The sequence below is a fragment of the Butyricimonas sp. genome (genome assembly GCF_019423355.1).
GTDB lineage: Bacteria > Bacteroidota > Bacteroidia > Bacteroidales > Marinifilaceae > Butyricimonas > Butyricimonas faecihominis.
This window is the reverse complement of sequence record NZ_JAHZBP010000009.1, coordinates 57,672-115,342: the sequence shown is the minus strand read 5'-3', so window position 1 is coordinate 115,342 and position 57,671 is coordinate 57,672. Positions and strand designations below refer to the sequence as shown.

48 protein-coding genes and 1 pseudogene (2 of these 49 cut by a window edge) are annotated in these 57,671 nt (G+C 43.8%); 16 read left to right on the top strand and 33 right to left on the bottom strand.

Features of this window, described 5'->3' with window-relative positions:
• From QVC79_RS13040 to QVC79_RS12995, 10 genes are all read right to left on the bottom strand, one after another.
• Window positions 1–205, bottom strand: partial view of a FecR family protein gene (locus tag QVC79_RS13040; protein WP_270592768.1) — the beginning only. It extends 977 nt beyond the left edge of the window; 205 of the gene's 1,182 nt are visible here — the first part of the coding sequence; it begins with the start codon at window positions 203–205; its stop codon lies off the left edge, out of view.
• A 106-nt stretch (window positions 206–311) separates the two neighbouring features.
• Complete coding sequence (locus tag QVC79_RS13035; RefSeq protein ID WP_270592766.1) at window positions 312–875, bottom strand: RNA polymerase sigma factor; 564 nt, start codon at window positions 873–875, stop codon at window positions 312–314.
• A 204-nt stretch (window positions 876–1,079) separates the two neighbouring features.
• Window positions 1,080–1,739: a DUF4369 domain-containing protein gene (locus QVC79_RS13030; protein WP_270592765.1), complete on the bottom strand. Its 660-nt coding sequence runs from the start codon at window positions 1,737–1,739 to the stop codon at window positions 1,080–1,082.
• 11 nt (window positions 1,740–1,750) lie between these two features.
• Complete coding sequence (locus QVC79_RS13025) at window positions 1,751–2,842, bottom strand: TlpA family protein disulfide reductase (RefSeq protein WP_270592763.1); 1,092 nt, start codon at window positions 2,840–2,842, stop codon at window positions 1,751–1,753.
• Between the two features lie 26 nt (window positions 2,843–2,868).
• On the bottom strand, window positions 2,869–3,426 hold the full coding sequence (locus tag QVC79_RS13020; RefSeq protein ID WP_124315660.1) for a protein-disulfide reductase DsbD domain-containing protein: 558 nt from the start codon (window positions 3,424–3,426) through the stop codon (window positions 2,869–2,871).
• Between the two features lie 7 nt (window positions 3,427–3,433).
• Entirely contained in the window at window positions 3,434–4,696 is a 1,263-nt protein-coding gene (locus QVC79_RS13015) for an FG-GAP repeat domain-containing protein (RefSeq protein ID WP_270592761.1), read from the bottom strand.
• Between the two features lie 119 nt (window positions 4,697–4,815).
• On the bottom strand, window positions 4,816–6,213 hold the full coding sequence (locus QVC79_RS13010) for a RagB/SusD family nutrient uptake outer membrane protein (RefSeq protein WP_270592760.1): 1,398 nt from the start codon (window positions 6,211–6,213) through the stop codon (window positions 4,816–4,818).
• Window positions 6,214–6,233: 20 nt separating this feature from the next.
• Window positions 6,234–9,557, bottom strand: coding sequence for a SusC/RagA family TonB-linked outer membrane protein (locus QVC79_RS13005; protein WP_270592759.1), 3,324 nt, complete (start codon window positions 9,555–9,557; stop codon window positions 6,234–6,236).
• A 98-nt stretch (window positions 9,558–9,655) separates the two neighbouring features.
• Window positions 9,656–10,825 carry a FecR family protein gene (locus tag QVC79_RS13000; protein ID WP_270592758.1) on the bottom strand — a complete coding sequence of 390 codons (1,170 nt, stop codon included), beginning with the start codon at window positions 10,823–10,825 and terminating at the stop codon, window positions 9,656–9,658.
• Window positions 10,826–11,114: 289 nt separating this feature from the next.
• Window positions 11,115–11,672, bottom strand: coding sequence for an RNA polymerase sigma-70 factor (locus QVC79_RS12995; protein WP_270592757.1), 558 nt, complete (start codon window positions 11,670–11,672; stop codon window positions 11,115–11,117).
• 223 nt (window positions 11,673–11,895) lie between these two features.
• Between QVC79_RS12995 and QVC79_RS12990 the strand changes: the two genes are divergently transcribed.
• Window positions 11,896–12,393: a DUF4890 domain-containing protein gene (locus QVC79_RS12990; protein WP_270592756.1), complete on the top strand. Its 498-nt coding sequence runs from the start codon at window positions 11,896–11,898 to the stop codon at window positions 12,391–12,393.
• A gap of 83 nt (window positions 12,394–12,476) precedes the next feature.
• Here the strand turns inward: QVC79_RS12990 and QVC79_RS12985 are convergent, their stop codons facing one another.
• The 18 genes from QVC79_RS12985 to QVC79_RS12900 form a co-directional block, all read right to left on the bottom strand.
• Entirely contained in the window at window positions 12,477–13,514 is a 1,038-nt protein-coding gene (locus QVC79_RS12985; RefSeq protein ID WP_270592754.1) for a TlpA disulfide reductase family protein, read from the bottom strand.
• A 60-nt stretch (window positions 13,515–13,574) separates the two neighbouring features.
• Complete coding sequence (locus tag QVC79_RS12980) at window positions 13,575–14,573, bottom strand: hypothetical protein (RefSeq protein ID WP_270592752.1); 999 nt, start codon at window positions 14,571–14,573, stop codon at window positions 13,575–13,577.
• A gap of 12 nt (window positions 14,574–14,585) precedes the next feature.
• Window positions 14,586–16,181, bottom strand: coding sequence for a PKD-like family lipoprotein (locus tag QVC79_RS12975; RefSeq protein ID WP_270592750.1), 1,596 nt, complete (start codon window positions 16,179–16,181; stop codon window positions 14,586–14,588).
• Between the two features lie 33 nt (window positions 16,182–16,214).
• A complete protein-coding gene (locus QVC79_RS12970) occupies window positions 16,215–16,961 on the bottom strand; it encodes a DUF4843 domain-containing protein (RefSeq protein ID WP_270592749.1) in 747 nt (248 codons plus the stop codon).
• 11 nt (window positions 16,962–16,972) lie between these two features.
• Window positions 16,973–18,457 carry a RagB/SusD family nutrient uptake outer membrane protein gene (locus QVC79_RS12965; protein WP_270592747.1) on the bottom strand — a complete coding sequence of 495 codons (1,485 nt, stop codon included), beginning with the start codon at window positions 18,455–18,457 and terminating at the stop codon, window positions 16,973–16,975.
• 11 nt (window positions 18,458–18,468) lie between these two features.
• Window positions 18,469–21,882 (bottom strand): SusC/RagA family TonB-linked outer membrane protein, encoded by a 3,414-nt coding sequence (locus tag QVC79_RS12960; protein ID WP_270592746.1) that lies wholly within the window; start codon window positions 21,880–21,882, stop codon window positions 18,469–18,471.
• An 87-nt stretch (window positions 21,883–21,969) separates the two neighbouring features.
• Window positions 21,970–23,154: a FecR family protein gene (locus tag QVC79_RS12955; RefSeq protein WP_270592745.1), complete on the bottom strand. Its 1,185-nt coding sequence runs from the start codon at window positions 23,152–23,154 to the stop codon at window positions 21,970–21,972.
• A 192-nt stretch (window positions 23,155–23,346) separates the two neighbouring features.
• Window positions 23,347–23,892, bottom strand: a complete 546-nt coding sequence (locus QVC79_RS12950; protein WP_270592744.1) for an RNA polymerase sigma factor — start codon at window positions 23,890–23,892, stop codon at window positions 23,347–23,349.
• 136 nt (window positions 23,893–24,028) lie between these two features.
• Complete coding sequence (gene tatC / locus QVC79_RS12945) at window positions 24,029–24,817, bottom strand: twin-arginine translocase subunit TatC (RefSeq protein ID WP_270592743.1); 789 nt, start codon at window positions 24,815–24,817, stop codon at window positions 24,029–24,031.
• A gap of 1 nt (window position 24,818) precedes the next feature.
• Window positions 24,819–25,010 (bottom strand): Sec-independent protein translocase subunit TatA/TatB, encoded by a 192-nt coding sequence (locus QVC79_RS12940; protein WP_183312882.1) that lies wholly within the window; start codon window positions 25,008–25,010, stop codon window positions 24,819–24,821.
• 3 nt (window positions 25,011–25,013) lie between these two features.
• Window positions 25,014–25,526: an ECF transporter S component gene (locus QVC79_RS12935; RefSeq protein ID WP_270592742.1), complete on the bottom strand. Its 513-nt coding sequence runs from the start codon at window positions 25,524–25,526 to the stop codon at window positions 25,014–25,016.
• 13 nt (window positions 25,527–25,539) lie between these two features.
• Complete coding sequence (locus QVC79_RS12930; protein WP_416336074.1) at window positions 25,540–26,457, bottom strand: DUF362 domain-containing protein; 918 nt, start codon at window positions 26,455–26,457, stop codon at window positions 25,540–25,542.
• Window positions 26,458–26,535: 78 nt separating this feature from the next.
• Window positions 26,536–28,428: a TonB-dependent receptor gene (locus QVC79_RS12925; RefSeq protein WP_270592739.1), complete on the bottom strand. Its 1,893-nt coding sequence runs from the start codon at window positions 28,426–28,428 to the stop codon at window positions 26,536–26,538.
• 6 nt (window positions 28,429–28,434) lie between these two features.
• Entirely contained in the window at window positions 28,435–28,872 is a 438-nt protein-coding gene (locus QVC79_RS12920; protein WP_270593384.1) for a DUF1893 domain-containing protein, read from the bottom strand.
• An 18-nt stretch (window positions 28,873–28,890) separates the two neighbouring features.
• The gene (locus tag QVC79_RS12915) at window positions 28,891–30,309 is read right to left on the bottom strand and encodes an aldo/keto reductase (RefSeq protein WP_270592737.1); all 1,419 of its coding nucleotides are present in this window, start codon (window positions 30,307–30,309) and stop codon (window positions 28,891–28,893) included.
• Window positions 30,310–30,322: 13 nt separating this feature from the next.
• The gene (locus QVC79_RS12910) at window positions 30,323–31,816 is read right to left on the bottom strand and encodes a 4Fe-4S binding protein (protein WP_270592736.1); all 1,494 of its coding nucleotides are present in this window, start codon (window positions 31,814–31,816) and stop codon (window positions 30,323–30,325) included.
• Window positions 31,817–32,161: 345 nt separating this feature from the next.
• Window positions 32,162–33,310, bottom strand: a complete 1,149-nt coding sequence (locus QVC79_RS12905) for a serine hydrolase domain-containing protein (RefSeq protein WP_270592734.1) — start codon at window positions 33,308–33,310, stop codon at window positions 32,162–32,164.
• Window positions 33,294–33,782, bottom strand: coding sequence for a NanQ anomerase/TabA/YiaL family protein (locus QVC79_RS12900; protein WP_270592733.1), 489 nt, complete (start codon window positions 33,780–33,782; stop codon window positions 33,294–33,296). The genes QVC79_RS12905 and QVC79_RS12900 overlap by 17 nt, the downstream gene beginning before the upstream one ends.
• A 168-nt stretch (window positions 33,783–33,950) precedes the next feature.
• Here QVC79_RS12900 and QVC79_RS12895 point away from each other — a divergent pair, with 168 nt between their 5' ends.
• The 10 genes from QVC79_RS12895 (at window position 33,951) to QVC79_RS12850 (ending at window position 43,931) form a co-directional block, all read left to right on the top strand.
• The gene (locus tag QVC79_RS12895) at window positions 33,951–35,717 is read left to right on the top strand and encodes a hypothetical protein (protein WP_270592732.1); all 1,767 of its coding nucleotides are present in this window, start codon (window positions 33,951–33,953) and stop codon (window positions 35,715–35,717) included.
• 75 nt (window positions 35,718–35,792) lie between these two features.
• Window positions 35,793–36,677 carry a GTPase Era gene (gene era / locus QVC79_RS12890; RefSeq protein WP_087421181.1) on the top strand — a complete coding sequence of 295 codons (885 nt, stop codon included), beginning with the start codon at window positions 35,793–35,795 and terminating at the stop codon, window positions 36,675–36,677.
• A gap of 43 nt (window positions 36,678–36,720) precedes the next feature.
• Window positions 36,721–38,028 (top strand): ribosome biogenesis GTPase Der, encoded by a 1,308-nt coding sequence (der, locus tag QVC79_RS12885; RefSeq protein WP_270592731.1) that lies wholly within the window; start codon window positions 36,721–36,723, stop codon window positions 38,026–38,028.
• A 74-nt stretch (window positions 38,029–38,102) separates the two neighbouring features.
• Entirely contained in the window at window positions 38,103–38,519 is a 417-nt protein-coding gene (locus QVC79_RS12880) for a SoxR reducing system RseC family protein (protein ID WP_270592730.1), read from the top strand.
• Between the two features lie 65 nt (window positions 38,520–38,584).
• Window positions 38,585–39,451, top strand: a complete 867-nt coding sequence (locus QVC79_RS12875; protein WP_151412096.1) for a Fe-S cluster domain-containing protein — start codon at window positions 38,585–38,587, stop codon at window positions 39,449–39,451.
• 128 nt (window positions 39,452–39,579) lie between these two features.
• The gene (rsxC, locus tag QVC79_RS12870) at window positions 39,580–40,911 is read left to right on the top strand and encodes an electron transport complex subunit RsxC (protein WP_270592729.1); all 1,332 of its coding nucleotides are present in this window, start codon (window positions 39,580–39,582) and stop codon (window positions 40,909–40,911) included.
• 122 nt (window positions 40,912–41,033) lie between these two features.
• Window positions 41,034–42,008: an RnfABCDGE type electron transport complex subunit D gene (locus QVC79_RS12865; protein ID WP_118304816.1), complete on the top strand. Its 975-nt coding sequence runs from the start codon at window positions 41,034–41,036 to the stop codon at window positions 42,006–42,008.
• 76 nt (window positions 42,009–42,084) lie between these two features.
• Window positions 42,085–42,666 (top strand): RnfABCDGE type electron transport complex subunit G, encoded by a 582-nt coding sequence (locus QVC79_RS12860; RefSeq protein WP_270592728.1) that lies wholly within the window; start codon window positions 42,085–42,087, stop codon window positions 42,664–42,666.
• A gap of 28 nt (window positions 42,667–42,694) precedes the next feature.
• Complete coding sequence (locus QVC79_RS12855) at window positions 42,695–43,282, top strand: RnfABCDGE type electron transport complex subunit E (protein WP_087421176.1); 588 nt, start codon at window positions 42,695–42,697, stop codon at window positions 43,280–43,282.
• A gap of 76 nt (window positions 43,283–43,358) precedes the next feature.
• Entirely contained in the window at window positions 43,359–43,931 is a 573-nt protein-coding gene (locus QVC79_RS12850; protein ID WP_087421175.1) for an electron transport complex protein RnfA, read from the top strand.
• A 44-nt stretch (window positions 43,932–43,975) separates the two neighbouring features.
• Here QVC79_RS12850 and QVC79_RS12845 read toward each other — a convergent pair whose 3' ends face one another.
• The 3 genes from QVC79_RS12845 to QVC79_RS12835 form a co-directional block, all read right to left on the bottom strand.
• Complete coding sequence (locus QVC79_RS12845) at window positions 43,976–47,152, bottom strand: golvesin C-terminal-like domain-containing protein (RefSeq protein ID WP_287642496.1); 3,177 nt, start codon at window positions 47,150–47,152, stop codon at window positions 43,976–43,978.
• Window positions 47,145–47,648, bottom strand: a complete 504-nt coding sequence (locus QVC79_RS12840) for a hypothetical protein (protein ID WP_270592726.1) — start codon at window positions 47,646–47,648, stop codon at window positions 47,145–47,147. The genes QVC79_RS12845 and QVC79_RS12840 overlap by 8 nt, the downstream gene beginning before the upstream one ends.
• Window positions 47,649–47,956: 308 nt before the next feature.
• Window positions 47,957–48,610: an HAD family hydrolase gene (locus tag QVC79_RS12835; protein WP_270592725.1), complete on the bottom strand. Its 654-nt coding sequence runs from the start codon at window positions 48,608–48,610 to the stop codon at window positions 47,957–47,959.
• Between the two features lie 125 nt (window positions 48,611–48,735).
• Between QVC79_RS12835 and QVC79_RS12830 the strand changes: the two genes are divergently transcribed.
• Window positions 48,736–50,139 carry a CCA tRNA nucleotidyltransferase gene (locus tag QVC79_RS12830; RefSeq protein WP_270592723.1) on the top strand — a complete coding sequence of 468 codons (1,404 nt, stop codon included), beginning with the start codon at window positions 48,736–48,738 and terminating at the stop codon, window positions 50,137–50,139.
• A 3-nt stretch (window positions 50,140–50,142) separates the two neighbouring features.
• Here QVC79_RS12830 and rsgA read toward each other — a convergent pair whose 3' ends face one another.
• Together rsgA and QVC79_RS12820 are read right to left on the bottom strand one after the other, a co-directional pair.
• Window positions 50,143–51,198, bottom strand: a complete 1,056-nt coding sequence (gene rsgA, locus QVC79_RS12825) for a ribosome small subunit-dependent GTPase A (protein ID WP_270592721.1) — start codon at window positions 51,196–51,198, stop codon at window positions 50,143–50,145.
• A complete protein-coding gene (locus QVC79_RS12820; RefSeq protein WP_270592719.1) occupies window positions 51,198–51,974 on the bottom strand; it encodes a class I SAM-dependent methyltransferase in 777 nt (258 codons plus the stop codon). Before QVC79_RS12820 ends, rsgA begins: the two co-directional genes overlap by 1 nt.
• A gap of 616 nt (window positions 51,975–52,590) precedes the next feature.
• Between QVC79_RS12820 and QVC79_RS12815 the strand changes: the two genes are divergently transcribed.
• The 4 genes and pseudogenes from QVC79_RS12815 to QVC79_RS12800 form a co-directional block, all read left to right on the top strand.
• On the top strand, window positions 52,591–53,157 hold the full coding sequence (locus tag QVC79_RS12815) for an RNA polymerase sigma-70 factor (protein WP_270592718.1): 567 nt from the start codon (window positions 52,591–52,593) through the stop codon (window positions 53,155–53,157).
• A 61-nt stretch (window positions 53,158–53,218) separates the two neighbouring features.
• Window positions 53,219–53,566 (top strand): annotated as a pseudogene (locus QVC79_RS12810) (PD-(D/E)XK nuclease domain-containing protein); the annotation flags it as partial.
• 126 nt (window positions 53,567–53,692) lie between these two features.
• Window positions 53,693–54,880: a FecR family protein gene (locus tag QVC79_RS12805; RefSeq protein ID WP_270592715.1), complete on the top strand. Its 1,188-nt coding sequence runs from the start codon at window positions 53,693–53,695 to the stop codon at window positions 54,878–54,880.
• A gap of 73 nt (window positions 54,881–54,953) precedes the next feature.
• Window positions 54,954–57,671, top strand: partial view of a SusC/RagA family TonB-linked outer membrane protein gene (locus tag QVC79_RS12800; RefSeq protein WP_270592712.1) — the 5' portion only. Its footprint extends 864 nt past the window's final position; 2,718 of the gene's 3,582 nt are visible here — the first part of the coding sequence; it begins with the start codon at window positions 54,954–54,956; its stop codon lies off the right edge, out of view.

The window sequence follows — 57,671 nt, the reverse complement described above, 5'->3', positions numbered from 1 at the left end:
CAAGCTCTTCCTCGCATTGCTCTCCTGACAATCCGGACACGCCCTCTGAAGGATCAAAACCGACAATCCGATCATAATATCTCCGGTGAGCGGAAGACTCATTCAACCACGTTTCTAATTGTAACCTTTCCTCCGTGGTCAATTCCTCTGTCAAACTGCGTTTGATCAACGTCCATTCCAAAGATTCATCGTTTGATTTTTCCATAGCTCTGCCTTAATTTATTTCTAAGACGCTTGGGAAAAACAAAAGGTTAAAACGAAATACAAATATTTTCAAAAAAATTAAAATAATTTCTCCAATCACACACCAACTACCAGATTATCAAAAAGAACAAACGCTTTTTCAGATCTGGCAATTTCTCACGGATCATACGAATCGCACCATTCATCTGCACCTTGGCATTATTCTCCGTAATCCCCAATTCCTCGGCAATCTCTTTGAATTTATAATCCTCAATCACCCGCAAACGAAAAACTTCCTTCATCTTAGGAGGCATCCTATCCACCACGACCTGCAACTCTTCGAGTAGCGAAGAATCCTCTATCGCATCCACCGTATCCGAATAAAGATGAGCCTCCAACAAATTCTGATTATACGAATCCTTGATATTCAAACTTCTCAAAAAACTCAGACAACGATTGCGAGTTGCCATGAAAAGATAAGACTTCACCGAGGTAGTGATATTCAATTCCGCACTCTTCTCGAAAATATCCGCAAACAACCCTTGCACTATATCATGAGCTGCATCCGGATCACATAAATAATGGGCAGCAAAACGATACAAACGATTATAATATTGCCTAAACAGGAAAACATAGGCTTCTTCTTTCCTGTCCTTCAATTGTCTCACCAGCAACACATCATTTGAATCCATGAACTAACACGTTTACTGAAAACAAAGTTATTGAAATATTCTGTTTAGCGGATAATTTCTACAAGTTTTTGATTTGTTATCGAAATAATATCGTTATGTGATTACTACTATCGACCAACTTCACCTTGAATTAAAAAGAATAAAAATAAACAGTGGTAAATTTCACCATAGTGAAATTTACCACTGTTCATTTTGTACACGCCTTTATTTCAGCATTTCCTTCAACAATCTTCCCGGCTGGCTAGCCTGTATCTTTGGGGTCAAGGCCTCATATGCTTTCTTCCCCCATTCAGAAGCTTTTTTCACCTCCTCCATCAGCCGCACGGGAACATACAAATCGTCCGGATGTGTTTTCACAAACTCTAAAAGATGAGTTCGCCAATTTGCACTAGCATCCCGAATTACCTGCCCAATGAACCCCTCAGCCTCCTCGATTTGCTCGTTTTCTATCATTTCATAATATTTCCCCAATCCCTCATTCACCACCATATCAAAACTCTCGTAGTGCAATTGATCCAATGCCAAACGAGTTTTCACGGCATCCGAGCCTTTCAATAACTTGGTATCCGGTTCCAGATAATCACCGTAAAGCATCATCTCCCTGCCATCCAGCACAATCGCAAATCGAGCTCCCGCCACATCCAACGTATAAAGTCCGGGCTCATCCAACTCTCCCGCAAGCGTGAATAACCCGTCCTTCATTTCCGTCGTCAATAACGCCCGTACACTATCTACTGGAGAATACAAACAAACCTTGCCACCCTTCACATTTATAATATCTCCTTTCAGTGTGAAAGAATACTTCTGAGCCGAAGCGGCATATGCCATAATGCTCAATAATATAAATAATACAACTTGTTTCATTACCAGTATCTTTATTTCAACAATTCATTCACCTTATCGATTAACTTCTGATCTCTCAAATTCTTCCCGACAATCCGGCCTTTCTGATCCACTACCACAATAAAAGGAATCGCCTCAATCCCCAATTGTTCGGCAATCGTCGATTTAAAATTCTCTTTCAACCAATAACTTCCCCAAGGAATTTGTTCTTCCTCGTGTGCCGGGAGCCAAGCCTTTTCCGTGTAATCCAAAGAGATACTGATAAAATCAACCGATTGTCCGGCATACGTCTTGTACAGCTCTTTCAACTGTTGCATCATGGCACGACACGGACCACACCAAGAAGCCCAGAAATCAATCACGTACACCTTCCCGTCTCCAAATTTCAAGTCCACCATGTTCCCTTTGGCATCCTGAACGGCAAATGTAGGAAACGTCGCACCCACGACAGTATGTGATAAGTTATCAAGTTTTTCCTTCAGTAACCGTCCCGGCTGGCTAGCCTGTATCTCCGGGCTCAACAAATCATACCCTCTCTTCCCCCAATCGTAATCGTACTCGGACAACTGATCTTCTATAAATACAGGCATATACAAATCATTTGCATGCTCTTTCACGTAAGCCAGAATCGTCTCTCCACGTTCAATAAATTTCTGTCCGGCAAGTTTTTCCAACTCGGCCTCTTGCTCCGGAGATAAATTCCGGCTCCCAACCTTTTCGTAATACTCATCATAAAGAGCCCTCGTCGGTATCTCGTACGTCTCCCGAACTACCCCCAATATATCCAACATACTCTTCGTTCCCGGAGAATTTTTTACATATCTCGCATCTACCATATTATAATCCGACGGCCAATACATATCCGGTGCATCCAACATGACTTTCACTTTCCGTTGATTTCCCATATCGATAGCATAATATCCCGGGCCGGGAAGAGTTCCTTGTAACACAAATTTTCCGTCTTTCATTCTTGTTGACAGCAACACTTCATCTTCCGGGGAAAGCACGTTCACGGTTGCCGTATCTACATTGATAAAATCCCCTCTCAACTTAAAAGTAAATCCTTTGGGTTGTTCCGCACACGCAATTAACCCTATTAATAACAAACTTATCAGTAATCTCATCATCATCATCTTTTAATCGTTGTCCTTCACCATTTTTTCAATATCCCGTAAAACTCTGTCTTTTTCGTCCCTTCATTAGCAATTCTCACGGTAGCCGTCCCCTTCTTGTGAATACATTGACGATCGTCACACATTTGCCACTCGCAATCGGCCACCACCTCGAAAGCCGTTTTCGGCAATTTCTCTACCCGAATCGTTACCACCACGAAACAACCGTGGAAATACCCCATCTTATCCATACCCTCGGAAAGCTTCACCGGTTTCTGCCATTCCACTTTTTCAACCTTACATCCCTCCGGCACGTTCCACTCCACCCTCGTGGGCAAATACCCGTGTCCTTCCGGGTTATTATCATAGATATTCCATCCCTCTTCAATACTGAAATAAATCCCCACTTTCACCACGTCCCCCTCTTTCACCGATTCCAAATCGGAACAGGCATATATCCTCACGTGCTGGTGATTGGTATAATTCATTGATTTCATGATCTTCATCACCTCCTTGGCATTCAAAGCCACGTGTTCTTGTGCTTGCAGCACCACACCCATCAAGCATAATACCGCCAAACAAATCCATTTTTTCATATATCACCTATTTCCTATAATAAACCCAAATAATACCATTCAAATTCGTACTTCCACCGGTCAACTCATTCATGATCCGTTGCATTAAACCGTCGTACTCGTTATTCGCAGCCAGCCACTTTTCGTATAAATCCTTCGGGATTCGACTATCCGGTTCCGTATAGCTATTTTCAGGAATATTATCCGTGTACTTTCGCATCTTTTTCACCAGCGCATCCAACGTTTTCCTCGGTTTCACCAAACGCTCATCCTTTATCAACTTTTCAAACAAATCCGGAGTCATCTCACATCCAGTGTTCTCCCATACTTCCGTTGCCAACACCAAATCCTCCTTCCCATCACCGTCATAATCGTAAATACAAATCTTCGGCTTATCACCATGCCCTTGGCCCGGTTCCAGCCCAGCACTCACCTCTTCTGGACGCTCAACCAATATTTCCGGCTCTGCATACGTCCCGTCACCCAGATTTCGACACCAGCTCACGTTTCCGCCATAACCGGCCCCGAACACGACATCCAACTTCCCGTCACCATCCCAATCATACAACACGGCATGATTCACCCCGATCTTTTCTTCACCTAAATTGCAATTCACCCGTTCAACCTTCTCAAAACGAAAGACTTCTTTCGTTCCCGTGTTACGAGCCCAAAATAAACCATCGTATAAACCGGCAATCAATAAATCAATCTTCCCGTCACCGTCCATGTCTCCCGGAAACACCGTTGAGGCATACCCGATATTAATTGGTTTCCCATCCGCCAACTTGATAATTACCTGATCGACATATTCGCCATTAGCACCCTTTTTCCACATATAAATATCCCCGGGATAACATCCTGAAAACAATTCATCCACGCCATCCCCGTCAATATCCGCAAAAGCCGGAACCATAGGTACGCAACACGTGATCGGCACGTATAACGGTTGACCGTTCGTCTCCAGCCATTTGAAATCCTTATACACAGGTCGTTCTTTTGTCCCGTAGTTCAGATATACCCGGCAACGCCCCTGCACGAAAGGTTTCTTTTCCTTGGGATCTTGTCCCGGACACAAAACCTCTCCAAATTCCCCAACAACCAGATCATCCTTTCCATCCCCGTTCATATCATAAAACGTGGCACCACAACTTCCCGTGTTAATCTTCAACACGGAAGAATCTGCCATATGTAATATCTCGTACCGGGAAAAATACTTCTCGTATTTCGCCTGCCCGTAACCGGAATGCCACCCAATACATACCAGTACAACTAAACTTAAAACATACTTCATAACATACAATTTCTTGATCTAGTGATTCCCGACTCCATAATTTCCACCCGACACCCAACAAATCAATGAATTATTAAATCGGCAATCACTAAATCTGTTTTACTTTAAATTTTAAACTATCACAACTTCGTGTCCCTCGGGTACCCCGGATTTTGTTGCACTTTCGTGTTCAAATAACATTCTTGATGAGGGATCGGTAAAATCCGACTAAAATTGTCCGCCGCAATCGTCTGAACCGGCTCTTCCGTCCAAGTATCCTCTTCCGTATAATACCGGACAACAGGCAATCCTTTCCGCAGTAAATCAGAAGCACGATGCCCTTCTCCGGCCAATTCCCGATGGCGTTCCATCAAAATTTCCTCTAACAAAGCATCTCCGGTAAGAGTATTCACATAGGTCACGTCTGCCCCGGAACGACTAGCCACTTCCAACAAATCTGCCCGTGCCAGATCATATTCTCCTAACTCACAATAGGCCTCCGCCCGGTTCAGATACACTTCTGCAATTCGTAATGCTTTATAGGTCAACCGGATCTTATCAAATTTAGAAATCTCTATTAATACGAGATTCCCCTCATCATCAAACATATAATCACCATTTTCATCCAAGGCAAAATCAATATCTTCGACAATATAACTATCAAAACGATAATCTCCATCATGGAAAATATCCTTAAACTGTCCGGCAGGTTGTCCGTAAGGGTAGTAAAATCCGGATGAATAGTACGAGAAATCCAACGTGAAAATCTCTCCTTCACCATTAATTGTCTCAAATTGTCCGGCAGGATCTGAAGGAAATTCATATTTACCAATCAGTTTACTAGCCTCTTCAACCACCATATCCCAATCATTCATAAAAAGGTACACCCGGCTCAAGAGAGCCGTGGCACCATCTGCTGTGAAACGAGCCGGTCCATCCTCCTCCAACGTCATCAAATCACGAGCCCGGTTCAAGTCGCTCACGATCGTGTCGTACACGGTCTTCACGCTCGTACGGGCAGCCTCTCCCAAATCAAATTTTGTTTTCAACACAATTCCCAGATTCGTCTCCGGCTGATCGTAATACGGACGACCGAAATAATTTACCAGTGAAAAATGGTCAAACGCTCTTAACGCTAAGGCCTCTCCCCGTACCTGTCTCCACAACACCGTGTCCGTAATGACACATTTATCCAACAAGTTCAATGTTTGATTACAAATGGCAATAGATTCATAAAAACCGCCATACAGTGAACTCACATTCTGATTCTTGTACATACCACTTGCATCCATCTCATAAAAATCAATGGCCTGATCTGCAGATTCGTAAGCCGGAATTATATCATCAGCCAATCCCCGATCACAATCAATTTTGGCACTGATCGCATCATGCAACTCGTAAGCAGCTATAAAAGTCTTTCGTACATCAATCACATTCTTCAAAATATCTTCCTCCGTGATCTCTGTTTCCGGCAATAATGTCATGTCACATCCCGCCCCTAAGGCCAGCAACATCATGTAATATATCAATCGTTTCATAAACATATATTTTTACAAACCTAAAACACTAAATTAATTCCAAACTGGTAATTCCTCCCTGCCGGCACGGACACCCCATTCGAGAGAATAGACAACATTCCTGATTTTGCATCCGGATCCAAATTCGGATGATCGGAATAAATGTACCATAAATTATTCCCCCTGAAATAAACGGTCGCGGACTTCAATATTTTGCCCATCCACTTCTCCGGCAAATCATAAGACAAGTTCATGGATTGAATACGGGCGAAGAAACCACTGATAATATAACGCGTGGAACTCTGATTAGAATCATTATTCCCGTAACGCATCGGCTTCGGACGGGAAACCACATCCCCCGGTTTCTGCCAATATCCCTTCGCCGCATCTTTCAAATAAACACCACCAAAATTAGCTCCGTCAGAATCCGTGTACCCCTGAGCCAAGTTGTCCATCATCGTCGTGTTAGCGAATATAATATTCACGCCCAGATTTATGCCATTCCAAGAGAAGAAATTGTTCAAACCTCCCCGATATTTGTCTTCACGGGAAACAAACACCTTTTGAGCAGAATAATAATCCGTTGTCGTGTTTCCCTCCGTGTCGTACCATAACGGACCTCCCGTCTCCGGATCCACCCCGGCCCATTCCGGAATAAAATAGCACTCCATCGTCTTTCCCACCTTAGCATAGAACGTGAAATCCTCGATCTCGTCAACCCCATTCCGTAACTTCAACACCTTGTTCCGATTCAAACTGATATTGAAATTCGTGGACCAACGGAATGCTCTCCGGATATTCTGGGATTGCACGAAAACCTCCACCCCTTGATTCTGCACGCTTGCCGTATTTTGCATCTGGCTATCTATCCCCGCAGAAAGAGGTAAATAAAACGTTTCCAACAACCCGGTCGTTTTCTTGTAATAGTAATCAATATTTCCGGACAAACGGTCTCCAAAGAATCCGAAATCCACCCCCACGTTATACACGTCGGTCATTTCCCATTTCAAATCCTCGTTTTTATAGTGATCCATGGAATAAGTCGGGTACTTATCCGCATAATTATAAGATCCATTTTTATACACCGTGTAATGCGAGAAAGAACTACCGAAATTAGCATTTCCCACCTTACCGTAAGTAGCTCTCAATTTCAAAATATCCAACCACCCCACGTTCTCCATAAAAGACTCGTTCTTCATATTGTAAGCTAACCCCACGGAACCGAATGTACCCCATTTATTATTTCCCCCGAAACGAGAAGAACCATCCGTACGCACACTTCCGGAAACATAATATTTCCCCTTATATCCGTATTCCGCTTGGAACACAATTCCCATGAAATTAGATTTACTCATATCTTTTTTCGGCTCCCCTTTATCAATTGATGCCAAATTTTCAATCAGCAACGACTCCTCAAACTCTCCTCTAATATTCGTGTAATCGTAATCCTCGTATTGATACTCCACGGATGCGAACCCTGTCAAAGAATGATTTTCCCAAAACTTGTTCACACTCAACATACTTCTCCAAGAAAAACTATTTCGTTTGGAAGAGGTTTCAGACAATGAACCTAATTGCGAAAAATACTGGTCATGTTTCGTTCTCGGATCTTCAAAGAACGTGCTGGATGTATTCGTCACCTCATATCCCAACTGTGAGTTCCAGTTCAAAAAAGGCAATAATTGTATATCTGCCGTCAAGCCTCCCGAAAAACGATAATTCACATCCTCGTCATGATTCACGGAATAATCAAATAAAGGATTCCCTTCATTCTCTTCAAACTGATCCTGCGTGCCATCCAGTAATTCCCCGGTCTCCGGATCATAAGCGCCCGTCAAAGGAGACATTTTCTGAATTCCCTCGTATAAACGATCGGCAGCATTCGTATTCTTGGTCTCCGTACGGTAGGCACTCGTGTTAAATGAAAAACTCACTCGATCATTCGCCCGATGCTGCAGGTTTGCCGTCAACCCGAAACGATCCATATCATTCTTTTTAATTATTCCCGCCTGATGCGTGTATGATCCTTGAATAAAGAATTTTGTTCGTGCATTTCCCCCGGATGCTGACAAGCTAATATCCGTTGTCGAACTGCCTCCCAAAGCCTCATCAAACCAATCTGTTGTATTCTCTAACATACTATCAGGTCTGAATTTCAATGCCTTTTCTCCATCCACTGTAATCTTATCATCGTAGTACTCGTTGTAATAATTCACGTACAACAACCGTTCCCATTCCAATGTCTCCCGCGGAGACATGAAATCAAGTTGTTTACCTAAATCCACCACGCCATACATAGCATCTACCTTCACTTGAAACTGATCACTCTTGCCCTTTTTCGTCTCGATCACGATTACCCCGTTCGCCCCACGTGACCCGTACAATGCCATTGCCTCGGCATCCTTCAACACGGTCATCGTCTCGATATCTTTCGGGTTCAACATATTATAACAGGACATATCATTCATGATAAAACCGTCAATTACGAATAATGGTGCTGAAGTTCCGGTAATAGTACTCTCTTCCAAACGATTACATCCCCGAATTTTTATTGTCGGATTTCGTCCGATCAACCCGGATTGTCGAACCTCCACTCCCGGAACCAATCCCTTTAGACTCTCGATCAAACTGGTCGCACCCGTAGCAACCAAATCATCGGATTTCATCGTCTGTACGGCCCCGGCATAAGAAGATTTTGAACGTTTCATATATCCTGTTACCACCACGTCATCCAAACTTTCCACGTCCTCTTCCATCGTCACGTTCACAGACTTAACATCCGGAGTCACCACGATCTCACGTGATTTCATCCCCACGAAAGAAACCACCAGTACATGCTCGTCTCCGTCCGGTAATGCAATTTTAAATATCCCGGCCGTATCCGTGACAACCCCTAAAGCCGTACCTTTCAGGATTACCGTTGCCCCGGGAAGTGGTTGTCCTTTTTCATCAACGACCAACCCTTTCAACACCCATTCTTTTTCCACGATCTGCTTCACGGGATTTCCTTTCCAAATCACGATCGTTTTCTCCTCAATGGCAAAATTCAATCCCGTTCCTTTCAAACAAATGGCCAGAATACTCTCCACCGTCTCGTCTTTAAAAGAAACATTCTTGCACTTTACTCCAGCAATATCCGCATCGCTATACACGAAACTGAATTCAGAATTTTTCTTAATCTCACTAATAATTTGCTTGATTGACGCTTCTTCCCACGTCATACTCAACCGTACCTGCTGGGAATAAACCCCGGCGTGTACTTGCAGCGCAAACAAAACCGATAAAATAAACGTCGCCTTCATCATTAAAATAAGCTTCATTACTTTTCTATGCCTGTCCATGCAGGCATAAAGATTTTTTTTCATAACTTTGTAATTAAGATTCGACAATAATTCAATTCCTGTTTGCAGCAGGATTGAAAGAGTTTGACAAGGGGCAGTGTTTGCAGCACTGCTCTTTGTTTTTATTTCACAATAATCGTGTTTTTATTCACTTCAAACTTCACTTTCCCGGTTCGCTCGATAAATTTCAACACGTGGGCAATATCCTCATGTTTCTTGATGTTCAACGAATAAGGAATTTCTTTCAACTCCTTGTTCGTGTAAAACACGTCAAACGAATACCAGCGTCCCAATTCCTCCAGAATAAATTCCAAAGGCTTGTTATCAAACACCAAACGGCCATCCTTCCACCCCACATATTGTTCTACATCTACCTCAGCCACGGTTAACCTGTCATTTCCCCGATTAAAATCAGCCTGTTGTCCGGGATTCAATTCCACCTGTTGCCCGTCAGCCTCCACGTTTACCCGTCCCTGTATCAAAGTTGTCAACACGTTCTCCTCCTTCGTATAAGCCCGTACCCCGAACGACGTTCCCAACACCCGAACCTCCACCTGTTGTGCCTCGACAATAAAAGGCTGTTTCTCGTTACGCTGCACGTCAAAATATCCCTCTCCCGTCAAGTACACTTTCCGATTCTTTCCCCTAAATTGTTTCGGGAATCTCAATTCCGATTCGGCATTCAGATAAACCGTCGTTCCGTCAGCCAACACCAAAGTATACTCACCCCCGCGAGGAACACGCAAGGTATGATATATCTCGCAGGAATCTTGCACCCCACCCGAAGCAACCTCCGTGTAATTCAACGTATCACCGCTATTCCTCACCCCCTCTTCCAAAGCCCGGTCCATTTCCCGATCCAACATCACTTTCGTACCGTCAGGCAATACCAACTCGGCGATAGATACACCGGGAACAATCCGGGTAGAAATCACCTCTGGCCCCGCTTCCCGTGCAGTATCCCATGAAAAATACACGATCCCACCTACTAGCAAAGGTAAAATAAACAGGGCGGCATAACGCATCCATACCATTTTCCGAGAACGTCGTTTTTTCCGTACTGTCCGGCTTAAAATCCGGTTCCATTCCAGTTCTTGCTGTTCCGGGGTCTTCACGAAACGACGAATTCCACTCTCCAATCGTTCCATGGAAACCACGTTACGGAACAACTCTTCATGTTCCGCTCGCTCGTCTCTCCAACGCTTTAGCTCGTCCATCTCCCCCTCGCTCAACTCTCCTTTCACGTAGCGAACGATCAATTGCTTTATCCGGTCATTATTCTGAATCTCCATATTTTGATATTCATTTTATACTAAAGCACGCAAACTTTCATTTGGTGTAATACAAAAAACAATTATTTTTTACTCGAATCAAAATATTTTTCTAATCATACCGTATTTCAAGGGTTAAGTAACCCTTTTCACAAGGTTATAATACCCCATCGCCCTTCTATCTCCCTTTCATCACCCTTTCATCGCCGTTCAGGAAGGACGAGGAAAGGTTAAAGAATAGGTCTTGTAACGCCCGTTTGGTAGTTAAACCCTAGTATTACAGTAGTAAAACCCTAGTATTAGTAGGTATTCAGGAAATCCAAGTAAGTAGAGAAAGAACGTTTTTCAACCGTTCCCTCATATAATGATTGGCATTATTCTTATGCTTTTTGACCGTGTTGACCGATATATTTAACGTCTGCGCGATCTCTTCATGACTTTTCCCGTCGAGGCTCATCTGGTAAACTTCTTTACACGCCGGGGGTAATTCGTTGAAGACCTCCGATAGGGTTTGAAATATCTCCGATTCTAAAATCCGATCCAGAAATGACTCGGAATCCTCCCCCTCTATTACCACCCGCCTAGCATATTTATCCTCCACCTGCTGATGGCGCATCAAATTGAGACAGTCATTCCGCACGGCTTTATACAAATAGGCCTTCACGGCATATTCCCCTCGAAAATCAGCCCTCTTCTCCCATAAATCGACAAAAGCATCCTGCACGACATCATCAATCATCGTGTCGTCGTTCAAGTACTTCGCGGCAAAATAACGTAACGCGACCGCATACTTATCATACAGGACACGGAAAGCCTTCTCGTCCCCTTGAGAAAAATCAATGATAATATCTAGCTCTTTATCACCCAAATTGATATTATTAAAACGACACGATCTAACTTTTATCCTTTCCAACCGTTTACAAAGATAAAACTTTTATTTCAGAACGAGATACAAAAATAGAGAGATCCGACAATAAACCTTTTCTCTCCCATTTTGTCTTAAATGTAAATGCATTTTAAAAACGCATGAAATTTACCGGCCACTTAAAATTCTAAATTCCATGCCATTACAAACGTTAATAAAACAAAGTATGAAAACAGTAACCCTAATTATCTCGTCGCTTTTTCTTTTCATGGCACTAGGAGTAAGCGCACAACAACACGGCCCACAACATCGCGGGCAAAGAGGTCACATGAACCCCGAAGAAATGGTAAAGAAACAGGTTGAACAAATGAAAACCGAGTTGAAACTCAACGAGCAACAAGAAAAACAGGTAAAAGATTTGTTTACCGAAAACATCAAACAGAGAGGCGAACTCATGAAAAAATATCAAGGCCAACGGGATTCCGTGATGGTCAACATGAAAAAGATGGAAGACCAGCAAAACCTTTCCCTAAAGAAAATCTTGACAGAAGAGCAATATAAAACTTACTTGACTAATCTGGAAAAGAGAAAACAAGAAATGGAAAAACGCCGGAAAGAGATGATGGATAAACGTGGCGGACAAAGAGGCGCCCATGGCGATCCTGCTACTGTAAATGAAGACCACGAATGTAACGGTTGCGGTGGTTGTGGCAAACACAAGTAATCCTATATATCGATCAAATCATAAAGCCGAATCATTTCTGCTAACGAGAAAATGATTCGGCTTCATTTATGAATAAAAATCCTCTACTCCCCCAATTTCTGCTCTAAAACCTTCTGTACTTCTTCCGGCTTCGGATTCACGGCAAGAATCGTCCCGTCCCGATCGACCAGAAAGACACCGCCCCCGGCATTTCCCAACATATAACGGGTCCACAATTTCTGCCCATCATCCAGCTCGACCAGTTGAAACCAAGGGTATTTATCCTGAGCAATAGCCTGCTTCATCCGTTCGGTACTCTTGAATTCCCTAGCAACACCGACAATCTCGAAACCTTTATCCTTATACTTCTCGTAAATCGGGATCATCATTTTCGCCTTTGCCCGGCAAGGCATACACCATGAAGCCCATAAATCAATGATCGCAATTTTTCCCTTGATCACCTCCGAAACATTTACCACACGCCCCTCCAAATCCGGAGCCTCAAATTCCACGTAATGCCCGCCCGGTTTCACGGAATGAAAACCGTCGATTAACATCTTTCCCAAACGGGTATATTTACTGGATACGAATTTTTCTGCCAACACGTGATAAGCATTTTCCAATTCATCGTCCAGCTCCGCCTGATACACCTGACGCCGTTGTAATTCATCCACCACAAGGAAATAGTACAACTCATCCCATTGCCCCGCACAGAATTTATGCATGAAAGAAAAACGTTTCCAGCCGATCTCCTGTTGTTGCAATTCTTGGTATTTCCGGTATCTATCATTAAAAACCCCTCCCCGTATCTCGTAGCTTTTATCGGCATTCACCGTGATATGCAATTTTCCGTTCTCGACGATAAACGGAACAGTGTACCACACTCTCGGATCCTTAGTTACAAAGATCAATTTGTAACCCTCCACGTGCGGTAATTCCAACACGTATTTAAAACGTCCATCCTCTACCGGAACGTACGTCCCGTGGTAACGGGAATCCACCGTGGCATCCACTAAAAGTACTTCTTTTGCCTCCATACCGATCAACTCGCCATGAATCACGCAACGAACCTTTTTCTCCCCCGCAATAGCCAGATTTCCCACGAACAAAAGCAATATCAGGCATTTCAAATAATTCGTCATATTTTCTCATTTACAAGTAAAAAAGGAGTCGCAAGCGACTCCTCGAAACTACATTCATCACTATTTTATAACCGGAAATCCTTCCTGCTCCCGATCCAAACGATACAAATGATAAAAATTACCGTTTCCGGGTTCATAAGTTACGTTTATGGATTTTCCCTTACCATCATCACTCTTCGTTAAGAAGTTATATTCATTCAATGCACATGATAGCATTGCTCCATTCAGATTCAACGATAATGTTCGGGTGTCACTATAATTTTTTTCCAACGAATAACCATCACCCTTTACCGAAACCAAATTGTTTCCTGAATACGTGTAAGTCCGATCTTCCATCAAAACCCAACTTTCCTCACTCTGGTTATTCACCGTGTAAATGCGATTCGTCACAATCTTCCCCCCGTGATATTCATACTCGCATTTATAAAGTTCACGAGACACATAATCTTTCGCATTTTCCGGGCTATACTTATCAATAAACAAACGAACATTCAACACACTTCCTTTCTCGTTGTACTCGTATATATAAGTTTCAACCCGTTCCAAAGGATAATCATTATTAAAATCCTCACCCACCCCAAAATCTTTTTTCGGTGTAAAATAAGAGATTTTCTGTCTGGTAACTACACTCTCTTCATCAAGCGTAAGTGCTACTTCGTAAATAGTTTTCGCAACCAACGGGATACTATCTTCTAACGAATAATTTCCCACTCCATATTTCCGGGCTAACTCTTGATCCAAATCAGCGATGGCATTCGCATCAATCTTGTACACATAATCATCCAGAGAATATGTCATTACACCCTGTTCCTTCGTGATCACAAGTTCTCCTTTCTGGCGTCCGTTCTTATCGAATCGCTCTATGGTCGAAATCTTATCATTCTCATACGCCAATTTTAGCGTGTAATCCCCCCAATGCTCATTATGCCCCGTGACCTCTTTGACACGAACCGGGTTAACAACTTGCTTGCCCATTTTGACATCATCGTCATCATTACAAGAAACCCAGACAACAGCAAATAACAACAGACATCCTATATTTCTTAACATCAATTTCATAACCAATATATTTTAATAACCACTTGTATTATTATAAGTCACGCTCGTAATCCGTCCAAAACCCTCGTATCTTCCATGAACGTCACGATTGGGCTCCAGCGTTCCACTCCTCAATTGTGTGATAGGAATCGTGATCACTTTACCCTCTCCTGTTGACTCCTTGTAAGTTGTTATCACCAACAATCTATTTTGCGCACTCTGAGTAGAAATTCCGGTAGAAGAACCAGAATTTGACACGTTCATTCGGGAATACTCTTCACGCCACAATCTCATCGAAGTAATATCACCATCCCTTTCTTTATCCACTGCATAACGAGGCTCTGCCACAACTTCACCTGCATTTCCCAACAAGAATGTATAAATCTGATCTTTGGTTGCATAATAAAAATCAGGAGATACCGGAGATGAGGCAAAACCGACAGCCTCGCTTATACCGGGACAATGAGATAAATCAAACTTCCCAACCCCAACTTTTTCATTAGAACCGTAAGAGTCGTATTTCATCATTCCCAACCATCTTTCATTTCCTTGCTCAGCCTTGAAAACCGTCAACAATTGAGAATTCTCACCCTCTCCCATCCATATCGCATCGTATGCACCAATATTATTCACGTCAAAAGCTGCACTTGAACTCTGTTTCGGGAATTGTTGGAAGGAATCATACCAACTGCTCACAACCAATATTCGTTGATTTTTTTTATCAAAAACATAAGGGAATTCATTAGAATATGAACCACAGACTCCCATCATCGTGACATAATAATCCCGTTCATCAAAATCCGGCGGTAAAAGATAAAAATCATACGTCAAATTCCCCCAGTTGGTTGTTCTCCGATAAACATGACCGTCTAAATTTAATAATTCCAACCCTTTATAATTCCACAAAAGAATCCCTTTAGGTACAAATTCAGATTCATCTATCGGGAAAACAAATATATCATTGTTTTTTTCCTTATCGACCAACTCATAAGGATCTACCCGATAAACATTCTCCGCTGTCACGAAGGTCAAAGTACGACAATCACCGGATCTAATCAATGAAGACATTCCTGTTACAACTCCATCCAACAAATGTTGATTCACGGAAGAATAGACATTTCTGAAAATACGAGTGTCCTTATCCGTGAAATTACGCGTGGAAAAATTCATTGACATGATCAAAGAAATATCAGAATTTTGCCCATCTCGCGTGTCTGCCACGAACAATCCCGTTCCTAAGGAAGCCTGCACGGAAACTGAAATTCGGGCAAATTCCTGAATCCCGGTTGTTTTATCTGTCACGATCAAAATCAAATTATACGCTTTACTATCCGGAACCACGGAAATCGGCCCGCTAAACGTCATCTTGTGTGACAACACTGTTTCCGGATACTTGTCTCCCTGTATTTTCCACTCGTATGTCAAGTTTTCATCTTTTACCCCATTCTTATAAATGATTGGGCTAATCTTCAACGTGTCGAATTGAAAAACATTCACCGAAGTCGGTGCATCTCCAAAGTCGATCACAATGGGTTTCACGACTTCGAAATCAGTGGACGACTTGTCATCATAACAAGAAGTCACCACGATCGCCATGAATAATAAGAAGAATATGGATAATTTTTTCATTATTTCTTTCTTTATCGCATTAAACATCATCAATTAAGGCATCACGACTTCATCCCCCTCATACTTGCCATCCTCATGTCGCAAGGGTTCTCCGGGATGTTCCCGGTTATATTTATACAATGCAGCTCTCACTTGGGCCACCGCAGCATCCAACTCCGTGTAAGTCCACTCAACCATTCCCTCCGGCACCTCAATATCAAAAGGAATTAACGGCAAGTCTAGCACTCCTAAAATGAAACGATACCAACTAACAGAAAAATTACCGAAATACCAAGAAAGATAGCTCCAATTGGATGGTTGTGTTAATTGATCAGTTACAGACAAGGCAAAATAACGTCTATCGAAACCAGCTAAGGGAAAATCTTCATTGGGCACCAACTTCACGTGAACGATAAAAGTGCTATCACTCATGTCCTTCGTGCGATGAAGCTCAACTGCCGCAGAACCTTCAAACTTACCGGCAGGCACTATTCCCTCCAACAATTGGTATTGCTCCGGACGTGCAGTATTCACGTAGTTCGTATCACCTTCAACGACAGCAATCATGACTTTCCGGTCATAATTCACAGAATCACCCGTTGTAGCAACCCGGATGTTTTGCACATAAACATCCCCACCCAAATTGGTTACAAAACTATACTCGCTCTCTGCCTTTCCATAAAAATACACGCCGGCTGCTTGCTCGTACATCAATGTTTTTTCCTGTTCGCAAGCAGACAAAAGACCTAAAAACAGAGTGCCCATCAGCCATCCGCCAATAATTCTCTTCATATTTTTCATATTCGTTCTTTTTATTTCTTGTAATCTTCCATTCCGCCTAAATCCACATCCCACGTGGGTAACGGTACCACGTAAACAGCATCAGTTGCGGCTTTTGTCGCATAAGGAATTTTCTCGAATCCCAAGCGTTTGTAATAGTAAAACAATTGTCCCTCGTTGATAAACTCACGTTGATATTCCTTCGTGATCTCATTCTGCACGGAAGCCACAGTTAAGTCGTTACCTAAACCAGACATTCCTCTTTTCTCACGAACAATATTCAATCTATCGATAGCCAACAAACGGTCTGCATCCTTTCCGGTTGCCAGCAAGCACTCTGCCGCAATATAATACATCTCTGATTTTCGAATCAAAGGCATGGTACTACCGTATTTGTATTTTTCTACTTCCCAAAATTTCACAAAAGCCCATCCATCATAATGCTCGTTTCCAGTTTGGTCATACCAACGAGCCAAACGATAGTCCGTGGACTCGAATAAACCGGTAGCTCTAGCCTTTGTGTGGTATAACAAATCGGTGTTTTCATTTGGATCATTCGCCCTCGGGTTCATATAGTACTGCATATTCTCGAATAGCTTGGTAATATCCAGCGCAAACACATGCTCGGTAGTAAAGGTCAAATCCCGATCTGCCGGATCGTAAGCATCAATCACGTAAGAACTAATCCAAGAGGTTTCACCACCTTCTTTCACAAATAACTCAGCCAATGATAATGCCTCGGTTTTGTTGCCCATCCACATATACACACGGGTCAATGTACAAACAGCAGCCCAATAATTAAAACGCTTGTGCCGATTTTCGAAAAATTTATCCTCATTCGGTAAATCATAATCATCCGGTTTAGGAGTCAATCCAAACGGATCATTATCATTCAAGAGTTCCATGGACTCCTGTAGATCAGCAATGACTTTCTTCAACGCCTCCCCCACGGTCAATTGCTTTTGTAACTCCCGAGAATATTCCTTCATGTAAGGTAAACACAAACGCTCCAAATTTTCAGGACGTTTAGCCAAATCTCCCCATCCGAACAAACGTAACAAATCAAAATGCAAGAATGCCCGCAATCCTAAAGCTTCTCCTTTTATGACAGCGTACATGGCTGGGGAAAACATCTCTTTTTTCTTCTCCAGATTTTCCAATAAAAAATTTACGTTGGCAATAATATTGTAACTTTTACTCCAAATTCCATTGGATGAAGTTGTTGTTGCCGAATAATTATAACGAGTCGCATTATACCAAGCAGACGACTCTCCCCCTTTCACATCAGTTTGTTGCGCCAAAGCATCCACGAATCCCCAAGTAGCCTCTCGCCCATATAAATCCTGATCACTCATCAAAAGGTAAATCCCGGTCAAAGCATCTTTAAAACCACTCACGGATTGAAACATCACATCGGCCTTAACCTCCGACTTCGGATCTACATCCAGCCAATCTTCACATGACGTCATTGTTCCTAAAAGTAACAAAACGCATAATATATTACATAATCTCTTCATAATCATTAAATTTAAAATGTAGCCTGTATAGCGAAATTAAATGATCGGGCAAAAGGGTAGGAAGTACCTCGTTCTGTCTTGATTGAAGACAGCATAAACACATCATTCATATAAAACTCTACCCGCAAGCGCTCCATGGAAAGTTTCTTGATAAAATCGTATTTCCAAAAGTCATAACCAATTCTTAACGAAGAAAGACTAAACTCATTACGATCCTGCACGAAACGGGAAGTCGGTTGCGTTTTCTCATCCTTATACTCGCACTCTTCTTCCACCCATCGATTAGGTAATGTCTTGTATGGCTTTATGTCTCCCGGATTTCTCCATCTTCCGGCATACAAACGTTTATCCACGTTCCCCGTAAGTGAGGCATTTTCCACTTTATCCACCAAAGTTTGATTGTACATCTGAGCCCCGTATTGGAAACGGAAAGTGGCATTCAGCTCTATTCCTTTATAGCTGAACATGAATCCAGCCGTTCCTTGGAAATCCGGCATTTCATCACCACAAACGACTTGATCTGCTACTCGATACGTGTAAGTCCGGTTACCATTTTTATCCAAATAAATTTCCTGACCGTTTGATGGATCAATTCCTAAAGACCGAACAGCCCAAATTGCATCCAGTGAAACACCATCATAATATTTCTGAACCGGCTTATTATTATTCAATACATCTGAAACGACTTCATTCTGTTTTGCATTGAAGTTCTTCATGGCAGAGGACACGCCCGTCACTCTATTTTTATTACGTGATATGGCCGTCGTGATCGTGAAATAGCCTCTCTCTTTAGGCATATTCCAAGGTGTAACACTCAAACGAATATCGAATCCCTTGTTTTCCACATCACCTATATTCTCTTTCACGGTTTCAAATCCGGTATAAGTCGGGATGTCAAAATCCAACAAGTTATTTTTCGTTTTGCCGATATAATAATCAAACTTTAACCCCAATACTCGTCCTAAATTAAAATCTACCCCTATATTGTAATCAAATTTCTCTTGCCATTTCAGATCATCGTTACGCATTCCTTTCAATATGGCGCCCAAAAATCCACCGTAAACCCTCTGCAAATCGTACTCGTAAGTTGCCAAAGACTCATAAGCATCCGCACTCTGAGAACCGGTATATCCCAAAGATCCCCGTAATTTCAATTGTTGAATCTTAGAATCCTTTAACCAAGTCTCGTTATGAATATTCCATCCCAATCCGACACTCCAGAATGATCCCCAACGGTTATTCTTTCCATACTGGCTGGAGGCACTCGTCCGGTAAGAACCATCTACTAAAAAACGATCATCAAAAGCATAGTTCGCTGCAAACAAGATACCCATATCCCGAATCGTTGATTCACGTCCTGTCGGGATGGCATCTTTTGCATACTGACGGGCAAAAATAATATCGTTCATCCGATCATGCGGAAAACCTTCTGCCTTGTAAATAATTTCCTCGAAGAAAGCTTCAGACAAAGTATATCCCACATTGGCAAACACGTAATGTTTTTCCCCGAATTGCTTAGAGTACTGCATGTTTACGTCACCACTCAATCGTTTTTCTTCTCCCTCATTAATCTGGTAACTTCCTTTACGGAAAAATTCATCATCTTTATAAGACCTGAACTTTAAATGATTAGCCGGATAAAATTCATCTGCACGTACTCGCTTTTCTGTAATTCCAAAACGTCCCGTTACTTTCCATCCCATCACGATCATCCATTCCACGCTCAAGTTATTCGTCACGTCAATATACTTCGATTGTAACTTCGTATTCAAAGAGGCATTATACAATGGATTCGCCACAAAATTATCCGCCCCCGGAATAATGTTAGCATTTTGTACCAACTGGCCCTTTTCATCATAAGGAGAAAGGTATGGATTGACGGCTGCATACTCGCTAAATGCTCCATAAGGAGAATCATTGGCCACGTTAGAAGTAATCGTGAGATTATCTCTAAAATTCAATCCTTTATACCGATAAGAGATCGACACGCTTCCCTCGTAATTGGTTCTGTCAGATCCCTTCATCGTACCTTGTACATTATTATAATTAAATCCGACAACCAGATTCAAACGTTCATTACCCATCTCAAACGAAAGCCCATGTTTCGTACCGACACCATTACGCAAAGGCTTGGATAACCAATCCGTATCAATCCCGGAAACCACTGCTGCTAATTTCTGATTATACTCTTTTTGCAAATTATAATAGGTATCCGGATTTTTATCATAAAACATATTTGCATCTTTCTCCAACTCTAACTTTTGAGCCGCATTCGTTAAATTGTAAGAAGAAAGATCAGGAGCCTGAATTTCCAGACTACCATTATACGAAATACGCAGAGAGGCATCCGTATTTTTAATTGTCTCGATAACAATCACCCCGTTAGCAGCTTTAGACCCATAAATGGCTTTTGCCGAAGCATCCTTTAAAATGGTCAATGATTCAACCCTATTCATATCTAAATCCGCAATTTTTTGGATAGAGGCTTCAAAACCATCCAAGATAAATAAAGGAGCATTCGGGTCATTAGCATAACTTCCTTTCAAATCTATATCATCCGAATTAACATCAAAGGCAGTCTTTCCTCGCAATGCCATTGTCGGCATTTTATTCGGGTCCGATCCATATTCCAAGTTATCAAAAATCATCAATGACGGGTCCAGATTTTTCAAACTGGCAAACACGTTTGAATTACTTACCTTTTTCAAATCTTCTCCCTTCATGGTCAAAGCCGAACCGGTAAAACTTCCCGCTTTTCGTTGAAAGATACCATTCACAACGACCTCTTCCACTTCTGTCACGTCCTCTTCCAAAATAACCAAAAGCGGTTTATCATCCGTAACTTTAATCTCTTTCGTCTTCATTCCCACAAAAGAAAATTGCAAAGTAATTTCCTTATTACCAGGCAAAGTCAGCCGGAATCTTCCTGCCGTATCCGTCACGACTCCCCCCGTAGTTCCTTTTATCAAAACAGTTACTCCCGGAAGTGGCATTTTATCCTTATCCGTCACCTTCCCCTCAATCTTTCTCCCCTTATCATCTTCCGGAGCCGTTTTCACGTTATCCTTGGCAATTACCAAGAAATTTTCTACCAGCTTACAATGTAAACCACTTCCTTTTAAAGCCTCGTTCAAAGCCTCCACGGCATTCACATCCCGTAAAGTCACGGTAACCCGTTTTACAGTCTTCAACAGTGTATTGTTATACACCACCACGTAACCGGATTGAGCCTCGACCGCCTTGATTACCTCCTCGATCGCAGCATCCTTAAACAGGATACTCACCTTTTGTTGCGTGTAACTATTTTCAGCATGTAACTGAAATAGTGTCACAAAAATCATTAATAGCTGCAATCGCATAACTTTCCAAAATTTGCATGTCACTTTCCCGCACCGGGATGTGCCATCTTTTGATTTTTTTTTCATAGATTTGTATACCATTAATTATTAATTCTCTCTTGCCGGAGAGATTTAGCTAAATAGAAAAGGGGAAGAGGACCAATTCTTCCTCTTTTATTTTTTATATATCATGATTGTTCCATCACCCTGTATATCAAAGTTCAATGATTGCGTACTCGCCAACAATTCTAACATAAAATCAATTGATTTACTTCGTAGTGCAGCCCCGGAAAAACACACGTCTCGCAAGGATTCATCAGCAAATTTAAAATTCACATCATACCAGCGTCCCAACTTCTGAACGATCTCGGATAATGGCGTGTTGTAAAAATAAAATGTACCGTATCGCCACGAGGTGAAGTATTTCAAGTCAACGGCCTCCACGGTCACTTTACCCGAAACAATATCATAAGAGGCACACTCGCCCACGTCAACGACTGCCACCCCATGCTCTGTTCTTAAATTGATCTTACCACTTTCCAACACGGCCTTGCATTGTCCTTCTCCCGGGTAACAAGATGCGTTAAAAGAGGTTCCCGTAACCTCGATTGTCGCCCCCTCCATGATGACGTTAAAATGCCTTGCCTCATCCTTTGTCACCTCAAAATAAGCCTCTCCGTTTAAACGTACATCCCGGCTATACTCTCCGAATGTAAGCGGGTACTCTAAGCGGGTTTCTGAATTTAGCCACACTTTTGTTCCGTCAGATAACACCAACATATACTCGCCTCCCCTCGGAACTTCGATTCGATTGTATGCTAACTCTTTTGGTTGAGTGGTATTCCCTGTCACACCACTATAATTCAAGGCGTTTATATCCTTTGATAACGTAATTTCCTGTCCTGAATGTTTATCAACGATAACCGAATCAATGGTCCGGTTCAAATCAATCACTTGACCATCTGAAAGGTAAAGAATCGCCTTAGGTCCTCCCGGTAGAATCTGTTTAGCCACAGATACAGGAAGTTCCTCTCCAACTTGTCGTTTAAACTTGAGAAAATAAAATAACGTGCCACCTAACAACAAGGGTAAAAGAAATACCGCCACATATTTCAGAAGTCGAGCATACCCCAATGATCTCTGCCTTGTTCTTTTCAGAATATTCTCCAAAGCATTTTCCTTGTGCAAGGAATCAATCCCCTTCAAAAAGTTTCCCATCCCTGCAATTCCCTTTATATTCTCGTACATCTGTTCATTTTCGGGAGCCTCATTACGCCACTCCTGTAACTTCATCAGCTCTTCCGATGAACACTCGTTTCGCAAGGCCCTCCATATAATTTCTTCCCAATTTTGGTTCATATAAAATCTAAATAAATGATCAATTATTGAGAAAGAAACGTGGGAAAAAAGACTTTTTTACAATGAACTGATTACGAGAGAAAAAAGAGATTTGAATTGTTGAATAATAGCTGTTAATACAACTAAATTCTAACTATTATTAAAGGATCGTTTATTAATACAACGAAAAAAACGAAAAATGGGTGAAAAGAATTAGTAAGAAAATACAAAAAAAGTAAGAAATAACTCGAAATCCTCTCTGTTCAAATTTTCCCTTAACAACTTCAAAGCCCTCGCCAGTTGGGTCTTAACAGTATTAACAGAGACCTGCATTTCCTCTGCCACATCCTTATATTTTTTTTCATTGAAACAGATCGCAACAAGTACTTGCTGACATTTAACAGGCAAATTTTTAACGGCTTTCATCAACAAATCAATCTTGGAATCATCTTCTGATTCCGGCTGAAAATAATAGATCAGTTGATCTGTCATTACTTCCACATCCACAACGCTTTTGGGTTTCTCCCGGACACGATCCACACACATATTTCGTGTCATCCGATACAATAAAGGCCGGGCATTTTCCGTGGTCAAACGATCTCGATACATTTCCCAAAAACGTACAAACGCCTCCTGCACTATATCCTCCGCCTCCAAAAAATCCTCGGTAAACTTTACGGCGTACAAACACAGAGCCTCGTAATTCTTATCGAAAACCATCGTGAAAGTCTTTTCTTTATTCTGTTCAACAAAAGCCATAACTCAATACTTTTACACACATTACCCGTGTAAAAGTATAAAATGATTTTCAAAAACCAAATAAATTATATTATCACACTAAAATATGAATCTTATTCCTAAATAGGTCAAATCATATTTTTCATATTTACCTACCTTACCGAACAGCACGTTTCACGATCCAAATACTCACCTCGTACAACAACCACATCGGCAACGCCACCAATGACAACGTGAATATATCTGATGTCGGGGTTATAACGGCAGCCACGATAAGAATAATCACCACGGCATGACGTCGATAACGTTTCATAAAATCGGCAGAGATAAATCCCAGCTTGGCAAATAACCACGAAAGTATAGGTATCTCGAAGACGATTCCCATGGCAAGACTCATCAAAATCAAAGTACTGATATACGATTGCAACGCGATCATATTCTCCACGTCACTACTCACCTGATAAGTTCCCAAGAAACGAAAAGTTAACGGAAAGATAAGAAAATAGCTAAGCAGGACACCCAGCATAAACATGACATACCCGCTCCCCACCACTCTCACGACATACTTGCGCTCGTTAGAGTAGAGAGCCGGGGACACGAAACGGAATAATTGGTACAAAATATAAGGGGATGCACATAAAATCCCCATACACATCGCCACTTTCATGTGGATCAGGAACTGTTCCGCCAATCCGGTGTTGATCAATTTTACGAAAAAGTCCGGGGATTCGGCACCTGTCACCCATCCACTAAGCGAAAATAAAAGCCGGTAAGTAATAAAATCTGCCTCTTTGGGCGCTAATATAACAGCAAACAACTCATCTTTGAAAAAGAACGCTACAACACCAAAAGCCACGGTCACGATGGCAATCTTCACCAACGAGGCCCGCAGCACATCTAGGTGTTCCCAAAAACTCTGATTCTCAGACTTACCGACTTGTTCCATACTACTCTTTTTTCTCTTCTGAAGTAATTTCTTTCTCCACCCCGTTCATTCCTTCTTTGAAAGAATGTATGCCCTTGCCAATTCCTCTCATCAATTCAGGAATCTTCTTGCCACCGAATAACAGTAACACGACTAACACGATAAGCAGCACTTCCGGCATACCGACACTGCCAATAAATAATGAATTCATCATACTCTATTTACGAATTATATGGTTAATAAATAGCCAACCACCTAAAACCTGCATCAACATTCCGGGTAACCCGATACGAAAATCCTGTAAGGCAACATAAAAACTACCTTCCAGCATCCACTCGCCTAACGTTCCCACGATCTGGTAAAAAAGTACCACTCCCACGAGTAATACCAAAGAGGACTTCCGAAAACGGGTTGCCGCATACCCGGCAGCCACGGCCAATAATACCGATTTCAGCAACACGGCAGGCAACACGGCCACTACGGGCATCCCGAAAAGGGCCGAATTTACCAATGGAGAAACTAGTGCCGTCAATAAACCCACCTTCCAACCGTATTTATAAGCCCCCACGAGGGTAAAGAAATAAATCGGTAACCAGCGAATACCGCCCTGCGGAACCAGATGACACAACTGCGGCAGGATAATATTACCCGCCACGAATAAAGTCACGGCCAGATAGGTCCTCAACTGATTATATTCCAATGAATAAAGTTTTACTGTTGTCGTTCTCATACTCTTATATTCTTTAATCCAATTTCACCAATTCATACTTCTGACTTCCCAAACCGATCTTTTCGCCATATTCCAGCGTGTGCATTCCATTACGGGAATCAATACGCTCAATCAGATGGATCTTTCCATGATCTTCAGAAGCCCGAACCAAATCCGTACAGGCCTTGTCCAAAGCAACCGGATCAAGAGAAGCCAGAATACCGATGTCTCCCATCTTGGGATCTTCCGGGGAAGAATCACAATCGCAATCCACGGAAAGATTATTCGCCACGCTGATATACAAAATCTTGTCCCCACAATGGTCTACGATTGCCTTTGCGGCCTCGGCCATAGATTCTAGAAAATCATCCTGCGGGGACAAATTACCCCACGGGTTGCCTTTCGTTTTCCCGGCGGAATGAATCCAAGCTTTTCCGGCAGAAGATGCAATACCAATGGATATGTTCTTGATAGCTCCACCGAAACCACCCATCGCGTGGCCTTTAAAATGTGAAAGAACAATCGTGAAATCATAGTTCAAGTAATGCGAACCGACAAAATCCTCTTTCAAATGCTTACCCCCCTTCACGGGAAGTGCTACTTCTCCCTCTGCATCCATGATGTCTACCGGGGCAATAGCCGTGAACCCATGATCTTTAGCCGCTTTCAAATGATTCTCGGTATCAGCACGTCCGCCCCCGTAAGCCGTGTTACATTCCACGATAGTTCCCTTCACTTTCTGTACCAAATCCTTGATCAAAGCCGGTTGCAGGAAATTATGCCCACCCGGTTCTCCCGTGGATAATTTCACGGCAACTTTTCCTGTTGCCTCCCGGCCTAAAGCCTCGTAAATCTTCACCAAATTCTCCGGGGAAATCTCCTTGAACATATACACTTTCGGTACATTAGTATTTCCATCGGATTTTTGTTCTTGTGCGTTAGCGCAATTCATCCCTGTCACGGTTGACAACACGGAGAACAAAATCATACAAATATTCCTTCTCATTTTCATGATATTATATATTACGATTTAAAATTTTATATTCACTCCCGCCATCACCGTCGCCTTAGGCATCGGGAATCCGGCGTTGATCTCGTATCTTTGAGCGAGTAGATTCTCTCCCTTCACCCAAACATCAAACCCATCCAGTACACGGAAAGACCCGCGTACATTCCATAACAGGAAATCCTCGGTTTCCTCCGGATCAAGTTCCTTATACAACCCGGCCACATATTGCAATCCGGTTGACACGTTCCAGCGTCCCTTTGAAAAAGCCGTTCCGACATAAAGTTTATGCTCCGGAGAGGCTAACACGGGATTATCCATGTGCAAATAACTATAATTCGCATCCACGGACCAAGCGGGAACAATCCGGTAAGCCACTTGAGCCTCTATGCCGGAATTCTCAATCTTTCCCGTGTTCACGTTCAAGGGACGCCCGTCTATCGGCACACGCATGATCAGGTTCTCCCCGTCAATATAGAAAACATTCACACCGTATGACAATCGCCCATCCAGCAACCGCCGTGCAAATGAAAGTTCATAACTCCACAACCTCTCCGGTTTCAAATCCGGGTTGGCCGGGCGGAACATATACATTTCACGAATCGTCGGGTAACGGAATCCCTTGCTTGCCATCAACTTCACCTCGCTGTTTTTCGGCAAATGGAAAGAAAATCCGATCTGCGGAACCCATTCTGTCCCCACTTGCGAATGGTGGTCAACACGGAGTCCCACGTCAAAAGTAAGCCAGTCACCCAAGTTCTGCCGGAAATCAATATATCCTGCCACGTCATCCTGTGTTTTATCCGCTTGGGTATCTCGTTCTCTCGCTAACGTCTTGTTCCAAGCCTCTCCCCCGAAATGGAAATAATCAAATCCCACGGTCAGGCGATTCCCCTCGAAAAGCTGTACAATTTGGTACCAAGAGACACCCAACATCTGGTCCCGTGAATGAAACCGATAATCAAGAGGATCACCCCCTAAATGATAACCATCATTAATCCAATGTTTCCCCCAGTTATAAAAGAAACTCAACGTTCCCGACGTTTTCGCGTAATGATTAGCCAAGGCAAAAGAGGTCATTCCTCGTGTAATCCTCTGGTCGTTATCAAGTAATGGATTGGAAATTTCTCCCGGATTCGAGGCATCAAAATGAGTCAGATTCACATCGGCCCAAACATTCCACGCATCCGAAATCTCGTACCCGAATTTGGCATAACCGCCATATTGCTCGAACTCCATATCCTTTCGGTGGCCATCCGTACGATTATAAGAACCACTAACAATACTTGTGAACCGTCCCTTCCGGATGCGATTGGTAACCTCCGATTGCAACGTGTTATACGAACCGTACCCCACGTTTGCATGTGTCCGGATTCCATCCTGTTGCATCTTCCGGGTTACAATATTGATCACTCCCCCCATCGCGTTCGACCCGTATAACACGGACGCCGGACCCCGTAGCACTTCTACACGTTCCGCCAGCAAAGACTGGTAAGCATCGGAAATCGGATGTCCCATCAGCCCCATGTATTGCGGGTGTCCGTCAATTAACACGAGCATTCCCGTGGTCGGCAATCCCTCCTGTGGCACACTCCCGATTCCCCGTAAACTCATTCCCCCGGCAGCCCCCCCGGATACCCCATATCCCATCAGCCCTCTGGAAGTCGTGAAAAGTCCCGGTATATACTCGGTCAAAAGAGGCAATAACGAGGGATCGTTACGATGTTCTATCTGTTCCCGGTTCACCACGGAAACGGTCATCGGCAAATGCCGCACGTCCGTCTCGTTTCGTGTTCCGGTAACAACAACCTCTCCTATGGTCACTTTTTTCTGCACCAATAAGCTATCAGGCACTTCCTCAGCCCGCAAGGAAACGAGCCCACCCAAAAATAGCACGGTAAATAGTATCTTTTTCATCCTGCATTATTTTGTCACGTTATTCATCGTATGTATAAATTCCTCTATCTGTTGCAGACACTCTTCTGCCGTATGCATCCGGAAACAGCGAATCTCCAACGGACACCAGCCTGTTCGGGTACGATTGATAATATGAGGCACCTCCGACAAGCAATCCACCTTAATCCCGGACCGTTCCAAAAGCTCTCTGGCCGGGCTACTGATAACCCGGGCAAACACCTCATCCACTCCTCCCAAAGCCATCAAGGCGGCAGCAGCCTTGCCAATCACTTTATCCGCGATAAACGCTCCCCGAAGAAAATCCGGTTCCGTCTTCAACAACCGGTACAAATCCTGTACACCCCGCTCCCAGAACAACCGGGTCTCCCCCTCGTTATAAATCACGCAGGAACATTGTTCCGCATCCAAGCGCTCAATCAACACCTTTCGGTCCGTTTCAACCATCATGCTCATTTTCTCTATTTAAAATACCCGTTCCTGTTTCAAATCCTCCACGAAATGATCAATTCGCTGCATCTCTTTCGGGATGTTAATTCCCTGCGGACAATGATGTACACACTGGTCACAACCGATGCAATGACTGGCCTGCCGCAACCGGGGAACCGAACGGTCATACCCGATAAGGAATGCCCGCCGGGCCTTACGGTAATTCTCATCCTGTGACGAGGCTGGCACGTTACCCTCGTTAATACACTTGTTATAGTGCAGCAACACAGCCGGAATATCCAAACCATAAGGACAAGGCATACAATATTTACAATCATTACAAGGGATCGTCGGGTATCTCAACATCAGTTGTGCCGTTTCCTCCAAAAACACCTTATCATCATCTGTCAACGGGTCCAGCGGTGAGAATGTACGCAAGTTATCCTCCAAATGCTCCATGTAAGTCATCCCGCTCAAAACAGTCAATACCCCGGGAAACGAACCCGCAAAACGGAACGCCCACGAGGCCACGCTAGATTCGGGCTTACGCAATTTCAACGTGTTCGCCACATGAGTCGGCACGTTCGAAAGACGGCCACCTAACAGGGGTTCCATGATAATAGCCGAAATGTTCAACTTTTGCAATTCCCCGTAAAGGTACTCGGCATCTGTATTCCGGGTATTCACCTCCTTCGCGTGTTTCCAGTCCACGTAATTCAACTGGATCTGCACGAAATCCCATTTTACCCGATCATGTATCGAGAGCAAATAATCAAAGACTTTTATATCCCCGTGGTAAGAGAATCCCAAGTTACGAATCCGCCCCGCCTCACGCTCTTCAAGCAGGAAATTCAACACGCCGTTATTCACGTAACGCTCCTCGTACTCCTTCATTCCATTTCCCATCCCGACCCCGTGAAGTAACAAATAGTCGATGTAATCCACCTGCAATTCTTTAAACGAATTGCGGTACATCGCAATAGAAGCCTCACGACTCCAAGTCGAAGGGGCAAAATTAGACAACTTGGTAGCAATAAAATACGTGTTGCGCGGATAACGTTTAAGGGCAATACCCGTGGCACGCTCGGAACGCCCCATACAATAAGCGGGAGACGTGTCGAAATAATTAACACCATGTGCAATAGCCGTATCCACCAATCGATTAATCGTCTCCTGATCCAAATCTGCATCAGGATTCCGTCCTGCCCCGCCACTCGTATCCGGCCAGCGCATACAACCATATCCCAGCAAGGAGACTTTATCACCCGTCCTCGGATGCGTCCGGTAAGTCATTTGATCTGTCGGGATTTCCCCTTGTGCCGAACGATTGCCCGACACGATATTATTTCTCGAATTACAACCCGCCAAACCGATTGTCGATGCAGCCGCACCAACCCCTAATCGCTTTAAAAATTCCCGGCGGTTTATCTCTTCTTTCCTATCTTTCTTTTCCATGTACTCGTAATTTTTAGATCGTTCTGTGCTGTTCATGTCCTTCCACGTAAATGGCACTGAATGGACGTGCCGGACAAAGATTCTCGCAAGCCCCGCAACCGATACAACGTTCCACATTCACAACCGGAATCTTCAACGAATCCGCGTCATCAGCATCAGAAGGAACCATCGTAATCGCTCCCGTCGGACAATGCCGGGCACAGTTGCCACACGCCACCTTATCCCGAAGTGGTACGCAATTCTTCTCTACCCACACGGCATGACCAATCTGTGTGGCCGACTTATCCGCCGGGGTAAGTTTCAAGATTGCTCCTGCCGGACATACCTCCGAACATTTCGTACATTCCGGTCGGCAATACCCTCTCTCGTATGACATCTCCGGCTGCATAAGCGTTTCCAACTTGGTAGAGGGACGTAACACCTGATTCGGGCATACCGAAACACAAAGCTGACAACCGGTACAATGTGTCCGCATATTACGTAGTCCTTTGGCTCCCGGTGGAACAAGCGGTGTCGTCCGGGCAGGGACTTTCTTATCAAGAATAACAGCCAAACCACCATCCACCTTTTTCTCCTGCGCCTTGACAGCCGAAGAAACAAGAACCAGTCCCATCCCAGTCAAAAAACTACGACGAGCATTATGTGTATTTCCCGTTTCGGAAGTTTCTTTTATCTCTTTTTTCCCAAACCGATATTTATAACTGATCGCACCATGCTTACAGGAATCAATACAATCCATACAAGTCACACAACGACTATAATCAATCCGATGATCCTTGTCATTAATGCAAGCTGCCTTGCATTTACGGGAACATAAACTACAATTTGTACATTTCTTCGCATCAATCTCCGGACGAAACAAGGAATACCGGGAGAAGAATCCCAACGCCGTACCTACCGGACAGATCGTGTTGCAATAGGTTCGACCATTTCGCCATGCCAGCACGACTAACACGACAAACGTGACTGCCGCAATAATAAACGTCGGCAAACTCTTCAGCCATACCGAAGTCTCGTAAAAAGCGTAGCTATCACTCCTTTCGGCAAAATAAGCCAACACGTTATTTCCCCACTGGTACACGGGAGCGAAAAGATTCGAAACTATTCGCCCGTAAGAACTATACGGAGCCAACAATGCCACAACCGAACCAATTCCGGCAATCATGGCAATAATAAACAGTCCCAATACCCCGTACCGTAACCACGAAACCGCGGGAGAATACGAAAAACGATACTTCTTTTTCTTTCGCCGTCCGCTAAACCAAGACACTACATCCTGAAACACACCCAACGGACAAATCACCGAACAATACACCCGTCCGAACACGAGCGTCAATACCACCCATAAAAGAATGACCCCGACATTCAAGGCCAACACGGCCGGCAGGAACTGTATCTTCGCCAGCCATCCGAACCACCCGTGTAATGTTCCCGTGAAATCGAGAAACAACAAGGTGATCAAGATAAAAAACACAAGGGCTACTATTAATCTGATTCTGCGTAGCATAAGCTGTTATTTTAGTTATTAAAACATTACAAAATTATGGAATGTTTACACTAAAGTTTGTACACGAATTACAGATTAAAATACCAAAATTACTGATAATGTCTATTTATCAACGATCCATGATAACGATTCCCACACCAATCTAACCCAAATAATGAGGTAATCCTACCCCAATAATCCCACTTATACAGAGCTTATTCGTCGCCTATTCGTTGCTCATGCATTACGGCATATCTAAGCTCTGAGTAAACTTCGAATGATGTTCGAATATGTGGGATTATTTCCTTAGGTTCTCCTTAGGAACTCGTTAGGTTCTCTTTATAAATCAATCAACAAGTCTCCCTCCTATTTTCTACTATCTAGAATCTTCGTCCCGATGTCCATGTAACGATACACATCCCGGGTGGTCTCCCGGATACGTTCCTCGTCCTTTTTATGCCCCAACCGGACAATTATGGCATTCTTTTCGGGAATAGCAATAATATACTGTCCCAACATTCCCCGGAAATAGGGATTCTGTTGCCCTTTATAGTTCATAATCCAAATCTGGAAACCATAATAATCCAAAGAATCCTTCCCCCACTCGTCCTTCAGATACCCCGCCGGACTCATGGCCTCGTTGATATATTCTTCCGAAACCAACTGTTTCCCGTTCCAGTTCCCGTGATGCAACATCAAACGGGCAAAACGAGCAATTTCCCTTGCCGTGGTGTGAAAACAGCAGAAAGATTTCTCGTCCCCGTCCTTTTTATCCAACAACCAATAAGCATCTTGACAGGCTTGCATCGGTTTCCATAACTTCTCTTCGGCATAATCACTAATGCTCTTCCCGGTCGCTTTCTCCACGACAAAAGCCAATATCTGCGTATCCCCGCTCCGGTATGAAAATTGTTTCCCCGGTTCCTCGATCACGTCCAACGTAGTCACTAAATCATAAAGATCGTTCCCGTAGTAGCCATGTGTAGTTACCGAAAACAGCGACGCGTAAGCCTCATCCCAATTCAACCCGCCACTCATGGTTAACAGATTGCGAATCGTGATATCTTTCTTTTTCCCCTCGTTAAATTCCGGGATATATTTCCCCACCGGATCATCCAGACTGGCAATTTTCCCCTCGTCATAAGCAATGCCGACCAACAGCCCCACGATACTCTTTGTCGATGAAAATATATTTGATGTTTTCGTGTCATTCCAACCGGAACGATACTCCTCGTACACGATACTATCATTCTGGATCACCAGAAAAGAAACCGTACGAAAATCATTCAAGTAAGCATCATCCTCCGGACTCAACTCGTACGTGTTATAATCCTTGGCAATCCCCCACGTCCAGCACGTGTCGGCCTTCCGCACCGTATGCTTGTCAAACATCGACAAATCATCTATCGACGGGTACCAGTAAAGCAAAGCTTGCCGTGCATAGTAAGGCAAACAGAAATAAGCAATCCCCAGCACCACCACAACCGTCAAAAGTATCTTATATCTTTTCTTCATTTTCAATTCTCCATTTCCAATTTTCAATTTTCCTGACTTTCGCCACTACCTTCCGGATCACCCCTTCCCCGATACAAGGAGCATGAGCATCTTCCGGGAAAAAGATCACGAACTCTCCGGGAGATAACGTGAACACCCGCTCCACCGGATCCCGGTAAAAAGTAAAATCACCCGCTCCATCATACGGCGCCCGCTCCTCGCCCAACAGACTTTTATCCTTCCAGCCATATCCTTCAGGTGTACTCAAAGGCATTTGAATATCAATATATTTATCATGCCGCTCATATACGGCCTCCTCTGTTTTTCGTCCTTTGGCATCTTCAATTTTCAGATAGGCATTATCCCCGTCAATGTCAATTCGCCCCACGGGCATACTTGCCAAATCATGCGTTTTTATATAGTCAAAGACAACTTTAAAATACGGGTTCAACCCCTCAATTCGTTCGCTATTAGCCAGTACGTCTACAATCATAATTTTATTTCAATTTTTTTATACAACAAAGATAACGAAAATACGTTAACAACAAGAAAACCAAGCAAGAACAACGCACATTTTCTTCTAAAAAATGTGTTCATTGCCCGGTTTCCATCATATTCTAGGCCAAACGTTATATTTAGAACTACATAAATTTTAGTCACTATGAAAAACTCATACCTTACGATGATCGTCTTCACGATTTTTACCATCAGTTTTTGCTCCAAAACGCAGGCACAAAAACAGAGCCGCGTGGAAAGACTATACCAACACATCGCTTGGTCCGAAGGAGACAAGTACGATCGGTTGAGAGAAAGAATGGACACCAAAAGTATGGATGCCTACAAAAATGAAATCACCTTAGCCGATGCCCTCAGACAATTGTTACTGACACCCGGCATCAATGCCATCGAACCCTACCTGAAAAGCAACATGGCCATCCAGCAACAAGATGGCGGCGCCCGGTTACGCTCGTTCTGCCAAGCAGCAAACCTCAATGTCAACCTTTTCCGTCACAAAGCCGACTCCACAATCTTTGCTTTACTTGTTTATTCCAAGAATCAACTCGAAGATTCCCGTACAGTACTTGCACAAATAAAGGAATACGATTACAACATTGACCCCGACATTTACGAGGCGATCGTCCGGCTAAAGGAAAAAGTGCAATATGCAGACCTGAAAGCCCAGCCAACACAGGCAAAATGTGACACCTATTTCAAAGACTTTCACAACCAATACAATTATGTTGAGGTAGCCCAAATATACAATGACCTGTTATACAAAGCTGCCCTTGACAAACAAAACGATTCAACCATTCTCTGTTATTTTAACGACACCACGCTAAAAACATTCTACGCCAACACCAAGGAACCGCGTCCCTACCTGACTGAAGTACAAAAACTCTATGACGACTGCCTGTTCAAAGCGATACAAACGGCCACTTCCCCGGAAGCACAAAAACATTGTATCAATGCTTATATCGAATGTCCCTATCTAGCCGGATGTAACCGCAGATACCTGCCACAAGTGGAATACGCTAACGACAGCATAGACCTGATCATTCTCGTTTCACAGGTGGATTCTTTCCCACGCCTTCCGCTAATCAAGGCTTACCTTCAAACACATAAATACAAGCAATTCCGGGACAAAGCCCAGCAGTTAAGGGAACAATTTATCGACTCGATGACTTATATATCTCCCACGATCACTCGTTGTTACTCTGGAACAAACATCGTCCGGGAAACTAGAACTCACAATGACTCACTCACAATCACCACATACCAATACTCCCCTCAAGGACTTTTAACACGGATCATTCAAAGCACACGACTGCAAAAAGATTCCACTACCACCACCCCGTTGAACTTGATTGTCACAACATTCAAGTACAACGACCTCGGTAAATGCTACGAAGAGGAAACCATTGATTCTCTTGCCAAAGCAACCGTATGCCTAATCAATTATCAGTATGACACGACCTCTCATCCCGTCATGAAAACGACCAAGTGGAACCACGGGCAAAACACTATTGACTATTACAATCACCGAGGACAGGTCAACCGGACACAAGAATACCGGAACGGGCTGATTTGCGCTCAAACAGACTACACTTACGACACCCAAGGACGTCTCTCCGGTAAAACATGGATAAACAACCGACCGGATACCGACCATCCCGCCACGAAACAAGTCACCCTTTACACGTATGACCCATTCGGCTACCTCGTAAGCATTTCCTACGTGAAGGAAAACCTGCAAAATGAAAAAATAACAAGTAACATGACACTAACTTACGACGAATTCGGTAACCCGATCAATCCTAATTACCAATATACTTACGACCAGACCGGAGCATGGACCAGTAAAACGAGCAAAACGAACCCGGCGGACAGCGAGAAAATCGCTTATGTCTACAAGCAAAACAAAAAATAGACCCGCACATTTTCGTTTAGGCTTTCAATTTTCAATTAGTTATCGTACCTTTGTGCCCAATTAATTTTAAAATAAATGGAGCACAGAGCAGGTTTTGTCAATATCTTAGGAAACCCCAACGTGGGGAAATCAACCTTGATGAATCGACTAGTCGGGGAGAAATTATCGATTATCACGTCCAAATCCCAAACCACGCGTCACCGGATCAAGGGGATCGTGAACGGAGAGGACTTTCAGATCGTGTTTTCCGATACCCCGGGTGTCGTGAAACCCAGTTACAAGATGCAGGAATACATGCTTGATTTCTCGAAAAGTGCCATTATCGATGCCGACATCATCCTCTATGTCACCGACGTGGTGGAGAATATCGAAAAGAACGCGGACTTTATCGAGAAAGTGAAACAAAGCGAAGTTCCCATCCTTCTGGTGTTGAACAAAATTGACCTGACCACCCCGGATAAACTGGATGCCCTGTTCGACAAGTGGAAAGAAATCATCCCGCGAGCTGAAATATTCCCGATCTCGGCTACCGAGAATTTCAATGTAGACAATTTATACAAGCGCATTCTGGAATTGTTACCCGTGGGAGAACCCTATTTCGACAAAGAAGAGATGACCGATATGCCGGCACGCTTTTTCGTAACCGAAATTATCCGGGAAAAGATTTTGTTGAACTACGATAAAGAAATTCCTTATTCTGTCGAGGTTGTCGTGGAAGAATTCAAGGAAGAAACCAAACGTATCAACATCATGGCCGTGATCAACGTGGAACGGGATTCCCAAAAAGGCATCATTATCGGGCATCAGGGAGCCGCGCTGAAAAAAGTCGGTACGGAAGCCCGTGTTGACATCGAAGCCTTCTTCGGGAAAAAAGTATTCCTGAACCTGTACGTCAAAGTCCTCAAAGACTGGCGAAACAAGGAAAACGACCTGAAACGCTTCGGTTACAAACAACTTTAATTTTTTAGTTTTTATCTTTTAACTTTTATCTTTTATCTTTCCAATGAGTAATATTGTTGCAATAGTAGGACGTCCCAACGTGGGAAAATCAACACTTTTCAATCGTTTAGTCGGTGGCCGGAAAGCCATCGTGAACGAGGAAAGCGGGGTGACCCGTGACCGGAATTACGGAAAATCAGAGTGGAACGGTAAAGAATTCTCGGTAATTGACACAGGAGGATACGTTTCCAACAGTTCGGACATCTTCGAGGAGGAGATCAACAAACAGGTATTACTCGCCATGGACGAGGCCGACGTGATCCTATTCGTCTGCGACGTGGAACTCGGGATTACCGATCTGGACCACAGTTTCGCCCGTATGCTTCGGAAAGTCAACAAGCCCATCTATCTCGTGGCAAACAAAGTAGATAACGGAGAACGTCTCTACGATGTCCACGAATTCTATAAACTGGGAGTCGGAGAAGAGATTTTCCCCATAGCATCCATCAACGGTTCGGGAACAGGAGAACTACTTGACAAACTGGTTTCACACTTCACCACCGACCCGCTCGAAGACATGGAAGAACTTCCCAAGATCGCTATCGTGGGACGCCCTAACGTGGGAAAATCCTCCACGATCAACGCCCTTATCGGGGAAGAACGTAATATTGTAACCGATATTGCCGGAACTACTCGTGATACGATCACCACCCGCTACAACCGTTTCGGACACGACTTCTTGCTGGTAGACACCGCGGGATTACGCAAGAAAGCGAAAGTCAATGAAGACGTGGAATTCTATTCCGTGATGCGTTCCGTGCGTGCCATCGAAGACAGTGATGTGTGTATGCTACTGATTGATGCTACCCGGGGAATGGAATCTCAGGACTTGAACATATTCCACCTCATCGAGCGGAACCAAAAAGGCGTGGTAGTCCTCGTGAACAAGTGGGACCTGATCGAGAAAGATAACAAAACGACGATCAATTTCGAAAAAGAACTGCGGGCAAAAATGGCCCCCTTCAACGACGTGGAGATCATTTTCACCTCGGCTCTCACGAAACAACGTCTGTTGAAAGCGCTTGAATCAGCCATCCAAACCTACGAAAACCGGAAACAAAAACTGAAAACATCCGAACTGAACCGCATCATGCTGGAAGAGATCGAAAACTTCCCTCCCCCCAGCTTGAAAGGAAAATATATCCGCATAAAATACGTGACACAATTACCGTCGAAAACCCCAACTTTCGCATTCTATTGCAACTTACCGCAATACGTGAAAGACCCCTACAAGCGTTTTCTGGAAAATAAAATCCGGGAACACTGGAAGTTCACGGGTGTACCGATTCAGATTTTCATGCGTAAAAAATAAAAAATGAAAACCATCCTCGCTGCAGGATGGTTTTTATTTTATCATTATATTTGCTCTATTCAAAGAATCATATTATGGCAAAAAATACAATAGAACATGATGGAATCGTGACACAGGTGGCTGATACCTTTATTATAGTGACCATACAAAGCCAAACAGCCTGTGCGGGATGTCATGCCAAAGGAGCTTGTGGTATGTCGGAAATGGCCTTGAAGAGCATCACGGCGGAAAAACCAAATGAAGAGATCAAAATAGGAGACAAAGTAATCGTCAGTGCCAGTACTCAAAATGCCATGCTTTCCGTGCTGTTGGCATACATTGTTCCTTCTGTTTTAATTATCGTTATTTTGACCTTGCTTATCCTTGCCGGAGTCAGTGAAGTTATGGCCGCTACATTATCCCTGATTGCAATATCGGCCTACTTTATTTGCCTGTATTTACTAAGAAACAAGTTTGCCCAAAAAATAAAATTCAAGGTTAAAATAGCATAACCTAGAAAAAAATAATAACTTTACGGGCGTTATAACAAACTAGAGGAGACAAAACAAACACCTTTATGATGACTACTACCATTATTTACACCATTATTTCTTTGTGCGCTATTGGGATCGCGTCTGCCGTGATTCTCTATTTTGTCGCGCAAAAATTCAAGGTCGAGGAAGACCCTAGAATTGATACCGTGGAAAGCATCCTGCCGGGAGCAAATTGCGGAGGATGTGGCAAACCCGGGTGTAGGGGATTTGCGGAAGCCACGGTAAAGGCTACTTCTTTAGATGGACTGTTTTGTCCGGTTGGAGGGGCGGAAACCATGACGAAAGTTGCCGCTGCCTTAGGCATGGAAGTAACGGTACAAACCCCGCAAATCGCGGTGGTAAGATGCAACGGCACGTGTGACCATCGTCAACGTACCAGTCAATATGACGGTTACAAATCATGCGCCATCGAACATTCCCTTTACCGGGGTGAAACCGATTGTACTTTCGGTTGTCTGGGTTGCGGGGATTGCGTAACAGCCTGTCCGTTCGATGCCATTCACATGGACGAGAACGGTCTCCCGGTCGTTTCCGAGGAGAAGTGCGTAGCGTGTGGAGCCTGCGTGAAGGCCTGTCCGAGAAACATCATCGAGTTACGAAACAAAGGAGTGAAAGGTCGGCGAGTTTTTGTTTGCTGCGTGAACAAAGACAAGGGGAACATTGCCCGCAAAGCCTGTACAGCAGCCTGCATCGGATGTGGGAAATGCGTGAAAGAATGTCCTTTCGAGGCCATCACGCTAGAAAACAATTTGGCATACATCGATTTCCGCAAGTGCAGACTTTGCCGGAAATGTGTCAGTGTTTGCCCGACACACGCAATCCACGAGGTTAATTTTCCTCCCCGGAAAATCACCGAACCTGCTGATCAATTGAAAACTGAAACGAATTAATTTACAATTTATGAATTACGGTTTACGATGAATAAAATCTTAAATCAAGAAATCATAAATCTTAAATCAACAAATTCATCCGTTTTTCAATCTAAAATTTAAAATCTAAAATCTAAAATTAATACACCGTGCTTAAGACATTTAAAATTGGGGGAGTTCACCCACCAGAAAATAAATTATCAGCACAAGGGGAAATTATCACCCTTCCCCTCCCCGAACAAGTAACCATACCCTTATCACAACATATCGGGGCTCCTGCCGTTCCCACGGTGAAAAAAGGAGATCAAGTAAAAGTAGGACAAATCATCGGTCAGGCTGCCGGCTTTATATCGGCAAACATTCATAGTTCCGTGTCCGGAACCGTTATGTCACTTGATCCGGTAATCGACGCCAGCGGTTACCCCCGCCCGGCTGTAACCATTAAAGTAGAAGGTGACGAATGGGATGAAAACATCCTAAAAGATCCCATCAACAAACAACCCGGTACATTCACAAAAGAAGAGATTCTGGCAGCTATCAGTGCGGCAGGAATCGTCGGTATGGGTGGTGCCACCTTCCCGACACAGGTGAAACTATCGCCCCCTCCCGGAAGTACTGCCGAGGTACTTATCATCAACGGTGTGGAATGTGAGCCTTACCTCACGGCAGACCACCGCTTGATGCTGGAGCACGGGAAAGAACTGATCATCGGTATCGAACTCATCATGAAAGCCCTCGGCGTGAAACGCACAATCGTGGGAATCGAAAACAATAAACGAGACGCCATTGAAGAACTGGGTAAACTAGCCAGACTGGCGGACGGAATCGAGATATGCCCGTTAAAGATACAATACCCGCAAGGAGGTGAAAAACAATTGATACAAGCCACCACCGGAAAATTCGTTCCATCGGGCGGACTACCCATTGCCGTTGGGGCTGTGGTGCAGAACGTGGGTACCGTGTATGCAGTGTACGAGGCAGTCATGAAACATAAGCCCTTGTTCGAACGGGTAGTCACGGTTACCGGAAAATCTTTAAAAGAACCGGGTAATTACCTTTGCCGCATCGGAACCCCGATCTCACAACTGATCGAGGCTGCCGGGGGATTGCCCGAAGACACGGGTAAAGTGATTGGAGGAGGCCCCATGATGGGGAAAGCCTTGACCAACACGAACATTCCCGTCACGAAAGGCACGAGTGGCATCTTACTTATGCGTCAAGAAGAATCTACCCGTAAAGAGTATCGGAACTGCATCCGCTGTTCGAAATGCGTTAGCGTGTGTCCCATGGGATTGGAACCCTATTATTTGATGTTACTTGGAGAACACAACAAGCTGGAAATGCTGGAATCAGAAAAGGTCATGGACTGTATCGAATGTGGTTCATGTAGTTTTACCTGTCCGGCAAACCGTCCGTTACTTGACGTGATCCGTCTGGGGAAAGCCAGAACAGGTCAAATGATCCGGGCGAGAAAAAAATAAAAAATTAATTTAGAATGAATCGATTCAGAGATTGCCGATTAAATGATTTAATGATTAACAAGCGTTGACTCGTGGGTGGAAATCACAGAATCGGAAACCACTAAATCACTAAATAAAAAAATATGAGTAATTTCACCATATCCCCCTCCCCCCACGTTCACGGCGGGGATTCGATAGAAAAAAACATGTACGGCGTGCTTATCGCATTAGTACCGACGTTTATCTTTTCTATCGTATTTTTCGGGTTGGGAGCCATTCTGGTAACCCTCACCTCGGTAGTTGCCTGCCTTGTATTCGAATATGTTATTCAAAAATACCTCATGAAACAACGTCCCACGATATGGGACGGGTCAGCCATCATCACGGGAGTATTGCTGGCATTTAATCTTCCCTCGTCCCTTCCCTTATGGATCGTGGTCATCGGGGCATTGGTTGCCATCGGTATCGGTAAGATGAGTTTCGGAGGATTAGGAAACAACATTTTCAACCCGGCTCTCGTGGGTCGTGTTTTCCTGTTGATCTCGTTCCCGGTACAAATGACCACTTGGCCTGTACCGAACGGATTCGCCACGGCGGATGCAGTAACCGGGGCTACACCACTAGCACTTGTAAAAGAGGCCGTTAAGAACGGACAAGCTGTCGGAGACGCACTCTCTTCAGCCGGATTCTCTACCGGTAACTTGATTCTCGGTAACATGGGGGGTAGTTTGGGAGAAGTTGCCGCTATCGGACTTTTATTAGGATTCGCTTATATGCTGATCCGTAAGATCATCAGTTGGCACATCCCGGTGGCCATTTTCGCCACGGTTATCGTGTTCTCCGGGATTCTGAACCTAGCTGATCCGGCACAATTTGCCGGTCCAGTTTTCCATCTCTTTACAGGAGGTTTGATGTTGGGAGCCATCTTTATGGCCACGGATTACGTAACCTCTCCCATGACACATAAAGGAATGCTTATTTACGGTGTCGGTATCGGGCTGTTGACCGTAATCATCCGTGTATTCGGGGCTTACCCGGAAGGAATGTCTTTCGCCATCCTGATCATGAACGGATTCACACCGCTGATAAACAGATATTGTAAACCCCGACGATTTTAAATTTACTAATTGTAGATTGTAAATTACTTACAAATGGAATTTAAAATTTAAAATCTAAAATTTAAAATCTAAACTGATGGGAAAGAAATTAGAATCAAGCTTTAAGAATATGGTACTGGTGTTATTCTTGGTAACACTGGTTTCCTCAGCCGCCGTGGGAGTTGTGAACTCACTCACGTCCGGGTTAATTGAAAAAGTAAAAATTGAAAAACAAGTACAGGCCATTCGTGCCGTGGTTCCCGCTTTCGATAATGACCCGATGACGGAAAAACAAATCGTGGAAGTAGATGGAGGAAAATTAGAATTCTATCCGGCCAAAGCAAACGGGCAACTCGTGGGGACAGCCATTAAAACGTTCACGAATAACGGTTTCAGTGGTCTTGTTGAACTGATGGTCGGATTCACTCCGGACGGAAGTGTATACAACTATTCCGTACTAAGCCATAAAGAAACCCCGGGTCTGGGATCCAAGATGGATGCATGGTTCGTGAAAGGAGCCAAAGGTGATATTACCGGAAAGACTCCGGGTACACAAGGACTTCAGGTTTCAAAGGACGGAGGAGACGTGGATGCAATCACGGCTGCAACAATTTCATCCAGAGCCTTCCTAGATGCAGTAAACCGGGCGGCAAAAGCATTGGCAGAATCCGCAAAATAACACGTAAAATCAATGAAAGAATAAAGATATGAACAACTGGCAAACTTTTACCAAAGGGTTCTTCAAGGAAAATCCGACCTTCGTACTCCTTCTCGGGATGTGTCCCACGCTAGGAGTTACCACCTCTGCCATTAACGGCTTGGGAATGGGATTAGCCACGGCTTTCGTTCTGGTACTATCCAATCTGGCCATCTCGCTCGTGGCAAACCTGATTCCCGACAAAATCCGGATTCCCGGTTTTATCGTGATCATCGCTGCATTCGTTACCGTGGTCGATATGTGCATGGCAGCTTACCTGCCGAGCTTGCACGAATCTTTGGGATTATTCATTCCGTTGATCGTGGTGAACTGTATCGTGCTGGGACGAGCTGAATCATTCGCATCCAAAAACAAGGCCATTCCTTCCATGCTGGACGGTTTGGGTATCGGCCTTGGTTTCGCAATGGCATTAACGATATTAGGTTCTATCCGTGAGATTCTGGGTAGTGGGAAGTTCTTCAACATGACCCTTTACAATGAAAATTACGGAATGCTCGTTTTCGTTCTAGCCCCGGGAGCGTTTATCGCTTTGGGTTACCTGATCGCATTCATCAACAGAATAAGAAAAACCAACTAATTGTAAATTTTAGATTGTAAATTGTAAATTGAAAAAGCAATCTAAAATCTAAAATTTAAAATCTAAAATTAGAAACATGGAATACGTTTTTATATTTATAGCCGCCGTATTTGTCAACAACATCGTGTTGGCACAATTCTTGGGGATCTGCCCGTTCTTAGGGGTTTCCAAGAGCGTACCCACGGCACTCGGTATGACAGGAGCCGTTACGTTCGTGATGATTCTGGCCACCATGGTAACATTTATCGTACAGAAAACCGTACTTGACCCGTTCGGCATCGGATTCATGCAAACCATCGTGTTTATCTTGATCATTGCCGCCCTCGTTCAGATGGTGGAAATCATTCTGAAAAAGGTAAGTCCGTCACTTTATCAAGCATTAGGAGTTTTCCTACCCTTGATCACGACAAACTGTGCCGTACTTGGTGTGGCCATCATGGTGATTCAAAAAGATTATAACTTACTGGAATCCGTCGTGTTTGCAGCCTCAACCGCGTTAGGTTTCGGGTTAGCTTTAACCATCTTTGCAGGAATCCGGGAACAACTGGAACTATCCTCCATTCCTCAAGGCATGAAAGGAACACCCATCGCACTGGTTACAGCCGGATTGCTGGCCATGGCATTCATGGGATTTTCGGGGATTGTGTAATATAAAGAATCTTATATATATAACGTCTCCTTTTGTCGGAGACGTTATTTATTAATACTCAATTTTTTCCATCTGATTGCATCAGCAATAACCACCCGGACATCTCCATTTTGCATTTTTGAACCTCCGACCTTATCGCTTAATTCAACTGTAATTTCGCCATTTTCACATTCAAATTCACCCAGAGACAACCATCCCCATTCTTGATCTCCCCACGCTAACGACACATTCTCAATCTTTCCCCGTTGAACAACCCTATAAAAATATATCATTTGCATGGAACGATTTCGATTCCATGCTGAATTTGGGATGTACACCTCCAGTTCATACCGCCCGGCAGACGGTAAAATTGTACTCCACACGACACGACTTTCACCACTTCCTTCACTTTTACCGACAGCACTTTTTATTCTATCACCATAACAACTTTGTGCCACATAACACCGCCAACTATTGGTAACAAGTTGCATATTATCCATAAAACAAGTGTTCTTAATGGATCTTTCACCAAACGGAAATAACAATTTCCGAATTCCTTTTTTCTCAAGAATCTGGAATCCTTTATCCTCATTATCAACAGTTATTCTTGTTATTGTATCGTTTTTTTCATTTGATCTTGCAACAATATTTAAAGGCAAGTGTCTCGACAAATGAGTCCTTATCTCTATCTCATCAGGAACTATCGGTACATGTTTATACCATTCACAACATTTTTTCTCTCCCCGTTGAAACAGGAAAGCATCGAACCAAGAATCCACATTCCGACCGTCAAATCGGGTATGCATCATCGAAAGCACACCTTCCGAATTTCCCTCGTTCACCACGGAGACAGCCACCCTAAACTTATTCTCATCGACCCGCTCAAAAACGACATTTTCAAAACGGAACTGCGGTAATCCGATTCTATCGTATAATGTATCAATACGACACCCCAAATCACATCCGAAACGGGCTCGTAAGGCCGCTTTCAATTGATGTACGCTGACATTACGATAACGACATTCATGAAAAAAATCAGCCAAAAACATCCGCAGAGAATCCGTACCGATTTTCGCAGACCAACTTGCCAACAAATCCCCCGATATCAAATAAATCATGCGTTGTAATAAATCCGGAGATAACTCCACATCCCGTAAAGCATCTCTAAAACTATTGGAATCCAGGTAATCGACAGCCTGTATATCTAAAACGTCATTTCTATTCATATTTTCATCAGCCGCAAGCTGACCATAAGTCAACATTTGCCGCAATATCAAAGATATTCCCGGATAGTGCGGGTCTGACACACACCCCGCCAAATCCTCAAACAAAGGACGGAAAGACCCCGTTCCCCCATTCATATAATTAACGGCATGATGAATCAGATTATACCAGTATGTTTTATCTCGATCTTCGAGGGATGTGTCATGAAAAAACTCCAGCGTACTCTTTCTATCACGATTAATCCCTCTTTCTTCCAGAAACATCAACGCAGGCTGTACCGCATTTGTTTCTTCTCTCCAAGCCCTACGTTTCAACGTGAAACTTTCGGGAATCTCCACGATTCGGAAAGGATTGAATATAAACGAAGAACCGTATTTTTCTTCCAAAATTTCCCGAATTCCTCTAATCACTGTTATTTTTTCCTTTTCAGAGAACTGCCACCCGGTTGTCCATGAATCATGCCCTGGAAAATAATAAAATTCAATCTCCAAAGAATCTATTTTTACTCGCTCACATTCGTAATCGCCCATACACAAGGATATTCCCGATAGAGGAACTCGTGTATCGAAAACTACATTTCTTCCCCATTCCTTCTTCTCTCCTTGTGATATGACCACGTGGTGATCCTGTTTTTCTACATTCAGCGAGTAACGGGTAAAATCGAACTCCCGGGCCAAAGGAAGTTTCGGATTCACAAAAGGTACTGCAGACGGATACCACCCGATCTCAGGATGTAGCAACGTGTATTTGTCCGATACTTTCGCACACCACCCCCCAAAACGATACATATCATTAGTTGTCACCCAAGGCCATGTAAACGCAATCGGATAAGAATTCCAATTCTCGTCCGGTTGATCAAGATAACACGCGGCCTCATCAATCCTCCCGGCATAAACCATTTCAATCCGACATTTTTCCTTTTGTTGTATTCCCCGTTCCAGCATCACGCTCATTCCTTCCCTATGAAATGGTACATTTTCCCCTTCAACACTTACTCTCCGAACATGTAGCCCCGGATTCAAAAACATAATAATCCGAGACATACCGATTGTTTCGGCTCCCTCTATCCACAGGTTACTTTTGACGAACACACTGTCATCCTCTTGCCGATAGGCTATATCGTGCTGAATAACATGCACTCTTTGGGTATCCTCGTATTTCGATAATGATGCCCTGTACATCTCTCGTCTGGAAATATCATCCCGATGTTCATTTACAAAGATCCACACAATGCCAGCTCCCCCCAAGAACAATACAATTCCAACGATACTGCCGACAAACTTCATTCGCCTGTCATTGTCAAAACGCCGAAAACCTCCCACGGCCAGCAAAAAACAAGCACTCCCCAACAAAAAATAACAAGCACGGTGTAAAAGATAAAAACCGATTCCCGCATGTCCTACCGCATCGGAAAAAAGATTGGGAATTTGCCGTACCATAAAATCCCCGATACCATACCCCCATGAAGATGAGCAGAAAAACAACACACCCCATATAATTAATAACAAAATCGTACGAACTTCTCTCGCAACAGTCCACCGACTTAGTAATGCTATACCCCCTATCCAAAATACATTCATGGGGAAACTCCACGTGAGCAAGTAGAATAAATATATATCAAAACACAAAACTACATCGTTCACAAAAAGTACGCCTAATACAAGTAATGCCAACACTTCAACCACTCCAATAACCACCAACACGGCAATCGCTCTTCCTGCTACCCATGATAAATTACTCGCCGGACGAACGAATAGAGCCTCCCAATCTCCCCTCTTGTTCCGTTCCATCACGTTCCCCGCTATATAAATCAAAAATAAGGATGTTATCAGATTAAATACCCAAACTCCCTTAAATGCCAGTAAAGAAGGTAATGCCATCACCTCTAGCGGGTTCGGCATCACCCAATTTTCTATGTATATGATCACGCTCGCCATTATGCTTACCAAACAAAATAAGCGAACGATCCAATTTCGAAACAGAAGTTGCAGTTGATAATATACAATCGTCTTAAGCATACCCTAAAGTTGCCTGCAAAGCAGAGCCATCATTATACCTAACTACAACATAACCGCTTCCATCTCTATTCAAATAAATATGTACATCCGTAAGTCCAGTTTGAAAAGGAACATCTACTTCCCTCGCTGGATATCCTGTCAACAATCCCACAACAACTCGCATACGATATGTCATGGCAAGTCCTGTTAAAGGATCACCTGAATAATCTTCAATATACCCTAGTTCATCCGTAACACCCGTAGCCATTGTTTGGATTCCTGTTATTTCTCCCCACGCATATGCATAACATTCCGTATATACATATACATTAGGATATGCTCCCCCTATCTCGGCATTAATCACATTCACGGAAAGATAAACCGGATATATAATCGAATAAGGTTCAACATCTCTCATAGGGATACCTTTATACTCATTTTTATTTTGAGCCATCATTGATTGTACCGGGATTATCAATACAACCATTAAGATCAATAACATCAATTTCTTTTTCATAATAGTCATTTTAGTTAGGAAATAAATAGTCTTAGCGCCAAAACAAGTTAATTAATTCGTATATTATGAATGTAAATTATGTAAAAATAAATATATATCAAAATTTAAATACATATTTAACATTGTTAAGATTATTTTTTCCTATACAATCTCTATACAAAAAAATATAGGGCTCCCCAAAAGTCATTTTTCAAACTCCCTTTCCCCCCTCGGGCAGCTTTGTCAACGGCAGTTTTGAGTTGCCGTTAAATACCGTCCGAAGGACACCTGTCACTTTATGAACCTTATGAACTTTACAAACTTTCGACTCACTTTCTCATCAAGCTGATAAACTCATCATACACGCATCCCGTGAAATCGGAAAGCACCCAATCGACTTTATCCTGTATCTTCTCTCTCGGGTTCGTGGTTGTCAGACCGATAACTTTCATTCCCGCACGTCGGCCGGCCTCGATCCCGGAAAAAGAGTCTTCGAAGACACAGCAAACATCCACTTCCATCTGCAACTCCCGTGCTGCCAGCAAATAACACTCCGGATCGGGTTTAGACCGAGTAATCTTATCTGCCGTAATCACACGTTCAAATAACTCGGTAAACTCCGGATGAGCCATTAGCACATGAGCCATCTTCTTGTTGTTTGAACTGGTAACCAGTGCGGTTCTCACCCCATGTTTCTGTAACGTCCGGATAAAAAGCTCCACACCGGGGAAGTAGGGGAAATCCATCCGGCTCTCGAACTCGTCAAGTTCCCGTGAAATCTGTTGTTGCAAAGCAACATTTCCCTCGAAATAATTCTTCAGAATCAATTCCGTCGTTTGCCCCTTGATCATCTTATGAAATTCCGGTTTATCCGGATGGTAACGTCTTCCTTGTTCCCGCCAGAAATTATCGTACTGCCCTTCCGTGTCAAGCACCACCCCATCCATATCGAATAATGCCGCTAATCGTCGCTCTCTATCCATAATCTTTATTCTCAATAATACATAGGTCACAAAAATATCGAAAAAAGGGTAATCCGGACAAATCCGAAACAATTTATTTGGTCTGTACGGGATAACTTGATAATTTTGCAACCAAAATAAAGAATATGCAGTTAACTCATCCTATTTTTAAGATATTATCCGGAATCGCGGCAGAGAAAGGGTTGGAAATTTACGTTATCGGGGGATACGTGCGCGACCTGATATTACACCGTCCCTCCAAAGATATTGATATTGTCGTGTTGGGGAGCGGGATCGAATTAGCTGAGACGGCTGCCAAACAACTCGGAGACTTAACGGTTTCCGTGTTTAAAAATTTCGGAACGGCCATGTTCCGCTATAAAGGAGTAGAGATTGAATTCGTGGGAGCCCGCAAGGAATCCTACCATCTCGATTCCCGTAAACCCGTCGTCGAAGAAGGCACCATCGATGACGATCAGAAACGGCGTGACTTCACGATCAACGCTTTGGCCATATCCTTGAACCAAGAAAACTACGGGACACTTGTTGACCCGTTCGGGGGACTTCAGGATTTGGAGAACGGGATATTAAAAACACCCCTTGATCCGATCATCACGTTTTCCGATGATCCCTTGCGTATGATGCGGGCCGTCCGTTTTGCCTCACAATTGAATTTCACGATCGAACCCGTGACATTTGAAAGTATCATCGCTAATCGGGATCGGTTGAAAATCGTCTCCAAAGAGCGCATCATGGACGAGTTTAACAAGATCATGGTCTCACCGAAACCTTCCGTGGGATTAAAATTACTGGAACAATCCGGCCTGTTGAGTGTCTTCTTCCCGGAACTATCCGCTTTAAAAGGCGTGGAACACGTGGACGGCATCGGACACAAAGATAACTTTTACCACACGCTGACTGTCGTGGACTCGGTAAGCCGTGTTTCCGACAACCTGTGGTTACGCTGGGCAGCTTTACTGCATGACATAGCCAAACCGGTCACCAAAAAATTCATTCCGGGACAAGGCTGGACTTTTTACGGCCACAATCACGTGGGCGAACGTATGGTCGGAAGATTATTCAACCGCCTGAAACTCCCCCAAAATGAAAAGATGAAATACGTGCAAAAACTGGTCGGTCTCCATATGCGCCCGATCGTTCTCTCGGAAGACACCGTGACGGATTCTGCCGTGCGTCGCCTCCTTTTTGATGCGGGTGACGACATCGACGACTTGATGACACTTGCCGAGGCGGACATCACGTCCAAAAATGAAGAGAAAGTTCGTCGATTCTTGGCAAATTTTCAGATCGTGCGCCAGAAATTGAAAGAAGTCGAAGAGAAGGATGCGATCCGGAATTTCCAACCTCCCGTCAGCGGGGAAGAGATCATGGAGACATTTCAACTCCCACCCTGCAAGGCAATCGGGGATATTAAAAATGCCATCAAAGAAGCTATCCTTGATGGCATAATCAGCAATAATCCCACTGAGGCCCGTGAATACATGTTCCAAGTAGCGGCAGAACTAGGGATTCAGAAAAAAAGTGAATAGAGATCAGAAATGATCCTTGCGTTTCTTCACTTCATCCACGAGTTTCGTGAAAGATTTCTCTTTTTTCCGTTTCTCGTGTTCGGAGGCAGAGAAATGCCACGTTTCCCGTCGAAGTTTCAAATAACTCTCGTAAACCTGACGATCTAGTATACCACGACTCACCGCATCCAACACGGCACAACCCGGCTCATTGATATGCTCGCAATCCTTGAAACGACACGATTGTGCGTAGTCAGTAATCTCCAGTATCTCATCAAGCGCACCGGAATCATCAACCGCAAGACCGAATTCCCGAACCCCGGGAGTATCAATCAAGACACCGCCTCCATCCATCAACACCATCTCCCGACGGGTCGAAGTATGACGCCCCTTTCCCGTGGATTGACTTATTCCGGACGTGAGTAACACGGATTTCTCACAAAGTGCATTCACCAGAGAACTTTTCCCGACACCCGAAGAACCGACAAACACGACCGTCTCCCCCGCCGCGATAAATTCTCTTAAACGAAAAATCGTCCGAGACTCGTGAATACTCGTGTAAAACACCGGAATCTGCCGGGTAACGTGCCGTATTTGTTCTTCCACCTTTTGTTGGTCAAAACCCAAGTCAGCTTTATTAAGCACCAGCACGGGAGTAATATTTTCTTCCCGCATCTGAACCATAAAGCGCTCGGCACGACGGACATTGAAATTATCATCCAGACTTTGCACAATAAAGGCTTTGTCAACATGAGCCGCTATGGCTTGTTTTTCGGCAACCGTTCCGGTTTTTCTGCGGGACAAAGTACGTGACCGAGGCAACATATCCACGATAATCCCCATTCCCTCATCAAACGGCTGAAAGATCACCCAATCCCCGGTACAGGGTAATTCGAAATCCGACTTCCCGTACATCATGTTTCCTGTCAACTCGCACCGGAACACTCCGCTCCCGGCAACCACCTCGTAACACGTCCGGTGTACAATAGCGACACGCCCATGCGTGAGAGTTCCATACGTCGATTCCTGTTTCAGTTGGTTTAACTTATCATTCCAACCATAATAATTTAAATCTATCATTACTTTATCTTTTTAGCGATATAAAATACATAACCGTAAAACTCCTTGTACTTACGGTATAGTTCAGCCTCGTGATGCTGAAAACTTATTAGTTCCTCGACCGTTTTATTCCCGGCATATTTCCGGCTGAATATCTCCCGGGCTTTAACTAACGGGGTAAAATAGTTCTCCGTCCAACAATATTCCGGCAGGATAAAAGTCGCCACGGGGATATACCCCGCTTTCTGAATCTGGGCGACTTTATTGGGTATCGTGTCGATCTCCTCGTAAACGGACATCCAAAAATCATGGATCTCTGCCGGACGTTCTTCGGTAAACCACGAACTCTCGGAAACGGCAACATATCCTCCCGTCTTCAGATATTTGCGCCACTCGTTCAATCCCCGCTCAAAACCGATATTATAAATAGCACCTTCCGACCAGATCAAGTCTAATTCTTCCTCCCCGAAAGGCAACGCATCCATTGAACCGACAATGCCTTTCACCCGTCCTTGAAGATTCAACACCCTAGCGTTATGATTAAAACGCTCCACGAATCCCGGAAAAAAGTCGAGCCCTGTAATCTGCCCCGGAGCGTGCCGTGCCAGCGTCATCGTCTGTCCTCCTGTCCCGCATCCCAAGTCTGCAATCCGGGAATGATCCGTAAGATGGTCTATAAAGCTTAACGCTTTAAGCGTTACTTCGGGACTTCCGGGCCCCTGCCGTTCTGTATTCAAGAAGAATTCGCAAATTAAATTAACGTCGATTCCAAGAATGGTATTATTTTCGTTACTCATGATTGATCAATATAAAGCATACACGTGAAAGCATAATTCTACTTTCCTCGTTGTACACGGATTAAAAATTCAAATTATAATAATAGAAAAATCACCCCCGGAAAGAGCTTTCCGAAAGCAAGCGAAGGGACAACCTGTATCAGAAATACAGATTGTTTATTACACCAAATCCGATTGTAATCTAGTTTTTAACATGATGTAAAGATACACATATTTTATTCATTTGAAAATAATTGTCTCTATTTTCGTATAAGTTGGTCATCCCCTCGTCATACGTACACTGTCACTCAAGCATATCTCTCCAATGAATAAATATACTACACGACCGAGCCATCCGGCAAATATAATCGTATCAAAAATCAATTTTATCGAACAAGAATGCAAGAGGAATGCAGGATGAATGCTCCGTGGTCTAAATGAACTATCAGGAAACTATTAAGAAAAAGTAAAACGAGGATAGCCTAACACGAAGGTAGTCCCAGTGTAATCTTAATGATACAACCTAGCATAAACCGTTGCACAAACGCATTCAATATTTTGTAAATATTCCAATTTAGTTTATATTTGCCACGAATAAATAAAAAGATTCACGTTCATATCGGCAAAATAATAACACGTGGCAACAATAACACCTTCAAATTCTAGTTCCTTCTATGACGAAAAAGTCATTCGGGAACTTTTCGAACAGCACTACACGCCCTTGGTGTTATTCGCAAAAGGCTATATCCCCGACTTGGACACGGACAAAGATGTTGTGCAGGAAGTGTTTCTCTCGTTAATCGAATCCCAAGAGACATTCAATGACGTGGATAATCTAAAAGCCTATCTATACGGTACGGTCAGGCACAAATGCCTGAAATATCTCCGCCACGAAGAGGTAAAAAGACGCTACCAAAAATATATGCAAAGCGAGGCTCCGGATGAAACCAGAACTTACGAAGAACGTGTTCTTGAAGAAGAGGTTTACGCTCTCTTGATAAAAGCCATTCAGAACTTACCGGAACAATGCCAAAAAGTGTACTTGCTTGTTTTAGAAGGTAAAAGCAATCAAGAGATTGCCCATCAACTCCAACTAAACATCGAAACCGTCAAATCCCACAAGCAGGTCGGGAAAAAGTTGCTTTACGATCAACTGAAACACATTATTCCCGTCGGGATTCTCATTTTCTTGCTGGAATTTTAAACGGCTTCATCCCATTATTTGTGTTTGCCCGTTTACAATTTATTCTCTACCTTTGTTACTAATGACCCGGTTGCGAGCCTTCTTTGCCGATTTCCCCTATGAGTTAAATGCCTAGACAGAACGACATTATCAAGTCGTATTCTATCTCGTTTTCAAACTCATGGGACAGTTTGTAGATGCTGAAGTACGTAGTGCCACCGGACGGGCTGATGCCGTGGTTAAAACTCCCAAATACATCTATGTATTTGAATTCAAACTGGATGGCAGTACGGAACAAGCCCTGCAACAAATCGACAACAGGGGCTATTTGATCCCGTACACGGCAGACAGCCGACAACTTATGAAAGTCGGAGTTAATTTCAATGCCGAAAAAAGAAATATCGGGGAATGGAAGATTAAAAATGAATAACATACTCATCTTTACAAGAAAACACCTATCACCGTAATCACAATATTGCAATATTTTCAAAAATAATTCATTTTTGACTCACTCTTTTTTACGCTCAAGGGGACTTACTATCAAATGAGCGAAAAGATGAGTCAAAAAGAGAATAATATATTTCAGTTAGCCCGCATCATTGCAGCGTCTCTTAGAGGGAAAGCAAATGATGAAGAACAACGCACCTTGAGGGAATGGTTATCCGTATCCACAAGAAACAAAAAGATTTATGACGGATTCAAAGACGGAAAGCGTCTGGAACAAAAAATAGTCGAATCCCGACAGATCAATTGGGAGAAAGACTATCAACAATTCATCACTAAACGGCAACGCACCCGCAAGAACAGAAGGATAAAAACGATCATCCGTTACGCGGCAATACTTACTCTTCCGCTCGTAGCGGCAGGTATTTTTCTACTTCAAAAAAATGATCGGCAAGCCATCGTCTCTATTTCAGAAGTCATCAAGCCGGGAGAACACAAGGCAGTATTAATCACGGGCGGAGGCGAGCGAATCACGTTGTCGGATAGCACGTTATCCCCGATACAGGAACAAAACGGGATGATCGTGAACGTCATGAACAACAAGGTCTTCTATACTCTACCGGAAGATAGCTTATGCACACAAGAAAGCCCTATATTCAACACCTTGCAGATTCCCCGGGGCGGGGAATATTTCCTGACGCTTGCCGATGGCACGGAAGTATGGCTAAACGCCGAGACGGAAATCCGTTACCCGGTACAGTTTACAGGCAACAAACGTGTCGTTTACCTTGACGGGGAGGCTTATTTCACGGTAGCCCCGGACAAGAAGAAACCCTTCACGGTTGTCTCCACTCATGCCAGCGTGTCCGTGCTGGGAACACAATTCAACTTCCGAGCTTATCCCGACGAGCAGGACGTGCAGACCACTCTCGTTTCCGGTTCCGTGATCATGCAATCGGAAAAATACAAACAACAGATCAAGCTGGTCCCCGGCGAACAAGGCGTTCTGGAAAAGAGGTCCGCCAATCTCACGAAACAGGAAGTGAACACGTACCTCTACACGGCATGGAAAGACGGGCGTTTCGCTTTCCGTGATGCACGGTTGGAAGATCTGTTCAACATTCTAGCCCGCTGGTATGACCTCAGCGTCTTCTACCAGTCCCCGGAAGCCAAAGACATCCGGTTCACGGGTGACCTGAACAAAACCGATGATTTCAAATCCATATTAAAAATAATTGAACAAAATGAACGAGTGACATTTACAGTAAATCAACGCACAGTTTTTATTCAAGCGAAATAAAAAAGGCATCTGACGCTCGCAACATCAAATGCCCAAACTATTTTCTAGTTCTCATTAAAAACATTACAAATGTATGAAAAAAATGGACAAAAACAGCCATTCCTCGGGTGGATTATGGCAAAAACAAGTAAGAGTTATGAAATTATGCTTTATCTTGACATTTATCGGCATCATGCACCTTTCGGCAGCCACCTATTCACAAGATACTCGGCTGGACTTAAAGGTTAAGAATGCCTCTCTCGAAAGCGTGATGAACAACATTCGCACGCAATCGGAATACAGTTTTTTCTTCGACGACGCAGCCGTGAAAAAAATCTCTAATATCTCGCTGGATCTGAAGGGAGCCTCTATCGAGGAAGTGTTGACGACTTGCCTGAAAAACACGGGATTCTCGTTCCGGGTACTCGACAAGACGATCATTCTCTTCCGGGAACAGACGAAAGATGACAAAAAGAAATCGTATGTTATCGAGGGAAAAGTTGTGGACGAAAGCAATCGCCCCATGCCGGGTGTAACGGTACTGTTGGACAGCACGAGAGTTGGGACGGCCACGGATACATCAGGACGTTTCGTGCTACCGTTGCCGCAACCCAAGGGAACACTGGTTCTCTCGTTTATCGGTTACAAGACTCAGAAAGTAAAATACACCGACGGTAAATTAGTCATTGTAAAAATGCAATTAGACGTGTCAGGATTGGAAGAGGTGCAGGTGATTGCCTACGGTACACAAAAAAAACGCACGGTGGTCGGAGCCATCTCCACGTTGAAAGCCGACGAGATGAAGGAACTCCCCACCCATAGCTTGGAAAGTCTGTTACAAGGACACATGGCGGGCGTGGAAGTCAACAACATTTCCGGGGCTCCCGGTGGTGGCGGTTCCATCGTGGCTATCCGGGGATATAACTCCTTCTTCGTGAAAGGTGACGCTGGTAGTGAAACGAGTGCAGAAGGCGACGACCGGACATATGGTACACCGCTTTACGTGATTGATGGGGTACCCATGCAGGCATTTACCTCCCCAATCACGGGATCGAACACGTTGTCGGACATCGACCCTTCCATGATCGAATCCATCGAAGTATTGAAAGATGCGGCGTCTGCTGCTATCTACGGTTCACGTGCCGGAAACGGAGTCATCCTGATCACCACGAAAAAAGGACGCTCCGGGAAAGCCCAGTTCACGGCCAACGTGTCGTATTCTACCTCTTGGTTGCCGGCAACTCCCACTCAAAGCGGCGGTCAATTGGTTCGCCATTACAACATGAATGCCCTGCGCAACTCGGTACAACCGTACCAGAGAGCCGACGGGAAATGGGTTATGCCCACGTCTTACGAGGAAGTGTTCAATTATTCCGGAGATTCATACGCACCCATGTACAACTACTTCTTCGGCACTCCCGCCTCAGGACAAAATGCCTACGCTCTTCAAGACAGTTTGAACGAATTTTATAACAATTCCACGGATTGGTGGAGATACTCCTACCACACGGCAAACGTGTACAACGCAAACTTGCAAGCCAGCGGCGGAAGTGAAACGATGAACTACATGATCGGTGCCGGATATTACAAGGAAGAAGGAATCATGATCGGTAGTGACTTCGAACGTGTTAACGTCATTTCCAACGTATCGGCACATCCCGCAAAACGCCTGCAACTGAATAACCAGATAGCACTAACTTACAGTGACCGTAGCCGCGGAGGCAGAGGAAATAACGGGAAAAAAATAGAAGGAATTTCTGTCAATCCTCAAAGACAATCTTCCCTGTTACCGGGAAGTGGATATGTCAAAGAATATTTATTGGAAGAATTGAATTCCAACATCGAAAAAAATCAAAGTTACTCCTTGCGCTACAATCTCGTGTTGGATTACGAGTTTATCCGGGGATTGAACTTGCGGGTAACCGGCGGGGTTGACTACAATCAACAGAACCAGAATAACTTCTCACCAAGTAGTGCGGACAAGAATTATAACCGATCCTACACGAAAGGAACTATCTCGAAAAGTATTTCTATTCTGAACGAGAATCTGTTAACGTATGATTTCAAAATCAAACAGGATCATCATTTTAATATCCTGTTAGGTTTATCCTTCCAGAAAGACCAAAGTTATCTGAACCAAGGAGACGCAACAGACGGTCCCAACGACTATGTTCACTACGCCACCGGGAAATGGGGGGATGCAAATGGTTTGTTAAACCAAAACTATGGCAAAGACAAAGACATAAATCCGGTATGGGCACCTGCCACCTCTTTCAAATCCAGTCTCGAAGAGGAACGAATGAACAGTTATTTTGGTCGATTCAGATACAATTACAAGGAAAAATACATGCTGGAAGCAACCATTCGCCGGGACGGTTCGTCCGTGTTCGGGGAAAACGTGCGTTGGGCAACCTTCCCGTCTGTAGCGGCTGGATGGGCTTTCTCGGACGAAGCATTCATGAAGCCTCTGTACTGGCTGAGTTTTGGAAAGATCCGGGCTAGCTGGGGACGATCCGGGCAAAAATTTTCACAACGTTACCTTGCCCATGGATTAATGGCTCCTTCAGGCGAGACATTCCTCGGAGAACAAGGTATGGGGCCCGATCTCCAAGGTGGACTATTGAATCGGGATTTAAGCTGGGAGAAAACAGACCACTATGATTTCGGGCTGGACGTCAGTTTCCTGAACTATCGCCTGAAAATGACCCTAGATTACTATTACCGCTACACGAAAGGCCAATTGCAAAAAATCGACTTACCGGGAGACTGGAGTTACCAAACCTTCCAGTGGCAAAACGCCCTTGCCGTGTCA

Excerpts from the sequence above, each read along its gene's own strand:
- QVC79_RS13035 (WP_270592766.1), bottom strand. The coding sequence starts at position 875 with ATGGATTCAAATGATGTGTTGCTGGTGAGACAATTGAAGGACAGGAAA.
- QVC79_RS13030 (WP_270592765.1), bottom strand. The coding sequence starts at position 1,739 with ATGAAACAAGTTGTATTATTTATATTATTGAGCATTATGGCATATGCC.
- QVC79_RS13025 (WP_270592763.1), bottom strand. The coding sequence starts at position 2,842 with ATGAGATTACTGATAAGTTTGTTATTAATAGGGTTAATTGCGTGTGCG.
- QVC79_RS13020 (WP_124315660.1), bottom strand. The coding sequence starts at position 3,426 with ATGAAAAAATGGATTTGTTTGGCGGTATTATGCTTGATGGGTGTGGTG.
- QVC79_RS13015 (WP_270592761.1), bottom strand. The coding sequence starts at position 4,696 with ATGAAGTATGTTTTAAGTTTAGTTGTACTGGTATGTATTGGGTGGCAT.
- QVC79_RS13010 (WP_270592760.1), bottom strand. The coding sequence starts at position 6,213 with ATGAAACGATTGATATATTACATGATGTTGCTGGCCTTAGGGGCGGGA.
- QVC79_RS13005 (WP_270592759.1), bottom strand. The coding sequence starts at position 9,557 with ATGAAAAAAAATCTTTATGCCTGCATGGACAGGCATAGAAAAGTAATG.
- QVC79_RS13000 (WP_270592758.1), bottom strand. The coding sequence starts at position 10,825 with ATGGAGATTCAGAATAATGACCGGATAAAGCAATTGATCGTTCGCTAC.
- QVC79_RS12990 (WP_270592756.1), top strand. The coding sequence starts at position 11,896 with ATGAAAACAGTAACCCTAATTATCTCGTCGCTTTTTCTTTTCATGGCA.
- QVC79_RS12985 (WP_270592754.1), bottom strand. The coding sequence starts at position 13,514 with ATGACGAATTATTTGAAATGCCTGATATTGCTTTTGTTCGTGGGAAAT.
- QVC79_RS12980 (WP_270592752.1), bottom strand. The coding sequence starts at position 14,573 with ATGAAATTGATGTTAAGAAATATAGGATGTCTGTTGTTATTTGCTGTT.
- QVC79_RS12975 (WP_270592750.1), bottom strand. The coding sequence starts at position 16,181 with ATGAAAAAATTATCCATATTCTTCTTATTATTCATGGCGATCGTGGTG.
- QVC79_RS12970 (WP_270592749.1), bottom strand. The coding sequence starts at position 16,961 with ATGAAAAATATGAAGAGAATTATTGGCGGATGGCTGATGGGCACTCTG.
- QVC79_RS12965 (WP_270592747.1), bottom strand. The coding sequence starts at position 18,457 with ATGAAGAGATTATGTAATATATTATGCGTTTTGTTACTTTTAGGAACA.
- QVC79_RS12960 (WP_270592746.1), bottom strand. The coding sequence starts at position 21,882 with ATGAAAAAAAAATCAAAAGATGGCACATCCCGGTGCGGGAAAGTGACA.
- QVC79_RS12955 (WP_270592745.1), bottom strand. The coding sequence starts at position 23,154 with ATGAACCAAAATTGGGAAGAAATTATATGGAGGGCCTTGCGAAACGAG.
- QVC79_RS12950 (WP_270592744.1), bottom strand. The coding sequence starts at position 23,892 with ATGGCTTTTGTTGAACAGAATAAAGAAAAGACTTTCACGATGGTTTTC.
- tatC (WP_270592743.1), bottom strand. The coding sequence starts at position 24,817 with ATGGAACAAGTCGGTAAGTCTGAGAATCAGAGTTTTTGGGAACACCTA.
- QVC79_RS12940 (WP_183312882.1), bottom strand. The coding sequence starts at position 25,010 with ATGATGAATTCATTATTTATTGGCAGTGTCGGTATGCCGGAAGTGCTG.
- QVC79_RS12935 (WP_270592742.1), bottom strand. The coding sequence starts at position 25,526 with ATGAGAACGACAACAGTAAAACTTTATTCATTGGAATATAATCAGTTG.
- QVC79_RS12930 (WP_416336074.1), bottom strand. The coding sequence starts at position 26,457 with ATGAATTGCGCTAACGCACAAGAACAAAAATCCGATGGAAATACTAAT.
- QVC79_RS12925 (WP_270592739.1), bottom strand. The coding sequence starts at position 28,428 with ATGAAAAAGATACTATTTACCGTGCTATTTTTGGGTGGGCTCGTTTCC.
- QVC79_RS12920 (WP_270593384.1), bottom strand. The coding sequence starts at position 28,872 with ATGGTTGAAACGGACCGAAAGGTGTTGATTGAGCGCTTGGATGCGGAA.
- QVC79_RS12915 (WP_270592737.1), bottom strand. The coding sequence starts at position 30,309 with ATGGAAAAGAAAGATAGGAAAGAAGAGATAAACCGCCGGGAATTTTTA.
- QVC79_RS12910 (WP_270592736.1), bottom strand. The coding sequence starts at position 31,816 with ATGCTACGCAGAATCAGATTAATAGTAGCCCTTGTGTTTTTTATCTTG.
- QVC79_RS12905 (WP_270592734.1), bottom strand. The coding sequence starts at position 33,310 with ATGAAGAAAAGATATAAGATACTTTTGACGGTTGTGGTGGTGCTGGGG.
- QVC79_RS12900 (WP_270592733.1), bottom strand. The coding sequence starts at position 33,782 with ATGATTGTAGACGTACTGGCTAATAGCGAACGAATTGAGGGGTTGAAC.
- QVC79_RS12895 (WP_270592732.1), top strand. The coding sequence starts at position 33,951 with ATGAAAAACTCATACCTTACGATGATCGTCTTCACGATTTTTACCATC.
- era (WP_087421181.1), top strand. The coding sequence starts at position 35,793 with ATGGAGCACAGAGCAGGTTTTGTCAATATCTTAGGAAACCCCAACGTG.
- der (WP_270592731.1), top strand. The coding sequence starts at position 36,721 with ATGAGTAATATTGTTGCAATAGTAGGACGTCCCAACGTGGGAAAATCA.
- QVC79_RS12880 (WP_270592730.1), top strand. The coding sequence starts at position 38,103 with ATGGCAAAAAATACAATAGAACATGATGGAATCGTGACACAGGTGGCT.
- QVC79_RS12875 (WP_151412096.1), top strand. The coding sequence starts at position 38,585 with ATGATGACTACTACCATTATTTACACCATTATTTCTTTGTGCGCTATT.
- QVC79_RS12865 (WP_118304816.1), top strand. The coding sequence starts at position 41,034 with ATGAGTAATTTCACCATATCCCCCTCCCCCCACGTTCACGGCGGGGAT.
- QVC79_RS12860 (WP_270592728.1), top strand. The coding sequence starts at position 42,085 with ATGGGAAAGAAATTAGAATCAAGCTTTAAGAATATGGTACTGGTGTTA.
- QVC79_RS12855 (WP_087421176.1), top strand. The coding sequence starts at position 42,695 with ATGAACAACTGGCAAACTTTTACCAAAGGGTTCTTCAAGGAAAATCCG.
- QVC79_RS12850 (WP_087421175.1), top strand. The coding sequence starts at position 43,359 with ATGGAATACGTTTTTATATTTATAGCCGCCGTATTTGTCAACAACATC.
- QVC79_RS12845 (WP_287642496.1), bottom strand. The coding sequence starts at position 47,152 with ATGCTTAAGACGATTGTATATTATCAACTGCAACTTCTGTTTCGAAAT.
- QVC79_RS12840 (WP_270592726.1), bottom strand. The coding sequence starts at position 47,648 with ATGAAAAAGAAATTGATGTTATTGATCTTAATGGTTGTATTGATAATC.
- QVC79_RS12835 (WP_270592725.1), bottom strand. The coding sequence starts at position 48,610 with ATGGATAGAGAGCGACGATTAGCGGCATTATTCGATATGGATGGGGTG.
- QVC79_RS12830 (WP_270592723.1), top strand. The coding sequence starts at position 48,736 with ATGCAGTTAACTCATCCTATTTTTAAGATATTATCCGGAATCGCGGCA.
- rsgA (WP_270592721.1), bottom strand. The coding sequence starts at position 51,198 with ATGATAGATTTAAATTATTATGGTTGGAATGATAAGTTAAACCAACTG.
- QVC79_RS12820 (WP_270592719.1), bottom strand. The coding sequence starts at position 51,974 with ATGAGTAACGAAAATAATACCATTCTTGGAATCGACGTTAATTTAATT.
- QVC79_RS12805 (WP_270592715.1), top strand. The coding sequence starts at position 53,693 with ATGAGTCAAAAAGAGAATAATATATTTCAGTTAGCCCGCATCATTGCA.